Here is a 57671-nt window from a genome sequence, read left to right as displayed (position 1 = left end):
TGGTTCAAAATCTGCTTTAAATTTTTCGAATCCCTTCGAATTATTGATAGCCGTCATTTTATCGGCGCAATGTACTGATGCGCGTGTCAATATAACAACGCAGCGGCTTTTTGCAAAGGCAGATACACCCGAGAAAATAATAAGTCTTGGTCTTGAAAGACTTGAAAACGAGATTCGTGATTGCGGCCTTTTCCGAAATAAGGCAAAAAATATCTTCAATACTTGCAGCATACTTGCAAAGAGTTATAATGGACAAGTGCCGAGCAATTATGAGTCATTATTATCTTTGCCAGGCGTAGGAAGAAAAACGGCCAATGTTGTTGCGAGCATAGCCTTTGGCAGACCGGCAATAGCTGTTGATACTCACGTATTTCGTGTTGCCAATCGTTTAAAGCTGGCTGTCGGCAAAACTCCCGATGAAGTTGAAGAAAAGCTTCAAAAGGCAATTCCCATGGAAAAATGGTCTGAAGCACATCACTGGCTTATATGGCATGGCAGAAAAGTCTGCAAAGCGCGCCAGCCACTGTGTCAAAACTGTCCGCTTAATGATTTATGTCCTTGTGCGCTTACCATGGACGCAAAATAGTATTACCGCATTATATAATAAAGAAAGAGTGATTTCATATTATTTACCGCAATGCCATTTTACCGGATGTCGAATCAATACATCGATTAGTTTATGATTACGCGCAGGACGGTCTGATGCTTGCCCGGTCACGTAATCAGCTTTACGAAACGATTCGCGATATGATCGTGGCTGAAGAAGACGGTCAGCTTGCAGGTGTAGGCGGTCTGCATATAGTTTGGGATACAATCGCTGAAGTACGGACATTGGCTGTAGCCAAAAACGCCACACGAAACCACATAGGATCCGAAATAGTCACCCGCCTTATTGATGAAGGCAAAAAAATTGGCGTTGAAACTTTTTTTACCCTTACCTATCAGCCTGAATTTTTTTTCTCTCTGGGCTTTAGAGAAGTTACAAAAGATAAACTTCCGCAAAAAATATGGAAAGAATGCATTGACTGTCCCAAATTTCCCAATTGTGATGAAATCGCTATGATACTCATGGAAAATGAATAAGCGTCATAGCAGCTGTTCGCCCGTTCGACCGCAATGCCTCGTACGGCAGCAAAAATCCAGTATATACTTTGCAACAAAACATATTATATTCATCTAAAAAACTCCTGGCATAAATCATGAGACGCATCTCTAAGTTAGATTTCAAATCTAATCACGATGTTCAATCATTATGCAGGAGTTTTATTATAATTTAAAAAACAACTTATTTATCTGTTCTGGGCAGCCTGTTCGCGCAGTCTGGCAATTCGGTCAGCTGTGGCGGGATGTGTTGAAAACAAGCTGGCAAATGACATGTTTTTCCCTGAAAACGGGTTTATTATATACATATGCTCTGTTGCCTGCGATGCCTGCGGCATTGTTTTATGTTTTGCATAATACTCTATTTTTTCCAGTGCCGATGCCAGCGCCAATGGATCCCCGCAGATCTGTCCGCCGCCTTTATCAGCTGCATATTCACGTGAACGGGAAATCGCCATCTGAATGATCGACGCCGCCAAAGGCGCAATTATTATAGTTGCCAGAAGTCCTATTATTCCGCCCCTGTCTTCTTCATCATTGCTGCGGCTGCCGCCGAATATAGCAACCCATTGGGCCATATTCGCCAGCATGGAAATTGCTGCCGCAAAAGTGGCCGCAATTGAACCTATCAATATATCTCTGTTTTTAACATGAGTAAGTTCATGACCGAGGACACCGGCAAGTTCTTCATATTCAAGCGCTCCCATTATTCCTGTCGTAACAGCCACGGCCGCATGATCAGGATTTCGCCCCGTAGCAAACGCATTGGGAACATCGGTATCAATGATATAAACCTTAGGCATTGGCAGTTCGGCACGCTCTGTGAGATCAGACACCAATTTATACAGGCTGGGGGCGTCTTCTTCATTTACTTGACGGGCTCCCGACATTTTCAGTACAATGGAGTCACTAAACCAATAAGAAAAGAAATTCATGGCAAGCGCGACCATAAACATTATCAATGCACCGTGCTGACCGCCGACCAATCCCCCGACAGCTATCAGCAATGCCATCAGCAATGCCATTAATGCAGTTGTTTTTACCATATTCATAATCCACTTCTCCTCTACAAATATATCATCTTCATAAACAATAAAACTTTTTTGATCCGTATTCAACGGGAAATTTTTGCCTTATACCCTCCCCATAAAAATACAGCTATAATAAAAATCGCCTCCAGCCAGCCGTTCAGCCACAATAGCTCACTTCCCACTGCTTTATCCAGTAAGATCATTTTCGCAGATGTGAATGCGAGGATGGCACTTCCCAAATAAACCATAAGGGGGATTTTTTTCATTATCACCAAAAACAGCTGTGCACCGCAGATAACTATTGGCAGACTTATGAGCAAACCGCATAAAATGAGACTCCATTTGCTATCCGGTACTGTATTTGCCACTCCTGCCATTGATAAAACATTATCAAGACTCATTATAAAATCAGCCAGCATAATGGTTTTTACAGCTCCTGCCAAATTATCAGACGCATGCATTTTTTTTTCACTATCATCATTTTTAAGCAATTTCAAAGCAATATAAAATAATGCTATTCCGCCTATAAATTGAATATAAGCAACTGATAAAAGTTCTGTGGCAAATAAAGTCAAAATCACACGAATAATGACAGCTCCTGCGCAGCCTATGATCATACCTTTCAAACGATGATGCACCGGCAGATTTTTACAGGCGAGCGCTATCAACACTGCATTATCCCCGCTTAGTATCAAGTCAAGCACCAATATACTTCCTAACGCGGTTAACCATCCCAACGAAAAAAACTCTTCCAAGCCAGCACGCCTTTCTTTTTTCAGGATTAATACAAATTTTTTCAATTTTTCTATATATAGCCGGCAATAAACTGCAGCCTGCGACCCGACAGTTAAAATATCTATATACAAAAAGACCTTGCTTTACAGAAGAATATTCTATAAAACAAGGTCTCGCTTACAATAACGTCGGCCGCACCGGAGCAAAATGCTCGTAATGACGATCATCGGCCGTTCAGCTACTCCCCTATAAATGACAACACAACATTGTCTGTATGCATAGTATAGCATAATTCATCACATTTTACAAGATTTTAATCAGCTTCATATGGACGGATACGCAGCTTAAGTCCTCTTTCCCTGCATATTTTTTTACACGCTTCTATCTCTTCGGCGCCTATCGAGTCCACTATCGTCATAACAACTTCCGGTATATATCTCATGCATTCTGCCGCGAAATTCAGCATCGCTTCATACGCCCCGGTTCCAAGCTGAGTCCTTGTGACAGAGTGATATTCCTGTGCATTTGACGCGTTCAAACTTATTGAAATAACATCCAGCAGGTTTTTGAACAAAGGTGCCGTATTTTTTTCATAATACAGGGATGACAGCCCATTTGTATTAAGTCTTATCTTTTTTTCCGGCCACATAGTGCGCACACAGCGCAGGCTGTCAAGCAATATCTCCATGCGCATAGTCGGTTCGCCAAAGCCGCAGAAAACCACTTCATTTACATCAGCCCTATTTATAGACGCAAATGCCTGCCTTATTTTTTCTATAGTCGGTTCTTCTTTGAGCCAAAGGGAATGTTCTTCCTGCATCTTTTTCAGACTTCTGAGACAAAATACACATGAGCAATTGCACTTATTCGTGATATTGACATAAATATTGCATTTCTCTCCCGACTTTCTTTTCACCGCATCGGCAAATTCTGTAAATTTCCCTTTTTCAGCCGCATACAAAATCATTGCCCTATCTCCCCTATATGCTGATTATAGTTCTATAATAAATTTTATTTCAGCTCTGTCAGATACTCTTCAAAGCAGATTCCCTCATTGCGCGGGATACCTTGTGTTTCCGTAAATATCAGGCATTTGCTTACAAACTCGGCAGCTTTTGCAACAGCTTGTTTTGTTGTTTCATTCTTAAGTAATGATGCGGCAACTATCGCTACAAATACATCTCCCGTTCCTGAATGCTCACTGCCTATTTTTGCAAACTCCAGCATACGGCTTCTGCCATTTTCATAAATAAAGTTGCCTATGTTTTTTCCGCGTTCAATGCCTGTAATTATTATCTTCATTGCATTTTTATCTGCATTTTCCCTAAGTGCCGCCAATTTACCGCACATGGAAAGAAGGTCTTCATTATTGATGCTGCCTCCATGCGGATAAGGAACATCAAGAAGATTGCAGGCTTCTGTCAGATTTGGCGTCAAAACATCAGCATAAGCGACCAATTCCTTCATTCTTCGACACAATTGATAAGTATATGACGAATACAATCTTCCACCGTCGCCCATAACAGGATCAACGATCAGCAGGGTTTCTTTTTTTTCGTCCATTGCCGGTTTTTTAAATTTTTTTATAAATTCCAGAACAATATCGATTTGCCCTTCCGACCCCAAAAAGCCTGTTAAAATACCGTCAAAGTACAAATTGAGTCTTTGCCAATTCTCTATATAAGGACGCATATGTGCTGTATAATCATCCATATAGTAATCATTAAACCCTGTATGAGCCGATAAAATAGCTGTTGGCAGAGGACATACCTGTATTTTCATTGCAGAAACCAGTGGCAGCTCGACTGTTGTCGAACATCGTCCAAAACCCGTAATATCATTGACAATTGCCATTCTTTGCTGTTTCATTTTTACTCCGTAATTATTATTAAAATTCAACTGAGCCAGCCTTCACAGAAAATCAACGGCGCCAAAAACTCCGCAGAACAATTACACCTGCGGAGTTTTTAACATAATTCGATCAAGTTCCTTCACTATCAGAAAAAATTACTCATTGCAGGAATAAAGAAACCCCTGATTAATTCGCGCTGCGCGCCCATGCGGATCTTTTGGTGCTTGGCCGACAGACTCATTAAATCAGTATTTCCTAAAAAATAATTTATTTTTCCGTACGAGGATTTACACGTTTTTTGGCCTGTCTTTTTTCACTATATTCACGGAACGTTATCCATAAAGGTGTTGCTGTGAAAATAGATGAATAAGAACCGAAAGCAAAACCAACCATCAATGCGAAAGCAAAATCTTTTGTTGTAGCTCCGCCAAAAATATACAAGGCGACCGTAGTAACCAAAACAGTCGTAACCGTATAGATGGAGCGCGTCAAAGTTTGATAGATGCTGCGGTTTGCCAGTTCCTCTATATCGCCGCCGCGTTTAAAATGCAGCTTGAGATTTTCACGTATACGATCAAAAATGACTATCGTATCAGTTACCGAATAGCCAACCACAGTCAATATAGCTGCAATAAAAGAAGAATCTATCTCCTTTTGCGTCAGGGAAAAGATACTTAATACCACTAATGTATCATGAATCAGCGCCATTACTGCCGCTAAGCCGAATTTAAATTCAAATCTGTAAGAAATATATGCAATGATCAGCAGCCATGAAATAACAGTTGCCCAGACCGCATTCATGATTAATTCACTGCCAATCGTTGCACCGACTTTTTCTTCACGCAGTACTTTGTAATCACCCAGCTTTTCTTTGAATCCGCTGAGTATATTTTCGCGTTCCTGCTGAGACAGATCTCTCGTTCTGATCATGACATTCTGGGCCTCTACAGAATCATTTTGCTCGCCTGCCATTTGGATCTGCGTATTTCCCGCCACATAATCATTCATGATAGTGCGGATATCATTTATATCGGCAGGTTTTTCAAATTCCAGATTAAGCAATGTACCGCCCGTAAAATCTATTCCCAAATTAAAGCCTTTAGTAAACATACAGATGAGTCCGGCAATAATTATCAATGACGAAAAAGCATACCATATCCTGCGATGCCCTACAATATCAAAGCGATTCATTTCTTCACCGCCTTTTCTTCAAATAAAGACGATCCCAATAAGCGGTGATCATGTATTATATCGGATGCAATAAGCCATTTCAACTGATACTGGGTCATCGTTGTAGCGGTGAACAGACTCAGCACAGCACCGAGACCGAGAGTTATAGCAAATCCTTTAATAGGGCCTGTACCAAAAAAGAAAAGAACAATAGAAGCTAATATCGTCGTCAAATGCGAATCAAGAATTGTGACAAATGCTCTTTTAAATCCTGAATCCATTGAGGAACGAATAGTCTTTCCTAATCTCATTTCCTCTTTAAAATGTTCGAAAATAAGCACATTAGCATCAACTGCCATGCCCACCGACAATATTATACCTGCTATTCCGGGCAGTGTCAGCGTCGCATCAAGCATTTTCAAAGCAAATAACAGGACAAGTACATATGCCATCAGACTTATATCGGCAACAAGACCGGAAACTCTGTAGAATAAAAGCATAAACAAAACAACTGCACCGACACCTATGGTAAAGGCAAATTCACTCTTATCCTTTGAATCCTGTCCGAGAGTAGGACCTACTGTGCGTGTTTCCACTATCTGCACCTTTACCGGCAGTGCGCCGGAACGAAGCAGCAGCGCCAGATTATGAGCTTCTTCCAAAGAACGGTTTCCTGTTATAACAGCCTTGCCTCCTGTTATGGGTTCTTTTACATTTGGTGCAGTCAAAACACTGCCGTCCAGCAGTATAGAAATCGTTCTGCCAACATTTTCCGCTGTGAGCTCGGCAAATTTTTGTGCACCGTCTTCGGTAAATTCCAAAGCAACAAGATTTTGTCCCTGCTGATCTGTCTCTTCACGCGCATCTTTCAAATCTGTACCGGTAAGTACTGTATTGCCATCTTCATCCTTGAATTCCATCATTGCCGTCTTTCCCAAAACCTCAATAGCCTTATCCGGATCCTTGACCCCCGGCAGCTCAACTATTATACGGCGCTGTCCTTCGCGCTGAATGACCGGTTCCGTGAGTCCCATAGCATTGACTCTGTTTTCCAGTATTTTCACTACGCGATTCATTGCATCATCAGTAACCTGTGCCTGCGGAGTATCGACTCCTTCAAGTACAACATGCGTACCGCCCTGCAGATCAAGCCCTTGCCGTATCGAATATGCTAAAGGTTTTATGAAAAAAATAAAAACCGTTACAACAGCAACGACTACGACAGCGAGTTTAATAAAACTGTCCCGCCTCAAAAATATCCCTCCAAAAAATAAATTCCCCTGCCGTTAAAGGCAAGAAATAAAACACGGCGGCAAAAATGCCGCCTGTAAGCTGTATCACATTATAAACCCAGGCAAATCTTTTTCCATTATAGCTGTATCTGACAAACAATGTCAATTCAGCGTATAAATGAAGACTTAATTCAGACAGTGTTTTGACTCCGCCTGAATAGTAGCCGAAATTATCCAGGGAGTATTAGAGCGGGTTGGTCATCGGATAAAGTTCAATACCTCTGCCAAAACATCCTGAATGGTCAAGTTATCAGTACAAAGATAAAAGTCGGCATTTTCTCTGGCATTAGCCAAACGTGCATGCTGCACATCTATTCGCTCCTGTGTCCAGGAAACACGGCGGCGCTTCCTCACTGCAGGCAGCTCGGCATCCAGCATTATCAGAATATCCGGGCCTTTTTTTGCCCATAAGCCGGGCACGCATGAGTGTTCCTGTGCCATATTATATGCATCATATCCTTCAGCCCTGAGCCCCTCAACCAATGTAGATTTACCCGAAGCACAAATACCGACAACAGCAATTTTCATAGCAGCTCCTATCACAATGGAAAATTCACGTTGACTTTACGGATTTTCACCGCTGCGTCATTACTTCCGCATACTCCCATGACAACAACAGTCATATCGTCTCCTGCTTTATTTTCGTCAAGCTTCAAAGCATACGCCATGATACTGTCGGCTATAAATTCTGCGTCTTCCGCTCGGCTGTGCTCTGCGATAGCCAATATTTTTTTAAAATCTGCGGTTTTTCCGTTAGTTTTCCTGCCTGCCGACTGAATTCCGTCCGTGTAGGAAATTATCACCATGCCTTCTTCCATGGGCACTTCATACATAACAGGTTTTGTATGATGATGCACCCCGATCGGATTAACACTTTCATCATACACGCAGGTGTATTCGTCGGTTTTGATAATTACCGGACAGTTGGAATTGCGGCTGATCACCATCGTCTGAGTGTCGAGATCGGCACTCACAACGGTAAGCGTACAGGAAACTTTTTTATCCTTTACAGCATATAAATAATCATGCACAGCACGCGCTACCGCACCGTCACGGGTCCCGTCGCCTATCAATGAAACTGCCTTATTGACGACAAGACTGCTGGTATGGTGCGCGGAAAGTCCGTGTCCCTGGCCGTCAGCCAATATAAGAGAAAGCCCGCCCTGCGGTCTTTCCGCTATGTCGCATGTATCACCGCAGAATTCCATAGCATAGCGCGTAGTTTTGGCAACAGCTACTTTTATTTCCATGATAATGAACTTCCTTGCAAAAATTTAAATAGTCAGTACTGATACTCTCCCACACGGCCATTTTCTGTAATGATCATTTCAAGCGGGAAATCATATTTCTCCGCAGGAACACTGATGATCTGCTGAACAGAGAAATATATGCCGATTTTCACAGCATTTTTAGCTTTCGGCAGAAATCTGTCATAAAAACCGCCGCCCATTCCCAGTCTGTATTTATTCTGGTCAAAAGCCACTCCCGGAACAATTACCAGATCTATCTTTTCTGGATCTGCAAAGCACAGCCCATTTTCCGCGGCTGTCAGTATTCCCGCCTTGCCCAAACTCAAATTTTCCAGACTGGCAATAAAAACAGCCCGCATTATACCTTTTGCCAAATCATCTATATACGGCAGACACAGCTGTTTCCCGTCTGCCAGCACTGCCCGCAAAAGCCGCATTGTCTGTACTTCATCCGGCATAGATGCAAAAGCCATAACGCAGGATGCATTCTCATATTCTTTTGATGACAATATAAGCTCACATATTGCATCACTTTTTTGTTTCACCTGTGACTGAGACAGACTTCGCCGCAGCATAAGACTTTTACGGCGAACTTCTTTTTTATTTTGCATTTGCCGCTTCATTTTTTTCCTGAGTGATGCTGCTGCCTATGGCACTGCGTGAAACTTCAATTTCTACATTATCCGCTATTCTAAGCCGGACACGTTCTTCATTGATTGCCATTATTTCGCCGTAAATACCGCCAACGGTAATGACCCGGCTGCCTACTTTTACCGCTTCAAGCATAGTTTGACGTTTTTTTTGCTGCTTTTTCTGCGGGCGATACAGCAGAAAGTAAAAAATTACCACTAAAAGCACTGGAAAAGCAAAAGACTGCAACTGTTCAAGATCCATTAATAAAACACTCCTTAAATATTATTATTCATCGTCTGCAGTACAGAGCTGTCTAAAAACTCATAGAAATTACTTCGACAAGAAGAAAAATTACTCCTTCACTTTAATACATATTTGGCGGCAAATTCATTGTAAAATTCTCCGAATCTGTCTTCTATTATAGCCTGCCTCATTTTTCGCATAAAATCAATAAGAAAATGCAGATTATGAATCGTTAAAAGACGCATGCCAAAAATTTCATTGACCCTGACCAAATGTCTGATATATGCCCGCGAATAATTACGGCAGGCATAACAACTGCAATTTTCATCTATGGGATGAAAATCATGCTCAAATTCGGCATTTTTTATAATGAGCCGGCCATTCCATGTCATCGCCGTCCCGTTGCGTCCCACACGAGTGGGAAATACACAGTCAAACATATCGATACCGCGTTTCACTCCCTCAACAAGACAGTCCGGCGTGCCGACCCCCATAAGATAACGGGGTTTATTTGCCGGCAGTGCCGAAGCCGTATAATCAAGCACCTCATACATCAATTTCTTAGGTTCACCCACACTCAATCCGCCTATAGCATAACCGGGCAGATCCATATCTATCAGTTCATCAACGCACGCTCTGCGCAAGTCTTCATATATACCGCCCTGCACGATACCGAACAATCCCTGATTATCCGTGACGAGTGCATCTTTACAGCGTCTTGCCCAACGCAGTGTTCTTTCCGTTGATTTTTTTGCATAATCATGATCAGCCGGATAAGGAATACATTCATCAAATGCCATAATAATATCTGACCCCAGATCCATCTGCACCTTTGTCGCTATTTCCGGAGATAAAAATTTTTTTGACCCATCAATATGCGATCTGAATGCAACTCCGTCCTCCGATATTTTACGCAGATCTCCCAGACTGAAAACTTGGAATCCTCCGCTGTCAGTCAATATGGCCCTGTCCCAGTGCATAAAGCTGTGCAGTCCGCCCGCTTCGCGGATAAGATCGGCTCCCGGACGCAAAAACAAATGATATGTATTGCTTAAAATGATTCCGGCACCCATTTCCTTAAGTTCCTCGGGAGAAAGCGTCTTAACTGTAGCCTGCGTCCCCACCGGCATAAAAATAGGTGTTTCAAAGCTGCCATGCGGCGTATGTATGATCCCAGCACGCGCACCTGTTTGTGAACAGCGTTTTATCAATTCATAAGTAATAGCTGGCATAAAAACTCTCCATTTTCAATATTTCTGTATTTATCCGATGACTAACCTGCTCTGATACTCCCGCTTCTGCAAGCGGTGGGTAAAGAGCGGCTAAGTCCTCGTCTGAATTAAGTCTCTATTTATTCCTGAGCTTTTTTTGTAACTCGCGCACACAATAAAAAACATCCCGCCATATATAAAAGCAGTACGCCGAATGATACCATGCTCGGCACGGCTCCCCTGCTTATTTCTCTTAATAAAAGACTCGTATGCGTCAGGGGCAGGACATGTATAAAATAATAAAAGACCAAAGGCAATTTATCAGGCGAAAAAAATGTACCGCACAGAAATGACATCGGCATCAATATATAGGTGTTGAATCGCCCCATATCTTCATAAGAGTCGATAGTCATTGCGGCGTAAAAACCAATTTCCGCAAAAATAGCGCTGTTTAGCGCAAGAACAAGTAAAAATAACGGTGTTATCGAAAAATCAGCCCCAAATATGCGGGCAAGCACGATAATGATCGCCGAAGAAATCATACCTCTCAATATTGCTGCCAAAATTTTACCTATGGCAAATGATAACGGGTTTATCGGCGCAGTAAAATATTCCTCAATACTTTTATGATAAACACGTTCACCATGCAGCGGTGACAAACTATTAAAAGCTATATTCATTGAATTCAGCGCCAGTATTCCGGGCACAAGAAAATCCAAATATGAACCGCCGCCTGCGTTTATACTTTTGCCCAGTCCCCAGCCAAAAGCCACCAGATAAAGGATGGGAGCCACCATACGGCTCAAAATAAATTTTATCATACGATGCTTAAGGACTACCCAGTCACGCCAGAAAGCCGTAATTATATCATACAGCATCATCCATTCACCTTTCTCCCCGTCAATTCAACAAAAACATCTTCCAGGTTTGAACGGCGCCGCAGCACATTTTGCTGCACAAGACCATCAGCAAAATCTTTTGCCGCTTCTTTGCTGCGAAAAATCTTAAATTCTCGCTCAGCCTTTTCATTGTCCCATTCCACCGCATAGCTGCCGATTTTTTCCTGTAACGCCTTAGGCGTATCCAGGGCTATAAGTTTACCGCTGTTGATTATAGCCACTCTGTCACACAAATTTTCTGCTTCCTCAATATAATGTGTGGTCAAAACAACAGTTACGCCGGATCTGTGCATTTTTCTGATAAGATCCCATATACGGCGGCGCACCTGCGGATCCAGTGCCACAGTCGGTTCGTCAAGAAACAGTATAGACGGTTTATGCATCAACGCACGCACTATTAAAAGCCGGCGCTTCATACCGCCTGACAAAGCTCGTACGCTGTCATTTATACGCCCTGACAACTCCACAAATTCCAGCATTTCCCCGATACATTTTACTCTTTCTTTTTCCGGCATATGATGAAGTCTTCCGTGCAGATGCATATTTTCTCCGACTGTCAGATCCTGATCAAAATTTATATGCTGCGGTACAACACCGATAAGTTCCTTGATTTTTTGCGAGTCATCACGGATATTCAGCTGACCATAATATATATTTCCTGCCGACGGTTTCGCCAGCATAGTAAGCATTCTTATAATTGTTGTTTTTCCCGCTCCGTTTGGCCCTAAGAGTCCGAATATCTCTCCGTCCTTTATCTCCAGACTTATATCATCCACCGCAACTTTAGCGGCTTTTCCTCCCTGAGCATTTTTATACGAAAAAAGCTTTTTCACACCCTCAAGCCGAAGCACACTATCTTCCTCCATCCTGTTTTTCTGCCGTCAATTATTGTTCTGGTCAAGACAATCATACCTGAGCTCATTTCTAAAATTCTATTCCTTTTTGGGCTTTAATGCCGGCCTTATACGGATGTTTTATTTCTCTCATTTCTGTGACCAGATCAGCTTTTGCCGTTACAGCTTCAGCAGCGTCACGGCCCGTCAGTACAAGGTGCATTGTTTCCGGTTTATCCGCCAGTAAACACAATACTGCCTGTTCGTCTAAAAGACCAAATTTCACCGCATAATTTATTTCATCCAATATCAGCATATCCCAAAGACCGCTTTTTTCCGCGTCTCTGGCTTTATTCAATGCATCCCGAGCTGCTTTTATATGTTCTTCCCTGCTTATTCCTGTATCTTTTCTGGTAAACCCTTCGCCCATCTGAACAATTTCGATACGATTCCCCGGCAGTGAACGCAACGCTTCCAATTCTCCGTACTTACTGCCGCCCTTGATAAATTGGATTATCAACACTCGCAAATGCTGCCCCCATGCCCGCAAAGCCAGTCCCAAAGCCGCTGTTGTCTTACCCTTGCCGTTTCCTGTATTGACTATGACCAAACCTTTTGTCTGCATCTTTATTCCTCTCCGTCCTTAAAATCCGCCGGGCCACCATGTCGGTACAGTCGGGATGAGCACCGTTGCAAGGGCAATGAACAATACTGTCGCTGTATACATTAATTGAATAGCGGCAACGACATGACGCGGGCATAATTGCTGCACTGCATCTCCCATATAAGCCCGAAAATGGGCTGTGCCAAAATAAAAATTTTGACCGCCCAATCTTATATTGAGCGCACCTGCCACGGCAGCCTCCGTAAAACCGCCGTTAGGGCTCGGATGTTTTTTTGCATCCCTCAGAATCATTTTCCATGCTGTTCTGTAATCAAAGTGCAGGATGGCTGCAGCAACAACCAGTAATATTCCGGTTATACGCGCAGGTGCCAAGTTCAAGATGTCGTCAATACGTGCTGACACCCTGCCGAAATAAAAATATTTTTCATTTTTATAGCCGACCATTGAATCCAGTGTATTAGCCATGCGATATAAAATTGCCAGGGGAAGTCCCCCGACAAAAAAATAGAACAAGGGAGAAATTATCCCATCTGTAGTGTTTTCCGCAATGGTTTCGACTGTCGCCCGTACCATTTCCTGTTCACTCATATTATCAACATCACGGCCTACTATATAGTGTACCATCTGCCTGGCTTCCGGCAAATCACCGTGCCGCAGACTATTTATGACCCTCTGCCCTGCCTGCATAAGTGATTTTGGTGAGATCATAAAACTCAGTATCAGTGATTCGGCGAACAGCTTCCCCCACCAGATAACTTCAAGCTGCCTCATTCCCCACATAATAACCCAGCCCGACATATAAGCGCAAAAAAGTAAAAAAACAGCAAAAATCCCGCCTGCTGCAATCTGCAGATATTTTTTATGCCGATCCCGTCTTAAAATGTTCTCCACGATGTTTACAAATCTTCCCATCAGTGCCACAGGATGCAGCCTGCTCTGTGGATCACCTACGATCGTATCTATTACAAAAGCACAAACAGCAATTATCGCTGGTGTCATAGTATCATTTATCTCCATTTACAGCATTTGCTAAACTCAGTGTCCCTGTTGATTTTGCAGTCTGTTCTGCACAGTTCTCGCTGCCGGTGTCCTGGCCAGGCCTCCTTCTGATGTTTCACGCAAAGCAACAGGCATCATCTTTCCTATTTCATACATGGCAGCTATCACTTCATCAGGAGGAATGACACTTTTCACACCTGCCATAGCCATCTCTGCCGCAGTCAGCGCATGTACAGCATAAAATCCGTTTCTTTTTACACACGGCACTTCCACCAGCTCGGCCACTGGATCACAAACAAGACCAAGGACATTTTTCAGGGCCAGTGTCGCAGCCTGCGCGATCTGTTCGCTTGTCCCTCTCAGAATATCAACAACAGCCGCAGCAGCCATAGCAGCAGCCGTTCCGCATTCTGCCTGACAGCCGCCTACTGCTCCCGCTACACATGCATTCCTCGCTATAACATTCCCAATACCGGCCGCCGTAAAAAACGCGCTGCAGTATCTTTCTCTGTCGGCTCCCTTAGCCTCGCCGACGGCAAAAACAGCCGCCGGGACTATCCCGCATGAACCGGCGGTGGGACACGCCACTATTTTATGCATTTTCGCATTGCCCTCACTCACAGCCAACGCATAAAGCAGCGCTCTATGGGCGATATTGCCCAGTAAAACAGGCTCCATTTTTTCTATCCTGCCAGCATCACGGCCCACCATGCCGCTCAATGACAAACGATCATCATATAAACCTTCTTTTATAGAATCGGCAAAAATCGTCAGCCGCTGCCCCATCTTTTCGGTTACCTGCTGTTCAGTCAACTCATACTCTTCCGCTTCCCTGCGCAGTACTATCTGCGCCAGAGAAGTGTTGTATTTTTCGGCAAGGCTCAGCAGATCTGCCACCGCAGCATATTCAAACATAAAATGTCTCCCAATATTTTCTATTTTCAGCGCAACGGATCAATCGCTATTACTGATTTCATAATTTCCAATGAGCTTATCTTCTCCACAACAGTATCCGGTACTCTGCTGTCTGTATCTATAATCATCACTGCCTGCTGATGTTTTCCCTTACGGAAAACCCGCATCTGCGATATATTTATATTTTTCTCCGCCAGAAAAGAAGAAACCAATGACACCACTCCGCTTTGATCATCATAAACAGACAAAAGAGTAAAGGTTTCTCCGCTTATTTCTGCGGCAAAACCATTTATCCTGCGTATTGATACCTTGCCGCCGCCCAGGGAAACTCCAACGATTTCCATGGTCTTGCCATATTTACCAAGCAATTTTATTTTTACCGTGTTAGGATGCTGCTCCTCTTCAGATGATGTTCCTATATTTATGGTAAACTTTTTTTGGGCAGCAAGTTCAAAAGCATTGCGTATAGCCGGATCATCGGCGCCGAATCCTAAAAGACCTGCAATAACCGCCTTATCCGTTCCATGTCCGCGATAAGTTTTCGCGAACGATCCATAAAAAACTATATCTGCCTTCACCGGCTCTTCTTTTAATATGTAATGTGCCAGCAGACCTATTCGGGCTGCTCCTGCCGTATGCGAACTGGACGGTCCAATCATCACCGGTCCGATTATGTCAAATACTCCCATATCCACTCTCCCGCCGTTTTGTTCTTAATTACAAATTATTTTTATTATATCATATGATATAATATTTAGCATATGATGCTCTGTATATTCTGTTTTGCAGGTTATTTCGTCTAACCACCCACTTAATGGTACTTTTATATAATACGTGCACCATCTTATAATAAAGATTTTTCACCTCCCATATAAATAACTGCCCTGTAATATGCGTCCCTTTCATTTCCATTATATAAATTTCTGCGGTTCATTGTAAAATGAAAATGAACAGTTAACAAAAAGTCCACAGTGACTTTTCTTCAAATGGTAAAATGGAGTTCTCACAGCACCATTAACCAAAGAGGAGACAATCACTATGGACTGCCATAATTATATCACAGTAGCTCCTGAACGAAAACGTGGTCAGCATTTGGGACGGGAAGACCGCGGAGCAATCCAACAACTAAACAAGCAAGGATATTCTCTACGGGCAATCGCCCGAGAAATTAACTGTTCGCCAAGTACTATCCTTTATGAGCTGCGCCGCGGTACACCGCGGCGCAAAAGCTATAGAGGCCGTGCACCAGAGTACAGCGCCAAACGAGGTCTTGCAGTATTTCATTATATTTTTTCAAAATATGGAATCTGCATCGACAAAATTTTTTTATTGTCATGTCCTGTATTTTGCTCCATTTTACATCCTCCCGCATAATAAAATTCAGCATATAACCCCAAAAATACCGGGACAGGCTTTATACTGCCCATCCCGGTATTACAATCCGGTATTGATTCCATTATCCAAGAGCCCATCACTGCCTTATCACAGCATAAGACAAAAGCATACCGGTGGAAATTATTATGACCGCAAAGTAGCCTGAAGACGTTTGACGTTCATGAACAGCCGAATGGCATCTTCCGGCGACGTTACCACAATATTGGCTGCAGCAACAATTCCTGAACTTGCTCCTTCATGTCCTATCACACACACTTTCAATCTGGCAATAGAAAACATCGGCTGATCATTAGCACCATTTCCCACTACCGCAGTCGTTTCAGCTCCCCACTTTTGTACATAATGAGCCTTTTCATTTCCATTACTCTCCGCGGGCAGAATTATCAAGCGCACTCCCTCTATATCGCTGAGTTCTTCTTGTGCCGTACCGAATGTATCGGCCGTTATTACTGATATTGATATTGTGGAGACAAGCTGCTTCAACAGTTTTTTTACCTCAGGTGCTATACGCCCATTTTCCGCTAAAACACCATTAAAATCGAAAACAATATTGTTGAGATTGTATACTTCATCATTAAATAAATTTAAAGATATCATCTTATTCTCCCCACTGTTATAATGTAATCAAATTAATCTAGCGACAGTGACTCCAAGCCATGCAGCAAAAATTCCTATTATCACGTTTCCTCCTATATTGCAAAAAGCCTGCAGAAAATTAGCCTTTAACAACAGCTGTAATGACTCGTAACTGAAAGAAGAAAACGTAGTCAACCCGCCGATAAATCCTACTGTAATAAACAATCGCCAATAAGGGCTAGCTACCATTCGCTCGGTAAACAGTGCCATAAAAAATCCTATTATAAAACACCCTGTTATATTCACGATAAATGTTCCATAAGGCAAATCAAAACTAATTTTTTCCGCTGCCCATCTGGATACCAAATAGCGTACTACCGAACCTATTCCTCCTCCGATTGCCACTAAAATAATTCCCAAAATTTTCCACCTCATTAATCGTCTTTTAATGGCTCCTTATGTCCGTATTTTATTACTTCTGCGTCATCAATGGTGATCATTCCTTCTGCCATCATTTCATCCAGAAAAGGCAAAAGCCTTGCAACATATTCTTCACCGTCTATAATCTCTATCATGATGGGCAAGTCTCCTGATAGTGCAACGATGTTGGCTGTATGAATACGACTGTGAGCACCGTATCCCATAAGAGCTCTGGTTACTGTTGCACCTGCCATGTCAAGAGCTTTTGCTTTTTCAACAATCGCTGTATATAATGATTTACCCCGCCACTTGTCCCTCTCTCCTATATATATTCTTAAACGCCTGGCCCTGCTGGTAATTTTAGCCATAAAATTTCTCCTCATCTTCTTTGTATTTAAACATAGTATTTGACAAAAGCATCTATAGCTCCTCACCTTCCTCCAATATTTACACACGACAAAATGACCCCTACCATAGTTGGTAGGAGTCATTACTGTTTTCACAGGATTTCTGGCGAACCCCATCGCCGTGCAATAAAATTAATAATTTTATTATATCAGTTTATCGACATCTTATCAATATGACCATAAAAATATATCGGTATTTCATAAACTGGATAATAGTCAGCAAAAAATATGATACGCACTCAACTCCCAACATACTATCCACCAAGGTTACAACATTAATTCTATTTTCTCAAAATCAATTGATTTTTTAATAATTTATGATATACTGATAAAAATAGAAGAATATAGGCGATGGAGTTCGCCGTTAAAAATGTTTTTAATGACTCCTACTGTAATATCACTCACAGTAGGAGTTTTTTTATTTTTAACACTTACCCCACTGAGGCTTTTTGGTGTTTACCAATATTTTATAAAGGAGTTGATACCAATTGACCGATATTGTCTATCCTGTCTGTCGTTTTCTGCTCATTTGGTTTTCCTGGATTCCTTTTTTTTATTTATTCACACATTTCTTTCTGAAAACACGTTTCCGCATAATAAGCCAGAGAGAAAAAATTATGATTTCTCTGCAGGCCTCTTTATTTTGTACCATCGCAACGGTTGCAATGTATTTTATGAAATAAAAGGAAAAATCGTACTTCTTTTTGCCTTCCTGCAATAATACTCTTTATCTTACTATAATGCTCATGATGCTGTTTTTCATGCTGGTATCCCGCAAAAATGCAAACAAATTTTCTATGAATAATTCTCCGATAAAGGTGCAATGTATGCTTGTTGCCATTTCTATATCTTTTCCAAAAATATTCTCGTCACTTTTAACAAGCGAAAACCATACGTTGTCTGTCCTCTTCCCGCATCTTATCTATGAAATTATCAGTCAAATGTATCTCAGCATTACAAATTTCTTCTTCTCCTATTTGCCGTACCATTTTTAGTATATCCTTCTTAAAAGAATCAGTATCTGCGAAATTCTCACTCGAAATATTCTGTTGCAAGTAACATCTAAGGATTAAATAATCCTGCTCTGTTGCCGCAATCTCATTTCCGTCAGCGGTGAATATCTGAAAATTAGAATTGGGGGAGAGATTCTCCATAATCAATATGCGATCGGCACCTATGCCATACCTGCGGCTGCCGAGAAGTCTTATTCCTGCGGCACCCGGCACATACTCCTGCGCTTCATATACCATATATTCAATTCCCCTGAATACATAATTCATTACAATCTGCATTATATATCGCCTCCGATTTCATTAGATACAGTATATCAGGCAGCTTATACAAATAAAATACTTAACCTGCTTTTTATATTGCAAAAAATGCTCTATAATGAATTTAATAATTTTAAAACTTAAATAAAAATCGATCAGGAGAAATATATATGTGCAATTACGAAAAAAGAGGGTATCTTGCCCAGCAATTTAAAATATTTCGCATCCGGGATTATCTTGTTCCGCTTAAATTTCATTATCACGCTTTCCACAAAATCATCCTGTTTATCAGCGGCAGCGTTACTTACACCGTCGAAGGCAAATCTTATCCGCTGATGCCGCGTGATATCATTTTTGTCAGCGCAGGTGAGATACACCGTCCTCTGCCGACAGGTAATGAACTGTACGAGCGCATAGTTATATATATATCACCCGAAATTTTACAAAAATACTCTCACTCTGATGAAAACTTAGCAGCTTGTTTTACATCTGCTGCAAAACATTCAAGTGTTATGCATCTGCCTCCGGGTAAGAGCCATGATCTTATTTTTCATGTAAAAAAATTAGAACAAAATTTTTATGCAAAAGGCTTTGCCAATGATCTGTACAGTGAAATTTTATTTGTTGAATTCATGATTCTGCTCAACCGCGCTCTGTTAAGCCACGAAATAGACGAGATACATGCCGCTGTATACGATAAAAAAGTTTTGCCCATCTTAAAACATATCAATGATAACCTTTTTACGGATCTTTCTATCGATATTTTATCCGGAAAGTTTTTTATAAGCAAATTTCATATGATGCGCCGTTTCAAAAAAGCTACCGGCTACAGTATACATCAATATATTACTAACAAACGTCTTCTGCGGGCACGTGCCATGATTCATTCTGATATTCCCCTCACAAAAATATGCTTTGACTGTGGTTTTCATGATTATTCCACTTTTTCCAGAGCCTTCAAGGATGTTTTCAAACAAACCCCGCGCGAATATCGCCGGAAGTTATTCTTAGAACAATAGACGGGGATTTTTTATTTTTTTAAAATAAATACCGGCATCCCGTTCAGTTCGGAATACCGGTATCACTACTTCTAAAGAAAACTTTTAATTGCATTGAAAATTGTACTGCCCGCATTAAATGAAGTATGCAGATACAATGTGCCTTCATCGGTGGATATGCTGTCTACATTTACCGCATCGACAAGACTGCTTCCCATCAACTGAACTTTATTCAAAGCTGACTGCTCGACAAAAGGTTTGAAATCTATCGTCATATTATTGCCATTAATGTGCGTTTTTACACCGTATTCATTATCGTTAAGCGGATTGCCAAATAATTTTGTCAAAAGACCGACACTCATACGGGAAAAAAACCATGATGTCACAGGCCGATCCGCCAATTCCTTCTTATCAATATGAATAGTCATGGAAGAGCTGTCAGCATTCTGCACAAATCGCGTAATAGTGCCGTCTAAGACGACTTTTCCCGATGATGCCGTATCTATATCAGCCTCTATTTGATTGTCCGGATGAACGGAAATTTCAGCATTTTTTATTTCCGGATAATTTTCCAGCGCCGACTCCAGATAATTATTGATCGCTGACTGCGGCACGGCAACCACACCGCTGCTCAGCTGATCCAAGGTCTGCGCATCCCATGTATCCTTAATGATCTGCTCCTCATCATCACTAATAAAGCTAAACGCAAATACTGACTGAGACATTAAAAAAAATACCATCGAGCAAACAAAAAAAACTTTTCTGAAACGCACTTGCCAACACCTCTGTTATCGATTGCATGTTCTTGAACCGTACATGGTAAACTTCCTCTGAGAATTTTCCAATGTACACCTCAAAACCAGGCTGTAAGGCAGTTCTATTTATAAAAGAATAAAACTATGCCTGTATTATACATTCTTTCCTGACGAATGAAAAGAAAAACATCACATCATTTTATTTTTTCTTTTCCCCTGTAAGCAAATACTTCGCCTATATCCTTGACAATTCCCTTGTCTATAAATCCTCCGTCTGCCATGTCTGTCATTATTTTCATGCCTTCCAAGTGTCCCATCCCCGAACGATACGGCCTATCTTCCGTCAAAGCCTGATATATATCAAGACACCCCAGCAGGCGTGAATTAAAATCCAGATCCTTAGCCGCCAAACCGTATGGGTATCCCTTTCCGTTTAGTTTTTCATGATGATTCGCTGCCCACTCAGTGATATCTTCAAATCCGCTGATTCTTTCCATAGCAACTCTCGTATAGTATGTATGAGACTGTATTTTGGCAAATTCATCCGTTGTAAGCTTTCTTTCAGCTTCCAAAATATCATTGGCAATAAGCAGTTTTCCGAGATCATGCAAGTCTGCGGCAATATGCAGCTTTATTGTTTTTTCTTCACTATAATGATAAAATGCCGCCATTGCACCCGCTTTTTCAGAAAGTCCCTTAGAATGCCTGCCCGTAAACTTAGACTTGGCATCAATAATCCTGGAGAAAATCATTGATATTTCTCTGACCCGTTTGTAATCCATTATCATGTATTTTTGCGGAGTATAACGATTTATCGCATTCACAATATTTCCGTCTTCCTGATCCAGACGATAACTTGCTCTGTTTATCTCATCAAAAAATGCATCGCATATTGCCGGAGAAAATTTTTTATCACGCAGTTTGACAATATGTTCCTTGACCCTGTTTTTATATTCACCATACATTTTGCTCGAATCAAATCTGATATCTATATAATCGGCAAAACTTATTATCTGCGCTTTTAACGGTATCTCACTGCCCCTGAGATGAAAAAGACCTGAGCCATCAAGTTTTTCATGATGATACAGAATAATTGTTTTTTCTTCGCGCAAAAACGGATAGTTTTCAACGTTCCTTTCACCTATGATACAATGATCCTTAACATTTTCAAATTGTGTCGGTTTCGTCAAAGCTCTCGCATGCTGCGCAGATATGTATTCGCTGAGTCCGTTATCATGCAGCACTGCAAGAGAAACCAGATCGGCCAGATCATCTTCATCCATCCCCAGTCTTTTTCCCAGCATCAATGAGTCATAAGCCACTCGCTTGCCGTGATTCAACGCCAGCCCGAAAACATCCTTTTCTATATAGTCTAATGCAAATGACACTGCAAGTAAAAAATTATTCAAGTCAAATTTCATATTTTCTCCTTAATTCCTTTTATACATACTTTCCTTCAAGTGTCTAATATTCCTGCTTTTCTAATCGTACTTTCATATTTATTTAAATGATGCACTATTGCAAATTTTTATGAATTTTTATCTCTACTTGTTAATAAAAATTTTTATATAATATGTTTTTTTATTTTCAGAAAGGATTAATGATTATTTTCTAAAAAGGTCAAGGAAGAAATGAATCATTATGCCAGCTACGAAATCAATGACAGCCTTACAAAAATATTGCTGCAGATAAATCGCAGTGATATAGGCCCTTTAAAAGAAATTGAGCCATTGATAGAGGCGAATTCAAAATCCATTATTGATTCCTTTTATAATAAAATATACGCAGTTCCTGGTATACGTGATTTTATTGAAAAACATACAACTGTAGAAAAATTAAAAAATACCTTCAACCTTTTTTTATCAATGCTATGCCAAATAGATATTACAGACGATTATATTAAAAAAATATACAAAATAGGCCATACACATAAATGCATTGATTTACCCGTTGAATGGTTTGTAATGTCTTTTGCCGAATTGCAAGATATAATTTTATCTTATGTTTTTTCGAAATATAAAAAAGATACAAACAAAATATATAGCATCATAAAAGCTTTATCGCATAAAATACAATTCATAGAAGCTCTTGTTATTCATACGTTCGTAGAGAGTTATGTTGCCGATTTGAAAAATAAGGTCGCCGAAGAAGGCACTATGATCGAGAAGCAGGAACAGCTGCTGAAACTTACAAAAGAAATGTCGGAATCCTTATCCGCTTTATCCGAAGAAATGTCTGCATCTTCAGAAAACATGACAGAAAGTGTTGTATATATAAAAACATCGGCGGATAATCTAAATACACAATCCGGTCAAATGTACTCTCTGGCACAAAATGGCGAATCTATGATAAAAAATATCATCAGCGAGCTAAATGGCCTATCGGCACAGGTAAAGCAGATGAAAACAGATCTTGATGAATTAAGCAGAAGTACTACATCTGTCAACAACATAACCGATACGATCACAGAAATAGCATCGCAGACAAATCTGCTGGCGCTGAATGCGGCTATCGAAGCTGCAAGAGCAGGTGAAGCCGGCAAAGGTTTTGCCGTCGTCGCTGATGAAGTACGCAAGCTAGCCGAACAAAGCAGTTCCTCTGCCAATAAGATAAGAGAGCTTATCGAGCACAATACAGCTTCAAACCATACGGTCGTTTTAAACATGGAAGAACAAAATCAACTTGTGTTTAAAATCATAAATTCTATAAATAAAAGCGTTCAGGAAATAGGCAAAATAACCATGGCAACAAAAGAAAATCATAAACAGATCGAATCCATAGATCAGTCTTTAAATGTCCTTACTGCCACCGCCAGCGATGTAAAACAGGTATCACAAGAAGTGGCCAGTTCGGCTACATCATTATTCAACAAGGTTTCATAGCCGGCAGCTTTTATGCTTTTTTATTTGCCGTCATCAACATCACGATAAGCAGTTACTGTATTTCTATGAATTTTACTTGCGTAAAGAGCCTTATCCGCCATCGGAAAAAGATCATATACGGATTGTGTATCTCCTGGCAGCGATGCCACACCAATGCTTATTGTACATCCTTCAATTTTTTCTGCCACCTCTATCCGTATATTTTCAGCCGTTTGCAGCATAGCTTTTTCGTCCATATTGCGTTTTAATATTGCAAACTCATCCCCGCCAAAACGGAAAACACTTCTTTCGCCCATAACAGCTTCCATTATTTTCACCGCTTCCTGCAAAATCTTATCATCGGAAAGATGTCCCCTGCTGTCGTTCTGTTCCTTAAAATGATCCAAATCCAGCAGCAGACATCCTACTTTTTCTATAGCATTATTGTTGACCTCGTCGTCAATAATATGCAGAACCTTGTCGAATGCACGGCGATTATAAGCATGAGTGAGTACATCTATATTTGCCTCCCGGGAAAGGTTGCTGTGCTCCGCATACACCTTTCTCACCATGGCATTATATACATCGACTATTTTGCGAAATTCAGCTTTATAATCACTGGCATTCAATTTTTTATAATTTCCTTCTTTTATAGAATTAAAAGCTGTGATCAACTGCTCTGTCAATCTTGTATAACGCTTTATAATATAAACCGCTATCGCAATAAACACTATATTTTCCAAAATAAACAGCATAAGCATTTCACCGATGACGATATCCCTGTTTTTTATGATATCCGTGACCGGTGTATTGACTACAACGAGCCAGCCAGTCCCGTCGACTTTGCTGTATCCTGTGAAGCATTTTTCTCCGGCTGCGTTGCTTGTCATTCTTGAACCGCTTTCTCCCCGCAGTTTATCAAACACTTTATTTTTTTCACCGACCTGACCGCTGTCCGCTCCGTAGATGAGCGCTCCGCCCGCATCAAGCAAAAAAACAGATCCGTCATCACTGAAAATACTATTTTCAAAAGAATTTTCCCCGTTGTCAGATAGATCCATGATTCCGACCACTGCGCCGCTGATACTCCCGTTTTTTAAAACAGGCACAGACATGTAAATCACTTTTTTTCCCGTTTCAGTTATACGGACATCACTTGTATAAGCCTTTTTAGGCACTGCTTGTTCAAAATATTTTGTATCTTTAAAATCTGCTGCCGCCTCATTATTTGTTCCTGAAAAAGCGAGAATTTCGCCATTTTCGTCCAGGATCAGCAGCGCATCCACTTCAGGAATAAATTTATTTATTTCATCGAGCAGTTCCTTATTATCCCTGATCTTTTCATCCGTCGATATTTTATCCAAAGTCTTGTAAATTCTGCCAAAATCTTTTTCGATCTGTTCACTGCCGTGCTTGGCGGTCTGCTTGCTTATCTCAAGCATCATAAAATTGGTATGCGACAAAAAGCTTCTATCAAATATCCAAAACTGAATTACGCAGCCCAGCAGCATAAAAAAGATGAACATTAAGCTCAATCTGTGTGCAAAGGTCATAGTTCCTCCTAAAAACGTATTAACCAGTTAAATCTTATGTATGTGATCACAGCCATGCAGCAGAGACAGTTATTTTTGCTACGCCGGCACCTTTTACTAACCGGCACATCTTCTTCATAATATGTTTCTGCCTGAAATTTTTACTATCTGCATATAACTTTTACTATATTATACTATTTTACTACAATATAACTTAAAAAGTAACTTCTTTTTTCCCGATATACATATTGTAGTTTTTATACATCTTTTCATATATGGAGAGAATTTTAATCGAAAAAGGCTGCAGCAATATCAGTCTGATGACCTTCTTGCTGCAGCCTTCTTAATTATGAAAACAGATATATCTGTATCAAATTTAATCTACATATCTTATTTATTGAAAAGCTCCTCTTTAGTTGCGCTGTTTTCCTTGGCGGTAATCGTTTCGGGAACTATTTTATAAACTTGCACAGTCCTGCCGTCATGTCCCGATTTATAATTTCTCATCAGCTCCGCCGTCAACGGTTTTTTATAATATCCCGGCATATATTTTTCCACAAAAGCCTGCATCGCCGCTGCTTTTTCCTCTGCATCATCAACGGGGACAGCTTTCCCAAACATTGTCACACTGAAATAAGCAGTATCCGCATGACACGGCATGTCATCTTTTACTGTTCCATATTCTTTATGCACATTAAAACATATCTGAGGATTTTCCTGCAGGATTTTCTCTTTTCTGCCGGAAGCCAGTCCGTGAAAATATAGTTTACCTTCTGTCCAAAGGTAATTCAAAGGTACAGCATACGGTTCTCCCTCACTATACAGTGCCAGTGTCCCCACACGCATACTTGTAAGAAATTCTGTCACTCTTCCCTCATCGCGGCAAATACGCTGTTGATAACGAATCTCTTCCATCAAACTCCTCCTCTAGGCAATTTTTTTCTCCAACAAATCAGCAAAATATTGGCATAGACCAAACACTTTTAGAATTTCCTCACGGCTGAAATCTGTTTTTCTCTGATAATTTTCCAGTGAACAAATCCCAAAGGCTGCATCCAAAGCCTCAATTTGGTTACTCACCGCTTTGGGCACTTCAAGTTCTGCCAGCATCTCCACAGTTTCCATAAGACTCTGGTAATTATGTGTTCCAGGATCGGCCCCATAGAAATCACACACAGCTATAAGATAATTTTCAATTGCCACCGAGGCTACATCAAAAACAACATTCAGGGACTGCCCTTCATCTAAAAACTGCCGTGCCCGCCGATGATACATAACCGCACTATGATGCCTTTCAGCAAATTCATTTTTGTCAATCGGATATCTTTTCATCTGCTCTACCTTCCCAATTATATATGTTTCTGGTTGATCCCATTATTTTAATGCCTTATGCAGGAAAACCAGGCATCCTTCAAAAAACACAAAAGACGCCTGTCTGCTTCCTGATCGGAAACAGACAAAGCGCCTTTGCATGATCTTATTGAATAACAATATAGCACAACTTTACAATTTTAGCAATGATTTTCTATTATTTCCGCACATTTTACCGGACTTTTATTTATCTCAGCATTGCAAAATACGTTATCCATCGCTGGTTATTATTTTTTGCCGGCGGCCTTCTGCATAAATTTGACTTCGTCCACCACGAATCGTTCATGCGTTCCTTTTCCTATTTCACCGCTTTCGTCGAAGGCTGTTACTTTATAAGAAATTTTACGTCCGTCAAACGCAGTTATTTCTGCTTCGGCGCGTACTTTCATGCCTATCGGCGATGCGCTTATATGAGCGACCGATATTGATATCCCCACTGAGGTCCATCCTTCCGGCAGATATTCCTGCGCAAGTTGTGACGCCGCCCGTTCCATAAGTGCTGTCATCGCCGGAGTGGCATATACAGACAGCGTACCGCTTTTCATTGCAATAGCTGTATTTTTTTCGGTGACACTGTCACTTGCTTCCTGTTTTAAACCGATCTTGATTTTTTCAACAATTTCCATTATCAATACTTCCTCCTGTATTTATATGTAAATGCAATCTATCTTCTTAATTATAAGATAGCAATGCATCAGGAAAAAAGCAATCCCTCCTGTAATATTATTATTTAGATATCTTCTCGACGATATAATTTATCATTCATTTTATGATTATTCCATGAACTATGCTAAAAAAACTGTTATAATAAGAAGATATAGTTTTGAGATATAGCAGATTTATGAAGCTGCCGCTTAATGACGATTTATGCCTTCACAATTTTTTACTTGGGCCGTCAGTTTCCTGCATACATATAAAATCTTATTCCAATAGGAGAAAATCATGGCAAAAATTATTCTAACTGGTGACCGTCCAACGGGGAAATTGCATATAGGACACTATGTAGGTTCCCTGCGGGAACGTGTAAAACTGCAAAATTCTGGTACTTATGACAAAATATTCATTATGATCGCCGATGCTCAGGCACTTACGGATAATGCCGATAATCCCGAAAAGGTCCGCCAAAATATTATTGAAGTGGCCCTTGATTATCTGGCCTGCGGGCTTGATCCGGAAAAATCCGTTATTTTTATCCAATCACAGATCCCGCAGCTGTGTGAACTGTCATTTTATTATATGAATCTCGTCACAGTTTCCCGTCTGCAGCGAAATCCCACCGTGAAATCGGAAATTCAGGCAAGAAACTTCGAAGCAAGCATTCCCGTCGGTTTTTTTACCTATCCGATCAGTCAGGCTGCTGATATAACCGCTTTTCAGGCAACCACTGTTCCCGTCGGTGAAGATCAGATGCCTATGCTCGAACAGACAAGAGAAATCGTACGCAAATTCAATACGACTTACAGTGAAGCTCTCACTGAACCCGAAATTCTGCTGCCGGGCAATGAAGTTTGTCAGCGCCTGCCCGGTATAGATGGCAAGGCAAAAATGAGCAAATCGATCGGCAACTGCATTTATTTATCAGAAACCGCCGATGAAGTAAAGAAAAAGGTAATGAATATGTATACCGATCCTGATCATGTACGCATGTCTGACCCCGGGAAAATAGAGGGAAATACTGTTTTTACCTATCTTGATGCCTTTTGCAATGATGAACATTTCGGACGGTATCTGCCGGACTACAGCAATCTTGATGAACTGAAGGCTCATTACCGGCAGGGCGGTCTGGGTGATGTCAAAGTAAAAAAATTTTTATACTCTGTACTGATGGAGTATTTAGAGCCTATCAAAAAACGCCGTACCGAATTTGAAAAAGATATCCCTGCCATATACAAAATGCTGCGTGAAGGCAGTCAAAAAGCAGAAGCCGCTGCTGCCGAAACTTTGGCGGCGGTAAAAAAGGCTATGCGGATAAATTATTTTGACGATATTGATTTAATCAATGGGCAAATCAAACGTTACCAGAAATAGTAATCGCGGCAAAGGCGGGAACAGAACGCTTAATGTTCCTGCCTTTGTTTTGCATAAATCAGAGGTAAGCCAAATATGAAAATAATCAGTTATGCAGTCTTTCTGCTCTTTTTCACAAGTTTTTCCTGCTTCTCTTCTTCTCAGACAGAAGCTTCCGGTCTCATAACAGACGGTGCGCTCCGTACCGCAGCATTTTGGCAGCAAAATACTGCGGAGGGTGACTCTCTTGTCATGACGCAGACCCAAAGGAAAGCTTTCAATCGCTCTATACAGCAGAACACTCCGTATGTGATTGACTTAACGGCTTCACCCGATACTGAACAGGGCGAAGCTGTCAAAAAAATTATTGAAGCTACTTCCATCATACCTGATGGCGCATATGATAAAAACGGTCAGCTTTATTCTCAGCCTGTAAAAGATGCTTTACTGCGCGAAATGAATCTGGAAAACATGCCCGATGCCGTTCCCCTACGAATGGGAGTAACGGTGCGCCGCAGCAGCATCAGGACTTTACCTACCGCAGAGCCTGCATTTGAGGAACCTTATCCGAGCATGTTTGATCTTTTTCAGGAGACCGCTGTCGATCCGTCGGAGGCGTTGCTCGTTTTATATACCAGTCTTGACGGTCAATATTATTATGTGCAATTGTACAATTACAGCGGCTGGATATCTGCTGCAGATGTAGCACTCACTGCTGATCGCGGCCAATGGCTCAGATATGCAGACCCGCAAAAATTTTTAGTCGTAACAGAAAAATCTTATGAACTTAACAGCAATAATGAATCTATTTTTTATCAAATGGGCAGTCGTATTCTCTTTGTGCAAAAAAACGGAACATCCTATAATATAATTTTACCGCAGCGCAATGAGCAGGGGAATCTGACTGAGTTGGCAATGTCTGTCTCCGGCGGCAAATCCTTCAGCGAAGGATATCTTCCCTATACACGCAGCAATATTATACAGGAAGCATTTTACTATCTTGACGAACCCTACGGTTGGGGAGGTCTCAGAAACAGCGTGGATTGTTCAAGCTTTATTGCCAATATTTATCGAACTGTCGGCATTTTCCTGCCGCGAAATGCCGATCAGCAGGAAAATGCTGTCGGACAGCATTTTCCCTTTACTTCTCTTAACGAAAGCGATATTTACAGCAGTATATCACAAAATTGCCGCCCCGGTGATGCATTTTTTATGGACGGACATGTCATGCTTTATCTTGGTGAACTAAACAATACACCGTATATAATTCATGCATTGGGCAGCTATACAGAAAACAACGGCGGGCAAAAAATAAAACAGCGTATCCTGCGCGTGGTGGTCAGTGACCTTTCTTTGAATGTTTCCAGTGGCACAAGTTTTGCATCGGTGCTTACTTCAGCGGTATCATTTCACTAGCATCTTTGTGAAAAAATCGGGGCTAATATCTCTTTAATCACCTTATATTTTGCGAATTGCTATTGATTCCGTCCAGATTCATCATAGTAAAATATGCTATTCCATATGAAATTTGACTTTCAGCACCTAAATTTCCATTTACACCATTTGGTGTAATACCATCAAAGCAGCCTCCTGTAATACTATCTGTCAAACAACAATGTTCACTGTTTTCACCTTCATACCAGGCATAACATTTTTTTGCCTTTTCCAAATAAAAATTTTTATGTGTAATATTAAATGCTTCCTGTAATGTTAAAATCATCTCACAGGCTTCAATTGGCTGTTGATCAAATTCTGCAGCTACTCCGCCTTTTTTCAACCACCCATTGCAACCAATTGGTTGTAAATAGTTTTTGACAAATACTTTTTCCAACAGAAAAACTAAACTGTTTTCTGCTACTGTTAAAAAAGCTGGCTTTCGTGTAACTTTATAAGCAGCAAACATTGCCCAAGGCAGTATACTATTGCTATAGGTTAGCGTATCTTCAAACCATTGCCAATTACGACTACTGGCCCGATTAAACTCTTCAAGCAAACTTTTTCCCAATACTCTTATCAATTTTTGTGAAGCAAGATCCTGCAAATTGGCTAATCCAATTATTGCATAGGCTTTGGCTCTTAATGAAGTTAAAGACATAATATTAGGAAATAAAGCATCCAGCATAATAGAAAGCGCAGCCTTTATTCCATTAGGAACAGCCGGATGAGTAATTGCCGTACAAATTGCCCACGCGCATCGTCCCTGGCAATCTTCTGACCCTTTCTCTTCCAGCCAGTGACGTTCATACGACATAAAATTTTTAAATTCACCTTGTTGAGTTTGTGCATTTAACAAGAACGACGTGTATCGGTACAGTAATTTATGATAGTTTTTATGCGGCCACTCTTTTACCAATAGAATGGCAAGCAATAATGCTCTTGCATTATCATCAGTTGTATAGCCATAGCGGGGATCCGGTATAGTATATTTACTATGCTGTAATATTCCCGTATCATCTGTCATTAAATATAAATAGTCATCTTTCCATTTTTCCATTATCTACCAAACTTTCTTTACATACTTTAGATATGATTTTTTGAATCAGCGCAGCATATATATCTGCGACATTTTCCCACATCATTGTTTTACCAAATGCAAGCATTTTTGATTCTAATGATTTTCTTTTTGCTGGATTCATTAAAATAATCTCAATCATTTCAGCTATATTATCTGCATCTGCAAAATTAACTAATAAGCCTTTCTCATCAGCCAAAATTTCCTGTGCATATAAATAGGGCGTAGAAATGATCACTTTTCCATAGCCAGTTGCATAAGCAAGCGTTCCACTTACCGCTTGATTCTGATCAAGATAGGGCGTTAAATATATATCTGAAATAGACAGGTATTGTGCAATTTCCCCTTTCAACAAATACCTATTGATAAATTTAACATTTTTTTTTAGATTCAATTTATATACTAAATCTTCTAACTTTTTTCTATATGTTTCTCCACTGGTTTCTTTGATGCAGGGATGTGTCTGTCCCAATATAAGATATAATACATTAGGATATTTAGGTGCAATTTTTGCTATTGCCTCAATGCCATATTCCAGTCCTTTACCCGGACTTAATAATCCAAAGGTACTAATAATATAGCGATTTTTAAATCCAAAGGCGGTTTTTAATTCATCTGAAGAAAGACATTGCGTCTGTAAGGTAACTCCATGTGGAATAACTGCAATTTTATCTGCGGGAATGTCATATATATCTTCCAGCATTTTTTTAGTTATATTAGCCATTGTGATAATCATTGAACTTTTTTCTCCAAGTTTTTTTAAAATATATAATTGTTTTGGCAAAGGGGAGGGCAATACCGTGTGTAGTGTTGTTATCAGTGGCAACTTCAAGTTATCAACAAAATCAAGAATATACTCACCACAATCCCCACCAAAAATACCATATTCATGTTCTAAAATAATAAGTTTCAGTGAAGAGTGATTTAATATGTGCGCAGTTTCCTTATAAGCTGATCGATCCTGCTGTTGAATTTTCATAATTACACGATCATTATATTTTATATTTTTATTATTTATTGCAATTACTACTGGAGGATTTTGAAAATATTTATCTAAAGATTTGGCTAAATCTTGTGTAAATGTGGCAATACCGCATGCTTTTGGGGGATATGTGCTAAGAAAACCAATCTGATTATGATTCATAAATATTCCTTCTTTCAAAAAAATTTCTAAATTATCCTAGATTAAAATTATTTTACACAAAATTCTGGATTTTTTTATCAAGAATTTTCTCATAAGGTGAATTTTTATTTGAACTTATAATGCATCCAGGTGTCATAACCGCTCCATCTATTTTTGCATAATTATCAATTTTTACATTTGACCAAGTGACACAATTTTTCAAACTGGCACCTTTACCTACAACAGTATTTTTTCCGAGTACTGTATATGGTCCTATTACGCTATAAGGTTCAATAATAACGCCTGCTCCTATATATACAGGAGCTATGAGCTGCACCTTATCACCAATGCATGTATTTTGTCCAACAAAAATATTCTCTCCGGAAAAATTTTGAATAAAAAAATTAACTTTATTATTAAGAATATCTTGATGAAAGATCAAATAATCTTGAGGTGTACCTAAATCACGCCAATATGCACAATGATCATAAACTGCTAATTTATATTTTTTTTGCAGCAATAATGGGTATATATCCTGTTCTACAGAACTGTAAACACCCATTTTTATTTCCTCGAAAACCTTTGGTTCAAAAATATATATACCTGCATTAATAAGATGTGATTGCGTTTCTCCCGGTCTGGGTTTTTCCTTAAACTCGGTAATATATCCATTTTTATCATATTCAATAACACCGTAATTTGCCGGATTTTTTACATGCGTTGCGGCAATGGTGACCGCAGCCTTTTTTTTCTGATGAAAGCAGAGCATTGCTTTCAGATCAATATCACTTACAATGTCTGCATTAAAAACAAAAAAAGTTTCTGAAAAAAATTTCTCCGCGGCTTTAATGGCTCCGCCTGTTCCCAAAGGTTTATTTTCTTTTTGATAGGATATTTTTATAGCATAACGTTTTCCATCACCGAAATACTCCTTAATCTTTTGTGGTAAATAACAAATACTCACTACAATTTCATTAATATCATATGTTTTTAATTTTTCGATCGTTCGGGACAATAACGGCTGTTCTAAAATAGGCAACATAGGTTTTGGTATTTCCTTTGTCATTTCTTTGAGTCTGCTTCCCAGTCCACCAGCTAAAAATAATGCTTTCATTGTATAACCTTTCTTATATTTTAACGTTTGTCAATTTTATCGGGAATAGGACAATTTCGCAGATAATTAAGCAAATCTTTTCTCTTAGCTATCGCTACTGCAATAGATGTATCTGCAGCCCCATAATATACTCTTATTTCATCTGTAATCGCATTATAGATCCAACCGCATGGAAAAACTACATCATCGACATCCCCCTCCTTTTCATATTTTTTTTCTGGACCAAGAATCCATTCTTCACTACGCCGTAATACATGCAGAGGATTTTCTATATCCAATAAAGCCAATCCCAAACGATAGATGCTGCCAGCAGCTGTTATTTTTACACCGTGATACAAAACTAACCATCCGTCTTCAGTTTCCATAGGCGGGGTATTGGCCCCAATTTTATTTGCATCCCACCAAGCTCCAGATCTCGCAGATAATAAAACCTTATGTTTTCCCCAGAATATCAAATCATCTGATTGTGAAACCCAAATATGCGCTCCGCCATTATGTCCCTGGATAACAGGCCGATGGATAAGCCACCATTTCCCTTTGATTTTTCTAGAAAACAATGAGGCATCTTTATCTTCTGGTAATGTAACAGCACCTATGCGCTCAAAATTTATAAAATTTTCAGTCAACGCAATTGAAACTAAGGGTCCACTGCTAGAATATGCGGTATAAACAACAGCATATTTTTTTATCTCGTCCAGCCAAGTGATCCTTGGATCCTCAATACCCCACTGTTCTTCCGGATAGTGCTCAGCATCTGATTCAAATGTTGGTCTTGGATCTATTTTCCAATGCCGCATGCCATCGAGGCTGATTGCTTTCGTCAGATGAGAAAATCCCCTTCTGTCTTCCACTCTCACTAAAAGCAATATTTTTTTTTGATATACAGTTGCTGCCGGATTAAATACACTATTAACAGCATATGGCCAATCAGCTGCAGAAAGAATAGGATTAGCTTGCGGTCTTCGAAAAAGTTCATGATAAAAATTTTTATCTGCTTTTGATAAAGATTCAACTATTTTCTTCATCAGCTGTGTTTTCTCCTATAAAATAAACAAAATTCCCCCAGTGCTGTTTCGCAACGGTCACGGATAAGTAAAAATTAAACGGCTACATTTGACGCTTTAGTGGGTATTAATCTCCACATTAATCGATATATCGCCTGTAACAATAATTCCTATTTTTTATATTATTCTTTTTTCTTTACAATAATTTTTTGTACAAAAAAAAGCCCTTTAACAAAAAGGGCTTTTCACAGACACCGCTATCTTTATTTTCAGAATAAAACACTCTTTATGTAAACTAAGTGTAGCATAGAGTTGACACTAAGTCAATTCAATAAATGTTCAAGCTGTTCTGGTAAATACATTTACCCGTATCAAATTAGAATTAATCCCCAAAAATTTTATCTGGCAGCTATGGTTCTTTCAAGTAACCGGATAAGGCTATCCACCGTTTCTTATCGTTTATTATATAAAATTTATTTCCTTTATTTTTCAATAATAATTATTTTAAAAAAAACATTATACTATATTTACTATTTGATTTATGCTATAATCAATATATATTAAAGAAAGGAATTATATTGTGTACGAAAAAAGTAATAGAGAAACTGGAGAAATCCTAGCAGCACTATACAAAAAAGGATTTAATGATAACCCCTGTTCTATTTGTGGTAATAGTTATATATTGGCCACTAAAACAAGTAGGAATTTGAAGCTTACATGCAGAAAATGCGGTAACATAAGATCATTAAATATTAAAATGATATTTGGCAATAAAGCTTTATCAAAGTAAACACCCTTAAGGGTGCTTTTTTATGCCCAATTTTAAATAAATGGTGGGATTAAAATCCCATCCGACGGAAGCAATTTGCTCTAGACAAACGCAGATGCTTCCGTCTCCATCCTAAGATTAGTACCAGAACAGCTTCATCATATTCTTTTTAGTTTCAAATTAACTCAGACTTTAAATTTTTGAACCTGTGTCTGTAAATTTTCCGCCATTTGAGCCAGAGATCTGCTGGCATTGGCAATTTCATTCATTGATGCGGACTGTTCTTCTGAAGCAGCCGACACACTTTCCGCTGCCTCACTTGTTTTTTCGCTGTCGCTGCCCAAAGTACGTGTATGTTCGACAATGAGCCTGCTGTGTTCGTCCATTTCGCTTATCGCGCCGGATATGTCCTGTATCTGCGCAGATACGGCCTGGATGAAACCCACTATATTTTCAAAAGTTTTTTCCGTATTGACTATTTTTTCAGTGCCTATCTTGACCTGATTTTTTCCGTCCTGAATACTGGCGACGGCAGTGTCCGTATCCAGCTGTATAACCTTTACAATATCGGCTATCTGCTGGGCTGCCGCCTGAGAAGATTCCGCAAGTTTTCTTACTTCTTCTGCTACTACCGCGAATCCCTTCCCCTGTTCTCCTGCACGGGCCGCCTCAATAGCTGCATTCAGGGCCAGCAGATTGGTTTGTTCGGCAATTGCCGATATAGTATCTACTATGCTGCCGATTTCCTTTGATCTTTCTCCCAGAGAATTAACATTGGCAGCTGACTGTTCCGTTATTTCTTCAATATGCCTTATTTCTGATACGGCCTCATCTATCTCATTCTTGCCCGCCGTAACTATCTTTTCCGCTTCTTTTCCTTTTGCGACAGCACCGTCGGCCTTTCCTGAAATCTGATGTATCTTATCGGAAAGATTGCCGGCCGACTGCTCAACATCTTTTAATGTTTTCAGCTGATTTGCCGCACTTACTGCTATATTGGTAACAGAATCAGCCACCTGACTGGAGGCTTGTACAGATTGCTCGGTCGTGGCATTTATTTCTTCGACGGAAGCTGCCAGAGTTTCTGTCGAATCACATACAGATACCAGTACATTGCGCACCTTGTCACGCATATGATAAAGAGCCTCGGCCAAAGTGCCGATTTCATCTTCTGTATGGACCTGCGGTTCACGTCTGCCAAAATCCCCCTGCGCCAAAGCATCCACTTCGCCAAGCATCGGCGAAAGAGGTCTGAGCATTTTTCTTATGGCCCACAATACGCATGCCGAAACAAGAATAATGATCACCAGTGATATTCCCGCCATTATTTTAAGAGCCTGTCTTGCCGGTGCAAAAAATTCATTTTCATCGGCTACGGCAGCCATGCTCCAGCCGGTTGTCGGGATCGGTTCATAAAAAACTATTTTTTTCGCACCCGATGCGTCTGTAAAATAATGGATGCCTTCCTCCCCGGCAAGCATCTTCTGTCCGAGCTGACTGATCTCTTTATTATCACTGTCGGTAATTTTCTTTTTCATGATCATATTTTCATCAGGATTTACTATATAAGTACCATCTTTAGCAACAAGAACACTGTAGCCTTCCTGCCCCAGCTTAAAATTCTCTATTTTTTTGCTGACGGCATCGACATAGATAGCGGCCAGAACCATGCCTATATTTTTATTGCTGTCATCCTTTATCAAAGAAATGGCATTGACAATAATCTTACCTGTGGCCTGAGATATTACAGGAGAAGACATGAAAGAATCCTTATTTCCGCTCATAGTTTCTTTATACCATGCTTTATCCTGATTATATAGTTCCTTTGCGCCGTTTGAAGTTTGTCCCCACAGCACACCGGAACCGTCAAAATACCCCCAGCTCACACTATCGTATACATCAGAATATTTCTTCTGCAAAAGCTGCAGACGATATAAATTGTTTTGTCTGGCAGCTCCCGGATCAGCCGCAATATTCCGCGAAACAGGATTTGATGCCGTCAATTCTGTTTCCAGCAGACGCGCGTCAAGCCACGCATCTATATTTTGGCTGATGTCCACTGCCCTTTTGGCGGCATTATCCACCAACTCTTCCTGTAAAACGTTTTCCATGTACTTATACGCTATAGTCGACAATACTATCAAGCCTATAATTATCACCGGTAAAATAGCCATAAGCAGTTTGGTTTTCACAGATCGTGATGCAAATTCCAAGACACTCATCTCTTTTCCGAAAAAAAATTTATCAGTCTTATCATATTACCATAATACGGTGCGCAGATTCAAATTTCACCTCATATCAGCTCTCTTTTGAAGCATATATTCATTACTGAGCATCAGTACCGGAGATTTTCGGCACTCATACCGCATCCGTATTAAAAATCTGTAATTATATATACTTTTCATCAATACAGGCATTGATACCTTTAATTTATTCGCATTTTTTTCTCTGGCCATAGTATGCATCCGGACCATGCTTGCGCAGAAAATGCTTGTCCAACAATACTTGCTGCATATCATCATGAGTTCCTGTGAGCATCTGTGTGTGAAAGGCCATCATGGCTACCTCTTCTAATATCACGGCATTATGTACTGCATTGAATGCATCTCTTCCCCAGGAAAACGGTCCATGGTTTTTTACCAGAACAGCCGGAATATCATCAGGACTGATGCCGCGTTCTCTAAATTGCTCCACTGCGACTATACCTGTATTATATTCATACGCTTCCCGAATTTCTTCTGCTGTCATATCTCTGGTGCAGGGAATTTCTCCGTAGAAATAATCTGCCTGCGTCGTACCATATGCGCGAACACCTTGTCCGGCCTGAGCAAACGTTGTTGCCCAGCGAGAATGGGTATGCACCACTCCGCCTATATTGGGAAATTCATTATAAAAAACGCGATGAGTTTCTGTATCTGAAGATGGATTTAGCTTTCCTTCCACTTTATGGCCTTTTAAATCTACTACTACCATATCCGCAGGCTTCATAACCTCATAATCGACTCCCGATGGTTTAATGACAAAAAGTCCGTTCTTTCTGTCTATCCCGGAAACATTGCCCCATGTAAAAGTTATTAAGTTATATTTTGGCAGCAGCATATTCGCTTCATAAACTTTTCTTTTAAGTTCTTCCAGCATGTTATATCTCTCCTTCTTTTAATCAGTCAGCTCGTATTGAACGATCTCATTTATTTCACGATTGGCAGCAATGAGAATATCTTTGCCTCCATATGTGTAATGAAGCACATTTGCCGCCCCTTTGCCGCGGTCTATTTCCTGCGCCTGATAGCTGCCGTTTTCATAAGTGAGTGCCAGCAATAAGCGCCTGCCCTCACGATTGCCGATGATCCATGTTTGCTTACCGCATATTTTTCCGCCGAAGACGGCATGAAGGAAATCCAATTTTTCGGGATAAATATATTCTGCTGTATACTTTCCGGCTTTTTTCTGATAAATTCTGACAGTGTCACCGTGAAACGGTGCGATCGTACAAAGTTCTTCCACTCCGTCATCGTTGATATCCAAAAGAAGTCCGTCGCTGGCTGCGTCTGCCGTCAGCATTTTTATATTCCACTCGCAGCCGTCTTGTTTAGGCGGAAAAAACTGATATACCCCATTGTCACAGGAAACAATGCCGCTCGTACTGCCGTCCTGCTCCTGATGTCTGTAGTAACCATGATTCTTCAGCATATTTTCTTTCAGCACTGTAAGGACCAGCTGATGACCGGAATTAAAAGAGGACAAATCCTCCGGCAGTTCGGCTGCAAATACTTTGCCGGGGAACCGCCAATCATCTTTGTATTCATGATCGGCTTTCAGTGCACAGGCAATAATATAATTTTTACCTTCTGACCGAAGAATATCAAAACGATGAACAAACGGAAGATCGCAAAGCGTACGTACTTCCCAGTCATTTTTTCCTTTTGGCGTAACAATGACGATCGAAGCTTCTTTAGAATCATTTGGCGAATAAAATTTATGAGTCGCCAAAAACTGTCCGTCCGTCCCGGGAACCTGTACCATAGTCATAACACCGCCGGGCCCTTCCCATACCGTTTCTTCGATAGTCCCATCAAGACTGACAAGATAGCAGTCGTCCACTTTTTCCGCCGCACATAAAAAATGTTCTTTCCCCTGATATTTCAGCATGGCAAGAGAATAACATTTTTCTAATTTACCCACAATTTTCTTACTAATTTTCAACATAATGCACACCTTCTTTATTCTTTGTCCAGATATTCTCTGATGAATTTACCAGCCTTCGTCAACTCTCTTCGCCAGTCGTCTCCCTCTTTATACCAAAATTCCGCCACATAGCGGCGCACACCAAGAGACCATGTTTTATCGATGATTTTCTTAAAATTTACATGTCCTGTGCCAAAAGGTATTTCTCTGTATTTGCCCGGCAGGGTTTCCTTGAGATGCACTGCCACAATGTGCCCGCGTCCGGATTCAAGATCACATTCTACATCACCGCCATAAAGCAGTGCGGCATTCGTAATATTCCCGGCATCTGGATAGACTCCAAGATATGGTGAATTCACATCATTCACATAGCGCATTGCTTTTTCCACTGTGTCCATAAATTCTGTTTCCATCGTTTCAAAGCCAAGCTGAACCCCCTCCGCGGCTGCCATGTCTGCGGCAATGTTTAAATTTTTGAGAAAATCCGCTTTTGTCTGTTCACTTTCTTTTTCATAATAAACATCGTATCCTGCCAGCTGAATCGTCCGTGCTCCCAAATCAGCCGCAAGACGGATTGCTTTTTTCATTATCTCAAGACCGCGTGTTTGTTTTTGTTTGTTCGGACAGCCCAGAGGATATTTACGATGACCGCTGAGGCAGATCGACTTAAAAGATAAATCCGTAGCCCGCATTGCCGCATGGATCTTATCCAATTCTCCGTCCGTCATATCCAGCCGGGATAACTTTGCCTCAGTTTCATCGATACTCATTTCCACATAATCAAAACCGGAATTTTTAGCAGCTTGAAGCTTTTCTGCCCATGTTAACATTTCCGGCATGGATTTCTCATAAAGACCTAATAAGTATGCTTTTTTCATGACTTTTCCCCTTAAAGACTCAAAGAATGTTAAAAAAGGGCAAGGCTGCTGCATTTTGCAGCAGTCTTGCCTCAAACACTGATTATTGATTCAAGCCTGCCGCCTGAATTTTTGCTGTCATTTCTGTTTCCGACAGCAAATTCTTAAGACCGATGACTTTGGATTTTGTCCCGTTAAAATTGCCGACCAATGATTCAGAACAAAAAACAACATCATAGTTATTGGCTTGAGATTTTGCGTCACCAACATTCGTATGATAAATATCAGCTTCTATATTGAGCTTCTTAAATACTTTCTGCAGCTTCATTTTAATGATCTGCGAAGATCCCATTCCGCTTCCGCATGCCGCAATAACTTTTAACATAGCAACATTCTCCCCTTCAATATCAATTTGTGAAATATTTCTGTCTCACAGCTGATTTCCCATTTTGTAAAGGCTTTTCCAATAAATCACTCAATCACAACTTCGTCTGCCGTAACTCCCTGTTTCTTGGCTTCGACTTCCTTATATTTCTCATAATCTTCAGCAATCAAAAAATATGTGTCTTTATTGCGCCTATAAATGATCTGCGGAACAGCCAGCAGACAAACTACTACTACCACAACACCTGCATATTGAAAATTATTCATAATGACACCGATAATCGGCCAAAGAGTATCCCAATCAAAATTGCCGTGCCAGCCGCCAAAATTACCGGTAGTAAAGTAATAAGCGGCAAAGCCTCCGCCTAATACTTGGATAATACCGCTGAAAAAGGGAATAATAGCTGCCGCACGTATTCCGCCGAGACGATTTGCAAAAACGGCAAAAGTTGCATTATCAAAAAACAACGGGACAAAACCACTGATGATAAGAATAGGACTTTGAAATATCACCAGACCGATAATCGCCAGGAACTGACCAAACGCTCCAAAAAGAAAACCGAATGTCACAGCGTTTGGATTGCCAAAACCAAATACCGCCGCACAATCAACTGCTGGCACCGAACCAGGCAGAATCTTTTCTGAAATTCCCTGAAAAGAATTTGTGAGTTCCGAAACAAACATGCGAACACCGAGCTGCAGAATAGTAAGATAAACTGCAAAATTTAAAGATTTCTCCAAAATATAAAAACCAAAATTCTGATTTTTGACAAATTCCTTATCAATAGTATGCATAAGCTCCGGCCCCAGAATACTGATAATAATACCGAAGAAAATAAACATCAGTATTCCTGTGGCAACAACGTTTTCATTAAAGATGGATAAAAAACCGGGCAATTTGAGATTATCCAGAGAGTTTTTCGGATTACCAATTTTTTTTGCCAATTTGGAAACAAGAAAGATACCGAACATTTGTTGATGGCCTGTAGCAAATCCCCCGCCGTCAGTTAATTTCGCAACCGGTTCGACCGTGAGATTTGAAGCAACCGCCCAGTAAGTGCCCAAAAGTATACCCAGCATAATTACGACCCCCGGATCCTGAAGCTTCGGGAAGCAAAATAAAACAAGCCAGAGGGCTGTGGATGATTGCTGAACCATAACATGTCCTGTTATAAACAATGTGCGAATTTTTGTGTATCTGCGGAATAATACCAAGAGAATATTCATAGTAAACGCAATAAGCAAAACTATCATCATCAACGAAAAAGAACGTCCAACATGCTCAACCGACATTTGCGCGGCGGCCTGGCCAAAATATGGGTCGATAACTGCCGCAGACAGATGGAAACGATCTTTTAAGCCGGCAAGCACCGGACGAAAATTTCCGACCAGACCGCCTGACGCAACATTTAAGATCATATAACCGACAACTGCTTTAATAAATCCGGCCAAACATTCATATACCGGTTTGCGTAATAAAGCATATCCTATGAAAACTATAAAGCCGATAAAAAACTGTGGTTTTGTCAGAACATTATTCTGAAAGAATTCCCAGATCGTAAGTAATATTATCATTCTCTGTCCCCCATTAAACTATCCAGAATCTTATTTCAGCAAATATTTATTCAAGATTATTGAGGTCTTCCGGTCCTTTTGTTCTCAGTATCCTTGTCACGAAGCCTTCGTCTGATAATACATCCGACAGCTCGGAAAGATTGGCAAGATGTTTGGTATTGTCCGTAGATGCCAAAACAAAAAACAAGCGCGCAGCATGTTCTCCGTCCGCACCAAAGCTGACAGCTTCTTCAGTCTTCATAAAACATACTGCCGTATCGTTTACCCCGACACCTTCCTGAGCATGCGGTATGCAAATATCCGGAGCAATAACGATATAAGGACCAAGTTCTTCTACTTTCGCAATGATCGCTTCCGGATATTCTGCTTCAATAGTGCCGTCATCCAGCAAAGGCCGGCAGGCGGCACGAACAGCATCACGCCAATCAGAAAAACTTTCATGAAAAGAATAATGCTTCTTCGCTACAAGCTCTCTAAACATGACTTCATCTCTCCTCCAATTATAAACATGAACGAAACGGTATATTCTGCGGATGTTCAAAACAATCTTCGAATCCGCGGCGATGATGATAATAAATTTTATCCTTATCCATAGGATAAACGTAACGGCCGCCAACCTGCCAGAAGAAAGGATGGAATTTGTATTCATTGCGTTCTTTTTTAAAATCATACAATAGTTTTATTTCATCGCAATCTGCCTGAAAATTTGTCCAAACATCCCAATGTATAGGAATGACAACCTTGCACTTTAGATTTTCAGCCATACGCAGAATATCCACCGAGGACATTTTATCCTGCATGCCGACCGGATTTTCACCAAAAGAACCAAATGCCACATCCACATCGTAATCCTTGCCATGCTTGGCAAAATAAATTGAAAAATGAGAATCACCGGAGTGATATATATTGCCCCCTGGTGTTTTTAACAGATAATTGACTGCCTTCTCATCCATATCATCGGGACATTTGCCGGCCAATTCTTCCCTATCCGCCCCTGTGGAATCCGTTGTCACAATACAGGTGCGGTCAAAACTGTCCAGACAAACAATTTCTATATCTTTAATCTTGACCATATCTCCGGGTTTCACGACCCTGCAGCGTTCTTCCGGGACTCCCCATTTTATCCAAGTGTCCACAGACTTTCGCGGACCGATAAACGGCACCGGAATTTCTTTGCCGTATTCGTCAATAGTCGTCATCCCGCTCTTTAAGACATGAGCGGCCCACTCTGCCGACATATGGTCCTGGTGATAATGTGTGGCCAGTACAGCATCCACTCGTTTAAACGCAAACGGGTCAATAACAAATGGAATGTTGCGAAGATTCGGCTGCATATTGCGGCAGCCGCACATATTGGCCATCTGATGACCACTCTTCATTCTGCCGCTGCCATGTGTTCGTTTACCGTTGCCGCACCATAGATCCACCGTAACATTTGTTCCTCCCGGTGTCTTAAACCAGGTACCGGTACATCCCAGCCACCACATCGCCACCTGATCCCTGGGCACTTCATAACTTTCAATGTCTTCGACCAGCCATGTGCCCCACTCGGGAAATGTATCCATGATCCAGCTTTCACGAGTCATTTCAGCAATCCTGCTCATAATAACCCTCCTATTTTTATGATCGTTTAACCATATTTTTTATTTACTTGTTTATTATATCATCATTTTATGATCGTTTAAAGATGTTTTTATCATATAATAAGCAATATATTATTATATATACATTTTTTACCTTCTCTTAATACATCGTTTTTTGCTGTACTTTTTCTATTTTTTTCCTGAATAATGATATATAAATAAAGTAATTATTTTTAAACCCGCTCATTGCATTCCAATCTATTCAATATTTTTACGATCGATATTATCATATTATATTCATTTATAAATCATAACAATCGGCAATTCCGGTATAATGCTTCTTAACAGCAGGCACTGTCTGCTATTAAAAAGTTCATCAAGTGTAAATTTATGCATTATTGTATTTTTATCTATAGATTTTATTGCATTTATCAATATATTTTTTACCTAAATCAGTGATTTATCAGATTTCTATGATGAATCATTCATATGTGTTGGATTTATTGATTTTTTCAAAAATTATACGTATAATATATTCAATAAACGTATATAAATTTTTATGCGTACTTTTAGTCATGTGCCGAAAGGAAAAATCTCTCATGAAAAACAGTAAAAGCATCATTTTTAAACGGCAGCAGGCCATATTAAAGCTACTTAAAGAAGCGACAGAAATTCATGTCGAAACGCTTGCAGAAAAACTCAATGTCTCATCCACTACTATACGCAGAGATTTACAAATGTTTGAAAAGCAGCATATTGTTAACAGATTTCACGGCGGAGCTTCATTGATAAGAGATTCTTCCAAAGAGGATCCTTCATTAGAACCACAATCGGCTAAAAGTCTTTCTGAAAAAACACTATCGCCCGATATGCTGCCTCACTTATTAACGATGGCGACACTATATTTATGAATTCAAGCTCTACCGCTCTGCTGATACTCGATTACTTAAAAAATAAGCGTGCCGTAATAGTTACCAATAACGGCAACGCGATCGGCCATTCGAGAGACCCTCATGTAGAACTTATCATAACTGGCGGGGAAATATATAATCGCAAGCAATCCGTCGTCGGTGAATTTGCGCTGCATACACTTTCCAAGATCACTGCCGATAAAGCTTTCATCGGTGTGGGCGGCATCAGTGTCAAGGGCGGCATCACCACATCGGTGCTGCAGGAAACAGCTGTCAATGAAATGATGATGAAACGCTGTCAGGGCACATGCTATGTGGTGGCCGGCAGCTCAAAAATCGGCCGCGAGCATAATTTTTTGAGCGGTTCCATTGATCAGATTTCTTCCATAATAACATGCAAAGGCGCGGATGTTGATGAAATAGCACGTTTGAAAGAGTCCGGCATTGACATTATCGAGTTAAACGGAGATGAATGAGCTGCTACAAAAATATATTATGGCTATACATATTTTTTTTATGTCAGAACGTTATTGCACTCTATGATTTCATATCCTTCGCATAAAAAAACTGGTATTTTACTTCTGTTATATGGCTTGGAGCCTCATATACTGTTTCACCCCAGTTTAAAAATTGCCCTTTTTCAGCGCACTTGACCTTATAATCAAAGGAGAATTATACTAACAGCACTACATTAAATATATTTCTGATTGTATGCCTGTTGGATAATTTTGATTAATGACTTTTTTCCGTTGACATTATCCATCTGGCTGAAAACTTTTAACTCAGGGGTGATTGCTCATGGAATTGAAACCAGATAGACGTGATATTGCTGATCTGCCGGCACAATATCAGACATTTTGCCACAATATTCTTCATTTTATACCAGCGGAACAAGTTTTTGTCGATCCCGTGCGAACATATGCTTACAGCGTTGATGCCAGCTTATACCATATAACGCCAAAAATAGTAGTCAAGGTAAGAAATCTCAAGGAAGTATCGCTGCTCATAAAAGAAGCAAAAAAGCAAACCCTGCCTCTTACCTTCAGGGCTGCCGGAACAAGTTTGTGCGGACAGGCACTCACCGACTCTATTCTTGTTGTCATATCAGAAGGATGGCAAAATCATTCTATTGCTGACAACGGCCAAAAAATCACACTTCAGCCTGGTATCATCGGTTCTGAAGCAAACCTGTATCTCCGCCCTTATTCAAGAAAAATCGGTCCCGATCCGGCTTCTATAAATTATGCCAGAATAGGCGGAATGGCTGCCAATAACGCCAGCGGCATGTGCTGCGGCACTGCGGACAACAGTTACAAAACAGTTGAAGATATGAAGCTTGTTTTTGCGGACGGTTCGCTGCTTGATACCGCTGATGCCGTTTCAAAAAAGAATTGGGCTGCAGGTCACAAAGAAATGCTGCAGGAATTGACTGCCCTGCATGAAGAAATACATGCCGATAAAAAATTGGAAGACCTTATTTCCCATAAATTTAAGATCAAGAATACTACGGGGTACAGTCTCAATGCCTTTGTTGACTATGATGATCCCTTCGATATTTTAAAACATCTGCTTATAGGCTCGGAAGGGACACTTGCTTTAATAGCAGAAATCACCTACAGAACTGTTTTAGATCACAAATATAAAGCTTCCTCTCTAATGTTTTTCCCTGATATGCGTGAGGCGTGTCTTGCTGTAATGAAGCTTTCCCGTCCTCTCGTATCAGCGGCTGAATTACTTGACCGTATAGCTTTAAAATCAGTCGAAGACTGGCCCGGTGTTCCTTCATATATAAAAACTCTGCCGGAAAATGCAGCTGCGCTGCTTGTAGAAATACGTGCGGAAAATCAAACAGCTCTCAGAAAGCAGATCGAGCAGGTCAAGGAAAAACTAGCCTCTATGTCACCGCTTATGCCGATCGAATTCACTGATGTAAAGGCTGAATATGAACTATTATGGCAGATACGGGCGGGAATATTTCCGGCTGTCGGCGGAATACGTGAAATCGGTACAACAGTTATTATCGAAGATGTGGCTTTCCCCAAAGAAAAACTGGCAGATGCTGTAATGACACTGCGTGAATGCATGAACAGCCACGGATATGAGGACGGCATTATTTATGGTCATGCACTTGACGGCAATGTTCACTTTGTTTTTACCCAATCATTTAGTTCCTCTGAGGATAAAGATCGTTATAAGGTATTCATCGAAGATATCTGTTCATTCGTTGTTGAAAAATACAGCGGTTCTTTAAAGGCTGAGCATGGAACAGGAAGAAATATGGCTCCCTTTGTCGAATTCGAATGGGGTAAAAAAGCTTACAGCATCATGACCCGTCTGAAAAAAGCTTTTGATGCGGACAATATTTTGAATCCGGATGTGATCATTACAGAAAATGGCAATTTATTTGTCGAAAATATAAAATCTATGCTGCCTACCCATGATATCATCAATAAATGCATAGAATGCGGTTATTGCGAAATCAATTGTCCCTCACGCAATTTCACCTTCACACCGCGCCAGCGTATTGCAACACAGCGTGAGATAGCCAGATTGAAAGCTACAGGCGAAAATCCCATGCTGCTTAAACGTTTTGAAAAAGATTATGAATTTTTAGGCAATGAAACCTGTGCTGTCGACGGTTTGTGCCAAACCACCTGCCCTGTCTCTATAAACACGGGCAATTTCACAAAACAGAAGCGTTCCATGGCAGTTACACCTCGCGCGAAAGATACCGCAGCTTTTATAACGGAGCATTTCTCCGGTGTCAGCAGTATGGTGAAACTCGGTCTCACCGGTGCCAACATAGCGCATACGGTTATCGGCACACATGCTATGGACTATATAGCCGGCAAGCTGCATGATATCGGCGGTGAAAAAATTCCCCGCTGGACAAAATGGATGCCCAAAAGCGGCAGCACGCCTAAATCCTCTCATCGGGGAACCGGCATCGGACTAAAGGTCGTATACTATCCCAGCTGTGTCACCCGCATGATGGGTCCGGCAAAGGATGACGACGATCAAAGACAGCTTGGCGATGTTATGATCTCTCTGCTGCAAAAGGCAGGCTATGATGTCATACTTCCCGAGGATATGGATAAATATTGCTGTGGCATGCCATTTGAAAGTGAAGGGCATTTTGAAGCGGCGGATCGGCTGAGTGCCAAACTGGAAAAATTGCTGCTGACTTGCAGCAACGACGGAGAATATCCTATTTTATGCGACACAAGTCCCTGTGTTTACCGTATGAAAAGAGTTATGGACAAAAAATTGAAAATCTATGATACGGTTGAATTTATTCATGATTTCCTGCTTGATAAATTGAACTTGCAGAAAACTGATGAGACAATTATGGTTCATGTTACCTGCAGTGCCAGAAAGATGGGATTGATCGAAAAATTTCGCGCTATAGCCGAGGCTTGTGCCGCCAGAGTAATCATCCCCGAAAGAGTGCGCTGCTGCGGTTTTGCCGGAGACAAAGGTTTTAAGATACCGGAACTTAACGAATCTGCGCTGGATCATCTTAATGAAGAAATACCTTCCGGCTGCAAACACGGTTATTCCAACAGCCGCACATGTGAGGTAGGTCTGGCTGCCAAAAGCGGCATATGCTATCAATCCATAGCATATCTTGTCGAAGAATGCGCAGTGCGGCATTGACATTATAAAAAAGATGCTGCCTTGCTTTTTTTAAAGCAAGGCAGCATCTTTTTATAATGTTCATTCAGTATTTATTCTATATTATCTTTTCACAGGTGCGGTAGTATTTCGCTTTATCAGTGTATTTTCCAAAATAATCTCATCACTTACGGTATTATTTGATTCTATCTTCTCCATCAGCAGCGCTGTTGCCGACTGCCCCAGCAAAGACATATTCTGATCTATAGTGGTAAGCTTCGGCTCGATGAACCTGCTTATGGATATATTATCAAAACCGATTATAGATATGTCCTCAGGCACTTTTATACCCAGACGATAACAGCCGTTTATAGCTCCCGTCGCCATCAGATCATTACAGGCAAATATTGCCGTTATCTTTCTGCCGCTCTTTATCGCCATCATTACCTTTGCCAATGTATTATCCACAGTCTTTTCCACATTGCCCTCACCGATATTCAGTACATATGGCTTGACCTTATATTCCGTCATCATTTCCCGGTATATTTCTTCTTTGATCTCATAAGAATCACTGCTCATTCCCCGGATAAACAATATATGCCTGTGTCCCAATCCGATCAAATGCTCTAAAGCCAGTTTCGTACCCGATGCTTCGTCATTTGAAACATACGATATGCCGGGTCTTTTAACATAGCTGTTTATAAACACAGTCGGTACTCTCGCTGAAATTTGATCATAAAACGATGCTTCAACGGCATAAGTATTGGGTGATATATTAATAATCCCACAGACATTGCGTGACAGAAGCTCCTGCATGCACTGTTTTTCCTTAAGCGGATTATCCTTTGCGCAGGTGATGAGCATAGAATAATTATAGTGTTTTATATATTCTTCGATACCATCGAAGACTTCGGCGAAGAACATATTGAATAAACTGGGGACAACTACGCCGATGGTGGTAGACTGCCGTGTATTCAGCTCTCGGGCCTGTATATTCTGCACATAATGAAGTTCCTTTATGGCATCCAGCACTCTTTTTTTCGTTTCTTCCTTAACAGGATAATTCCCATTTACTACACGCGAAACAGTAGCTACAGATACGCCGGCATGTTTTGCCACATCTATTATCGTCGTAGATTTCATCAACTTATCATCCTCAAACAAAATTATAGATCATCCATAAACTTATCAAAAGCAGCCAGACCGGCGCCGTCACGCTTAAAAACTCCGGCATGCACCAGCACCTGCATAAATATTCTACCTACTTCGCTATTAAGGATATCAGTAATATTATTTTTGTCAATAGAATCATCATATTTTTCATACATTTTCTTGTACCATTGCGCATGTTTTTCTATTGCCGGTTCATTGCCTATATCTTTCTTTTTACTCAGGAGAGCTTCCCTTATTGCCGCCAGCTCTGCTTTCAGCCTTGGCGGCAATACTGCCAGCCCCATCACTTCTATAAGACCGATATTTTCTTTTTTTATGTGGTGCACCTCGCTGTGAGGATGAAATATCCCCATGGGATATTCATCCGTGGTACGATTATTGCGCAGTACCAGGTCCAGCTCATACTGCCCATTCTTCCTGCGGGCAATCGGTGTGATAGTGTTGTGGGGAATACCCTTGCTTTCAGCCAGTACACTGACGCCGGGATCAGAATAGCCTCTCCATTTCAGTAAAATATGCTCAGCCAAATCTGCTAAACGTTTTCTATCATTGCCGATCAAACGGATAGTTGACATAGGCCATTTTACCCGGCCTATTATTATATCTGAAAAACCGTCAACATTATATCTTTTTTCTATTGATGCCACTGCCATTGCAAATGTATAATTCCCGCCCTGATAATGGTCATGTGAAAGAATTGATCCCCCCACTATAGGCAGATCCGCATTAGATCCTATAAAATAATGAGGAAATTTACTGACAAAAAGCAATAAATTTTCAAATGTGGCTCTTGATATTTTCATGGGTATATGCTTTTTATTCAGCACTATGCAATGCTCATTATAATATGTATAAGGTGAATACTGCAAAAACCATTCCTGCCCGCCGAAATCAACGGGAATCAATCTGTGTGTTTGTCTGGCCGGATGTCCTATGCGTCCGGCGAATCCTTCATTTTCACGGCAGAGCAGACATAGCGGATAAGATGATGTCCTGCTCTGCCCTGCCTTTATTATATCCCGCGGATCTTTTTCGGGTTTAGACATATTTATGGTTATATCCAAACAGCCATACTCTGTCTTTGTTTTCCAGACAATATTTTTTTCGATGCGCGCTTTTCTTATATAGTTCGAAGCGATGCTCATCGCATAAAAAAATTTAGTTGCTTCCTGCGGAGATTGTGCATATAATCCGTTAAATTTTCTGATCACTTCCGAAGGACGCATCATCACACAATTCATAATGCGCGTATCAAAAAGGTCTCTCCGCTCTCCTGTCTCTTCAATAATATCACTGGATACAGCATATCCAATGATATTATTGAGAATAGGCGACGCGTCTTTTAATGTCTCATCGATTTTTTCCTCTGAAAAAGTATCTATTCGCAACACATCCAGCAGAAGATTAGCAGAATATATTTTATCTGCATTTTCAAGCAATTCCTGCTGCTGCGCAAAATTCAGCAATCTGTTTATTTCATGATTTATATCCATAAAACATCTCTCCGATTATTTACAAAATCCATTTGGATGATTTTTGTGCCATTTCCATGCAGTTTTTATTATGCTTTCCATGTCTGTATATTTTGCCTTCCATTTCAGCACTTTTTCTGCTTTTTCACTGGAAGCCACAAGTCTTGCCGGATCACCGGAGCGGCGCTGTCCGCTGATCACCGGTATGTCTTCGCCCGTGGCTTTGCGTGCCGCATCGATCATTTCCTTCACGGAAAAACCATTGCCGCTGCCCAGATTGAATATATCACTGTTTCCGCCTGCCCGCAGATAATTTATAGCCTTCATGTGCGCGTCCGCCAGATCTGCCACATGCACATAATCCCTCACACATGTCCCGTCCTCAGTCGGATAATCCTGTCCATATATAGTTATAGCTTCACGTTTTTTCAAAGGTACCTGCAGAATAATCGGCACAAGATGACTTTCCGGCTTGTGATCTTCACCTATGTGCCCGTCTTCTGAAGCTCCCGCCACATTAAAATAGCGCAGCGAAACATAGCGAACACCATGTTTTAAGCAAACCCATTTCATCATCTTTTCCATTATGAGTTTGGATTCACCATATGGATTAGTCGGTTCCGTCGGGTCCGTTTCTCTTATTGGTATGCTTTGCGGTTCTCCATACGTTGCAGCCGAAGAAGAAAATACTATCTTATCTACACCGTGCTTTACCATTGTTTCCAAAAGCACCTGCATCCCGTATACATTATTATTCAGATACAAAAGCGGTTTTTCCATACTTTCGCCCACCAGCGAACAGGCCGCAAAATGAATAACTGCCTCTATGTCATTTTCAGTAAATATCTTGTCCATGGCTCCGCTGTCCCGAATATCCTCCTGATAAAACCGCACAGCCGCCGGTACAGCTTTTTTGTGCCCTGTACGCAAATTGTCAACTACAATCGGTTCTTCTCCTTTTTTTAATAATTCATCCACCATATGTGAACCTATATAACCGGCTCCGCCGCATACCAATACTGCCATTTCAAATCCCCGCTTTTCATTTATTCAGCCGTTTTCCAGAGCAAAACTCAATACATGAATATATTTTAAATTTAATATCGTCTTTCGTTAAAACAAAAGCTTACGTCCGGTGGCACCGAACGCAAGTTTTAATTTTAGCTGTCGAAACTATTTTAACTGACTGTCCTTCATTATTCAAGCAGTTTAGTGCCGTCTCCTATGTCTGCGATGTAAAATTCGGGCGCATAGCCTATTTTCTGCGTATACAGCTTTGCTACATTTGCTTTAAATGATTCAAGACAATCATTTTTTACTATGCTCACCGTACAGCCGCCAAAACCGCCCCCCGTCATACGTGAACCTATAACTCCGTCCTGCTGCCATGCCAGCTCGGCAAGTGTATCCAATTCCTGTCCCGTCACTTCATAGTCATCCCGCAAAGAAACATGCGATTCATTCATTAACTTCCCGAATAATTCCAAGTCATCATTTTCCAAAGCTGATACGGCCTTTATTGTCCTCTGATTTTCGAGCACGGCATGTCTGGCCCGCCGCACGCATACCGGATTCTTTATCGCCCCCTGCAGCTGTACGAAATCAGCTTCATTCAATTCCCCCAGACTCTTTATCCGGCGTACCTGCTGAATATCCTTCAATGCTTCCTCACACTGGCTCCGGCGCAGATTATATTCTGAATCTACCAGGCTGTGTTTGCTGTTCGTATTTGTTATTACTATACTGCATTCTTTAAGCACCAATTTCAGATAGCGATATTGCAGTGTGTTGCAGTCCAGAAACATGGCATGATCCTTTTTTCCCATGCCCACCGCAAATTGATCCAGTATACCGCAATTCATACCCACAAATTTATTTTCTGCCTCCTGGCACATTTTCACCATTTCCAGAGTGTCGACCGTGAGGGCAAAAAATTTTTTAAGTACCGCTGCCGTAAGCATTTCCAATGATGCTGACGAGGAAAGCCCTGCGCCATTCGGCAGATTGCCATACACCACAAGATTGAATCCTCTTTCTATTGCAAAGCCATGATTTTGAAATGTTTTTACTACGCCCAGCGGATAGTTAGCCCAGTCATTGCCTTTTTCATTTTCTATTTTATCTATATCAGCCGTAATTATTCCCTTCTGCGGCAGGTTCAGAGAATAGCAGCAGACTTTTTTATCATCCCGCAGCGATGCAGCCCCATACGTTCCCAATGATATGGCACAGGGAAAAACATGACCGCCGTTATAATCTGTATGTTCACCGATCAGATTTACTCTTCCCGGTGAATAAAACAAATGCTGCGCCGGTTTCTGAAATTTTTCTGCGTACACTTTCTTTATTTCTTTTAAAATATCCATAATACTCTCCTATAAAAACTTAACCATATATTTTTTCATACTCCGGTAATCATAAAGCTAAATCTGATATCCCTGCCGGCGGGGATGTGATACTTCGTTTCTACATCCTGTCCCCAGCTGTCTATACCGCCTACACCTCTTACTGCTCCCAGTATCGAAAGAACGGTTCTTCTCGGCGGCGGCAGTTCTTCTATATGCGTCGCATTTTCCAGCTCCTCGGCAGTATACGGCAGACAGCTGAATGCAAACGGCTTGTCAATGCTGCATATTTTTATGCGGAAATTTTCTTTTCTGTTCTCCGCGTTATTTTTCGTAGTACTGCGTATGATCTCCAGCCAATCGGTATCCATATGAACACCGCAGTCCTGCGGTGTCAAATACGGCGTGACAGGCATTCCTTCTATTTTATATCTGCCGGATACACCGCCTGCCATTCGATCCGGATAAGTTTCACCGGATAAACCTTCATATTCATATCCGGCTGCCGCCGTCGGCATGATAAAACGCAGCCCCATTGCCGGCAGATCCGGTAAAGAGCTGTTTCCGGCGTAATGAACGTTTACCGTAATGCTTCCGTCGGATCTAACAATATACCTGACCTTTACCGATGCGGCAGGGATAGTAATTGTCTGATATTCATATGCCACTTCGGCCTTATCGGCATATTCATTTCCTGTATATTTATTGTTTGCGGGCGGTCCCGGAAATTCTATCAGTTTATCATTCACTCTGACGGATATATTTTTTATATCAATAAACATATCGGCGCCCAGCCATTGAAGCGACTTTTTGGAAAAACCGTTTCCCCTGTCGTTATCGGTTGTAGCCCGCCAAAATGTCGGTTTTGGTTCTCTGTAAAGCCATTCTCTGCCGTTTATGACCAACGATTCAAGACCGCCTCTGCCATAGCTGAAAATATAATGGAAACCGCTGCCGCTGATGCCAAGGCTTCCATCTCCGTATATTATTCTCAATTTCTCATTTGTATTTTCCATAATAATGCCTCACCTCCTGCATTGCCGGTTTCTCGGTTCGATCAGCAAAGAGCAGCCCATCTCCGCTGAATTCATAATCTGAGGGCCGATCGTCAAAATCACCGCCGTAGCGAAGCACCTTTTGTCCCGTAAGCTCATCTTCCACCAGCAAAGCCTGATCAATAAAATCCCATATAAATCCGCCGTGATACATAGGAAAACAGTCGATCAGCCGAATATATGAACTCATTCCTCCAAGAGAATTTCCCATGTTATGCATATATTCACACAATATAAACGGTTTTTGCGGATCATTGCTCAGATAATCTGCTATTTCATCAGGTGATGCGTACATACGGCTTTCAACATCAGAAATAACTCCGTCATATTTTCTGTTTCTGACCACACCCTCATAATGAACCAGCCTCGAAGAATCTGTCTGCTTATAATATTTATTCATTGCTTCGATGTTATCTCCGGCATATGATTCATTTCCCAAAGACCAAAAAATGATACTCGGATGATTTTTCAGCAGCTCATAATTATTCTTTGCCCTGTCAAGGACTACCGCTCTCCACTCCGGCAAAGAACCCGGTACATTATATGACGGTTCGACTTCTCCGGCTTTTTGCCATGAACCGTGTGATTCCAGATTGTTTTCTGCCATCACATAAATGCCGTGCTCATCGCAAAGCCTGTACCATATATCCTGATCAGGATAATGGCAAGTCCTGACCGCGTTGATATTATTGTTTTTTATAATATCAACATCACGTTTCATATCCTGATATGTTATGGCTCTTCCTGTTTCCGCGCTCCACTCATGTCTGTTGACTCCGTTAATGATAAGTCTTTTGCCATTCAATAGAATGAGCTTATCCTTTATCTCGATCCGCCTGAAGCCGAATTCATATGGTACAATTTCCAGCAAGGTTCCATCCGCCCGAAAAAGTTCTATAAACAGCCTGTACAGATATGGTGCCGCATTATCCCACAGATGAACCTGTTTGAAGACGACACCGTCTATTTTTATATTGTTTCCGGCCTGCTGCTCTTTTTCGTAAAGTATTTTATCGTCGCGATCCTTAACAATGAACCTGACACCCGCAGCCGCATCGCCTACAGATATTTTACAGTGAATATTCAGATCGCCGTCTTGAAAGTTGTCTGTTACTTTTGGCTCGATCAGCAGATCTTCAACATGCACCTCAGGCTGGGCTATCAATTTAACATCCCTGAAAATACCAAAAAATCTAAAAAAATCTTGATCCTCAAGAAAAGCAGCCGTACTGCGCTTGAATACCTCAACTGCTAATTTATTCTCTCCTTTTTTGATGTACGGCGTCAGGTCAAATTCCGACGGTGTGAAGCTATCCTCGGCATATCCCAGAAAATTCCCGTTCAGCCAGACAAACATTGCTTCTTCAACACCGTCAAACCGTATTCTGACCTTCTTACCAAAAAATTCCGGTTTCAGAGCAAATTTTTTGATATATGAACCGACCGGATTATCCTCCGCTTTGCTGAACATTCCTTCTTCTTTTTTATCCGGTCCCATACTGTAAGCCGGTCTGCGGTAAAAATGACCCTCCCACGGATATAGTGTATTTATATAATGAATTTTGTCATAACCCGCAAGTTCTATATGTCCCGGTACTTTTATAATGCCAAAGCTGCTGCTGTCAAAATTTTCGGCAAAAAATTTTTCCGGTCTTGTCATAGGATTTTTAGAAAAATGAAATTGCCAGCTGCCATTTAATGTCTGCACAAAGCTGCTTTTCTCATTTTTAACTTCATCGTAATTTTTATAAAATCTATGGTCACTATGCGGTAACAACTGTCCTGTGCGAAATACTTCCGGATCATCCAGCCAATTTATATCTGCCTGCAAAATAGTCGACCTCTTTTCCGTAAATAAATTTTAAAATTGGTCAGCAGTTAAAATACTCTGCCCGCTGACCGATAAAACTAAATTTTTTTACTCCACTGCCTTCAAAACAAACAATGCCTCCTGAAAATCAGCTGAAACTCCTGCATGCCTGCACGCGTCCATCAGCTGCTGCACAAAAAAACCGGCATTCATCAATTCATCGCCATAAAATTTTTCGGCGCTGTCATTTACTGTATATTTCTGATCAGCTGTCAACCCTTTAAAATAAATTCTTGTGTAAGGCGGATTTGCGCGATTCAGGATCTGGCAGCGGCAGGCCACAGCATGTTTTTTATCATTACTGACAACCTGCCAGCTCATTACATTTTGCTCATCATCGAAGGGACTCTCAATTCTATATAAAGTTCCAAACTGAAATAATGACCGGTATTTTTTATAAAATTTAATTTGGTCTTTTATTTTAAAGGTCTCCTCGGCAGACAATGCAGTTATGTCCAATTCATAACCAAAAGCCCCAAAGAAAGCCACAGCTGTCCGTGTTTCCAATGGTGTCACACGTCCTGTCTGTCCGTTTGGCACAGCAGAAACATGTGCTCCCATCATTGACTGCGGATAACCGTATGATGTACCGAACTGTATCAGCATGCGTTCTGCCGCATCAGTATTATCACTGGCCCACGCCTGCGGTGCATAATACATCATTCCCAGGTCAAAGCGTCCGCCGCCCGATGCGCAGGACTCAAAAAGGACATGCGGATAGGAACTTGTCAGACGCTCATAAAGCTGATAGACACCTAAAATATAACGGTGGGGCATCTCCATCTGCTGCTCCGGCGCCAGGCAGGCACCGAACATTTCAGTAATATGACGGTTCATATCCCATTTGATATAATCCAGATGTGCATCTTCGATTATCCGGCCCATAGCCTCAAACAGGTAATCAACTACCTCCTGGCGCGTAAAATCAAGTACAAATTGATTGCGTCCCGGTGACATTGCTCTGCCCGGCACATGGATCACCCATTCCGGATGCCTGTCATAAAGCCTGCTGTCAAGAGAGATCATCTCCGGTTCAAACCACAGTCCAAATTTCAACTGCATCGCATGAATCTGTTTTGCAAGATGATCCAGCCCAAGAGGCAATTTATCGGTATCGGCAAACCAGTCCCCCAGAGAGGTTGTATCATCGTTGCGGCAGCCAAACCAACCGTCATCCAAGACAAATAATTCGATTCCCAGCTCTTTTGCTTTTTCTGCTATAGACAATAATTTTTTTTCGTCAAAATCAAAGTAAGTGGCTTCCCAGTTATTGATCAGAACAGGACGTTCCGTTTCCGCGAAACGCGCCGGCAGCAAATGTTCCCGATAAAAACGGGCAAGCTGCTGGCTGAGACCATTCATCCCCGCCGCTGTATAGCTAAATATACATTCCGGTGTTTGAAACGATTGTCCGGGCAGGAGGCGCCACGAAAATTCAGCCGGATTGATACCCAGCAGTATTCTAGTTGTTTCAAACTGATCCACCTCTACCTGATCGAGAAAATTACCGGAATAAATAAGATTGAACCCGAAGACTTCTCCCGTATCTTCATCTGCGCCGGAACGCGCCAGCATAATGAAAGGATTATGCTGAGCGCTCGATGCCGTGCGCATACTGCCAATGCTTTGTATCCCCGGGCGAAGATGAGCGCGGTGCAAATGACGCTCTCTTGCCCATGAACCGGAAAAATGAAGCAGATCGTATTTACAGTCGGGAAGATCCAGCTGAGCACTGAAAGCAT

At 40.9% G+C, this 57671-nt stretch carries 55 protein-coding genes, 1 pseudogene and 2 riboswitches (2 of these 58 only partly in view); of the genes and pseudogenes, 10 read left to right on the top strand and 46 right to left on the bottom strand.

The genetic code is table 11. From position 1 onward, the window contains the following. Positions 1-586, top strand: partial view of an endonuclease III gene (nth, locus tag I6758_RS02255; RefSeq protein WP_196603588.1) — the 3' portion only. 59 nt of this gene lie to the left of the window's left edge; only the last 586 of its 645 coding nucleotides appear in the window; its start codon lies beyond the left edge, outside the window; the stop codon is at positions 584-586. A 38-nt stretch (positions 587-624) separates the two neighbouring features. Continuing rightward, a complete protein-coding gene (locus tag I6758_RS02250; RefSeq protein ID WP_196603803.1) occupies positions 625-1083 on the top strand; it encodes an N-acetyltransferase in 459 nt (152 codons plus the stop codon). A 206-nt stretch (positions 1084-1289) separates the two neighbouring features. Here I6758_RS02250 and htpX read toward each other — a convergent pair whose 3' ends face one another. The 17 genes from htpX to sdaAB form a co-directional block, all read right to left on the bottom strand. Then, the gene (gene htpX, locus I6758_RS02245; protein WP_196603587.1) at positions 1290-2153 is read right to left on the bottom strand and encodes a zinc metalloprotease HtpX; all 864 of its coding nucleotides are present in this window, start codon (positions 2151-2153) and stop codon (positions 1290-1292) included. Between the two features lie 62 nt (positions 2154-2215). After that, positions 2216-2869 carry a YjbE family putative metal transport protein gene (locus tag I6758_RS02240; protein WP_231038464.1) on the bottom strand — a complete coding sequence of 218 codons (654 nt, stop codon included), beginning with the start codon at positions 2867-2869 and terminating at the stop codon, positions 2216-2218. Between the two features lie 311 nt (positions 2870-3180). Then, positions 3181-3834, bottom strand: coding sequence for a TatD family nuclease-associated radical SAM protein (locus tag I6758_RS02235; RefSeq protein WP_196603585.1), 654 nt, complete (start codon positions 3832-3834; stop codon positions 3181-3183). 44 nt (positions 3835-3878) lie between these two features. Further along, positions 3879-4736: a pyridoxamine kinase gene (locus I6758_RS02230; protein WP_196603584.1), complete on the bottom strand. Its 858-nt coding sequence runs from the start codon at positions 4734-4736 to the stop codon at positions 3879-3881. A 250-nt stretch (positions 4737-4986) separates the two neighbouring features. Next, the gene (secF, locus tag I6758_RS02225; protein WP_196603583.1) at positions 4987-5910 is read right to left on the bottom strand and encodes a protein translocase subunit SecF; all 924 of its coding nucleotides are present in this window, start codon (positions 5908-5910) and stop codon (positions 4987-4989) included. Continuing rightward, positions 5907-7142 carry a protein translocase subunit SecD gene (gene secD / locus I6758_RS02220; RefSeq protein WP_196603582.1) on the bottom strand — a complete coding sequence of 412 codons (1236 nt, stop codon included), beginning with the start codon at positions 7140-7142 and terminating at the stop codon, positions 5907-5909. Before secD ends, secF begins: the two co-directional genes overlap by 4 nt. Before the next feature lie 237 nt (positions 7143-7379). Then, positions 7380-7709, bottom strand: a complete 330-nt coding sequence (locus I6758_RS02215; protein ID WP_196603581.1) for a hypothetical protein — start codon at positions 7707-7709, stop codon at positions 7380-7382. A gap of 11 nt (positions 7710-7720) precedes the next feature. After that, on the bottom strand, positions 7721-8431 hold the full coding sequence (locus I6758_RS02210; protein WP_196603580.1) for a PP2C family protein-serine/threonine phosphatase: 711 nt from the start codon (positions 8429-8431) through the stop codon (positions 7721-7723). Between the two features lie 32 nt (positions 8432-8463). Continuing rightward, positions 8464-9042: a 5-formyltetrahydrofolate cyclo-ligase gene (locus I6758_RS02205; RefSeq protein WP_196603579.1), complete on the bottom strand. Its 579-nt coding sequence runs from the start codon at positions 9040-9042 to the stop codon at positions 8464-8466. Continuing rightward, positions 9032-9325 (bottom strand): preprotein translocase subunit YajC, encoded by a 294-nt coding sequence (gene yajC / locus I6758_RS02200; RefSeq protein WP_196603578.1) that lies wholly within the window; start codon positions 9323-9325, stop codon positions 9032-9034. The genes I6758_RS02205 and yajC overlap by 11 nt, the downstream gene beginning before the upstream one ends. A gap of 98 nt (positions 9326-9423) precedes the next feature. Then, on the bottom strand, positions 9424-10539 hold the full coding sequence (gene tgt / locus I6758_RS02195) for a tRNA guanosine(34) transglycosylase Tgt (RefSeq protein WP_196603577.1): 1116 nt from the start codon (positions 10537-10539) through the stop codon (positions 9424-9426). A 119-nt stretch (positions 10540-10658) separates the two neighbouring features. Next, positions 10659-11396, bottom strand: coding sequence for an ABC transporter permease (locus tag I6758_RS02190; RefSeq protein ID WP_196603802.1), 738 nt, complete (start codon positions 11394-11396; stop codon positions 10659-10661). After that, positions 11396-12268, bottom strand: coding sequence for an ABC transporter ATP-binding protein (locus I6758_RS02185; protein ID WP_196603801.1), 873 nt, complete (start codon positions 12266-12268; stop codon positions 11396-11398). Before I6758_RS02185 ends, I6758_RS02190 begins: the two co-directional genes overlap by 1 nt. 73 nt (positions 12269-12341) lie before the next feature. After that, the gene (gene cobO / locus I6758_RS02180; RefSeq protein WP_196603576.1) at positions 12342-12875 is read right to left on the bottom strand and encodes a cob(I)yrinic acid a,c-diamide adenosyltransferase; all 534 of its coding nucleotides are present in this window, start codon (positions 12873-12875) and stop codon (positions 12342-12344) included. Positions 12876-12893: 18 nt separating this feature from the next. Then, positions 12894-13892: an adenosylcobinamide-phosphate synthase CbiB gene (gene cbiB, locus I6758_RS02175; protein ID WP_231038462.1), complete on the bottom strand. Its 999-nt coding sequence runs from the start codon at positions 13890-13892 to the stop codon at positions 12894-12896. An 18-nt stretch (positions 13893-13910) separates the two neighbouring features. Continuing rightward, on the bottom strand, positions 13911-14789 hold the full coding sequence (sdaAA, locus tag I6758_RS02170) for an L-serine ammonia-lyase, iron-sulfur-dependent, subunit alpha (RefSeq protein ID WP_196603575.1): 879 nt from the start codon (positions 14787-14789) through the stop codon (positions 13911-13913). Positions 14790-14815: 26 nt separating this feature from the next. Further along, complete coding sequence (gene sdaAB, locus I6758_RS02165; RefSeq protein ID WP_196603574.1) at positions 14816-15478, bottom strand: L-serine ammonia-lyase, iron-sulfur-dependent subunit beta; 663 nt, start codon at positions 15476-15478, stop codon at positions 14816-14818. 349 nt (positions 15479-15827) lie between these two features. Here sdaAB and I6758_RS15180 point away from each other — a divergent pair. Continuing rightward, positions 15828-16070: pseudogene (locus I6758_RS15180) on the top strand (helix-turn-helix domain-containing protein); the annotation flags it as partial. 237 nt (positions 16071-16307) lie between these two features. Here I6758_RS15180 and I6758_RS02155 read toward each other — a convergent pair. The 4 genes from I6758_RS02155 to I6758_RS02140 all read right to left on the bottom strand — a co-directional run bounded on the left by I6758_RS02155 (position 16308) and on the right by I6758_RS02140 (position 18879). After that, entirely contained in the window at positions 16308-16781 is a 474-nt protein-coding gene (locus tag I6758_RS02155) for an HAD family hydrolase (RefSeq protein WP_196603573.1), read from the bottom strand. A gap of 27 nt (positions 16782-16808) precedes the next feature. Continuing rightward, positions 16809-17180, bottom strand: a complete 372-nt coding sequence (gene crcB / locus I6758_RS02150) for a fluoride efflux transporter CrcB (RefSeq protein ID WP_231038461.1) — start codon at positions 17178-17180, stop codon at positions 16809-16811. A 14-nt stretch (positions 17181-17194) separates the two neighbouring features. Further along, the gene (locus I6758_RS02145; RefSeq protein ID WP_196603572.1) at positions 17195-17548 is read right to left on the bottom strand and encodes a DUF190 domain-containing protein; all 354 of its coding nucleotides are present in this window, start codon (positions 17546-17548) and stop codon (positions 17195-17197) included. 106 nt (positions 17549-17654) lie between these two features. Continuing rightward, a riboswitch (Fluoride riboswitch) is annotated at positions 17655-17717 on the bottom strand. Between the two features lie 208 nt (positions 17718-17925). Beyond that, positions 17926-17983: riboswitch (Fluoride riboswitch) on the top strand. A 479-nt stretch (positions 17984-18462) separates the two neighbouring features. Next, positions 18463-18879, bottom strand: coding sequence for a hypothetical protein (locus I6758_RS02140; protein ID WP_196603571.1), 417 nt, complete (start codon positions 18877-18879; stop codon positions 18463-18465). A 149-nt stretch (positions 18880-19028) separates the two neighbouring features. Between I6758_RS02140 and I6758_RS02135 the strand changes: the two genes are divergently transcribed. Next, positions 19029-19877, top strand: coding sequence for an AraC family transcriptional regulator (locus I6758_RS02135; protein WP_196603570.1), 849 nt, complete (start codon positions 19029-19031; stop codon positions 19875-19877). Between the two features lie 71 nt (positions 19878-19948). Here the strand turns inward: I6758_RS02135 and I6758_RS02130 are convergent, their stop codons facing one another. Continuing rightward, complete coding sequence (locus I6758_RS02130) at positions 19949-20629, bottom strand: Asp23/Gls24 family envelope stress response protein (protein WP_196603569.1); 681 nt, start codon at positions 20627-20629, stop codon at positions 19949-19951. A gap of 176 nt (positions 20630-20805) precedes the next feature. After that, positions 20806-22032, bottom strand: coding sequence for an HD-GYP domain-containing protein (locus I6758_RS02125; RefSeq protein ID WP_196603568.1), 1227 nt, complete (start codon positions 22030-22032; stop codon positions 20806-20808). A gap of 210 nt (positions 22033-22242) precedes the next feature. Here I6758_RS02125 and I6758_RS15120 point away from each other — a divergent pair, with 210 nt between their 5' ends. Next, positions 22243-23493 (top strand): methyl-accepting chemotaxis protein, encoded by a 1251-nt coding sequence (locus tag I6758_RS15120; protein WP_196603567.1) that lies wholly within the window; start codon positions 22243-22245, stop codon positions 23491-23493. Between the two features lie 20 nt (positions 23494-23513). On the opposite strand, the gene I6758_RS02115 is transcribed toward I6758_RS15120, so the two are convergent. The 4 genes from I6758_RS02115 to I6758_RS02100 all read right to left on the bottom strand — a co-directional run bounded on the left by I6758_RS02115 (position 23514) and on the right by I6758_RS02100 (position 27001). Continuing rightward, the gene (locus tag I6758_RS02115; protein ID WP_196603566.1) at positions 23514-25025 is read right to left on the bottom strand and encodes a sensor domain-containing diguanylate cyclase; all 1512 of its coding nucleotides are present in this window, start codon (positions 25023-25025) and stop codon (positions 23514-23516) included. Between the two features lie 369 nt (positions 25026-25394). Then, the gene (locus I6758_RS02110) at positions 25395-25919 is read right to left on the bottom strand and encodes a pyridoxamine 5'-phosphate oxidase family protein (RefSeq protein ID WP_196603565.1); all 525 of its coding nucleotides are present in this window, start codon (positions 25917-25919) and stop codon (positions 25395-25397) included. Positions 25920-25931: 12 nt separating this feature from the next. Next, positions 25932-26336: a hypothetical protein gene (locus tag I6758_RS02105; RefSeq protein ID WP_196603564.1), complete on the bottom strand. Its 405-nt coding sequence runs from the start codon at positions 26334-26336 to the stop codon at positions 25932-25934. A gap of 266 nt (positions 26337-26602) precedes the next feature. Next, on the bottom strand, positions 26603-27001 hold the full coding sequence (locus tag I6758_RS02100; protein ID WP_196603563.1) for a thioesterase family protein: 399 nt from the start codon (positions 26999-27001) through the stop codon (positions 26603-26605). A gap of 316 nt (positions 27002-27317) precedes the next feature. Here I6758_RS02100 and trpS point away from each other — a divergent pair, with 316 nt between their 5' ends. Beyond that, positions 27318-28403, top strand: coding sequence for a tryptophan--tRNA ligase (gene trpS / locus I6758_RS02095; protein WP_196603562.1), 1086 nt, complete (start codon positions 27318-27320; stop codon positions 28401-28403). Positions 28404-28478: 75 nt separating this feature from the next. Further along, complete coding sequence (locus I6758_RS02090) at positions 28479-29798, top strand: C40 family peptidase (protein WP_196603561.1); 1320 nt, start codon at positions 28479-28481, stop codon at positions 29796-29798. 37 nt (positions 29799-29835) lie between these two features. Here the strand turns inward: I6758_RS02090 and I6758_RS02085 are convergent, their stop codons facing one another. The 12 genes from I6758_RS02085 to ulaG all read right to left on the bottom strand — a co-directional run bounded on the left by I6758_RS02085 (position 29836) and on the right by ulaG (position 43509). Next, a complete protein-coding gene (locus I6758_RS02085; protein WP_196603560.1) occupies positions 29836-30876 on the bottom strand; it encodes a glycosyltransferase in 1041 nt (346 codons plus the stop codon). After that, entirely contained in the window at positions 30857-32038 is a 1182-nt protein-coding gene (locus tag I6758_RS02080; RefSeq protein WP_196603559.1) for a glycosyltransferase family 4 protein, read from the bottom strand. Before I6758_RS02080 ends, I6758_RS02085 begins: the two co-directional genes overlap by 20 nt. A 52-nt stretch (positions 32039-32090) precedes the next feature. Continuing rightward, positions 32091-33131: a sugar phosphate nucleotidyltransferase gene (locus I6758_RS02075; protein ID WP_196603558.1), complete on the bottom strand. Its 1041-nt coding sequence runs from the start codon at positions 33129-33131 to the stop codon at positions 32091-32093. Between the two features lie 20 nt (positions 33132-33151). Continuing rightward, complete coding sequence (locus tag I6758_RS02070; protein WP_196603557.1) at positions 33152-34156, bottom strand: glycoside hydrolase family 130 protein; 1005 nt, start codon at positions 34154-34156, stop codon at positions 33152-33154. Between the two features lie 933 nt (positions 34157-35089). Next, positions 35090-37126, bottom strand: coding sequence for a methyl-accepting chemotaxis protein (locus I6758_RS02065; RefSeq protein WP_196603556.1), 2037 nt, complete (start codon positions 37124-37126; stop codon positions 35090-35092). A 208-nt stretch (positions 37127-37334) separates the two neighbouring features. Continuing rightward, entirely contained in the window at positions 37335-38042 is a 708-nt protein-coding gene (locus I6758_RS02060; protein ID WP_330998008.1) for an L-ribulose-5-phosphate 4-epimerase, read from the bottom strand. An 18-nt stretch (positions 38043-38060) separates the two neighbouring features. Next, complete coding sequence (locus I6758_RS02055; RefSeq protein WP_196603555.1) at positions 38061-39110, bottom strand: hypothetical protein; 1050 nt, start codon at positions 39108-39110, stop codon at positions 38061-38063. A gap of 14 nt (positions 39111-39124) precedes the next feature. Beyond that, on the bottom strand, positions 39125-39967 hold the full coding sequence (locus I6758_RS02050) for an L-ribulose-5-phosphate 3-epimerase (protein ID WP_196603554.1): 843 nt from the start codon (positions 39965-39967) through the stop codon (positions 39125-39127). 82 nt (positions 39968-40049) lie between these two features. Next, a complete protein-coding gene (locus tag I6758_RS02045; RefSeq protein ID WP_196603553.1) occupies positions 40050-40331 on the bottom strand; it encodes a PTS sugar transporter subunit IIB in 282 nt (93 codons plus the stop codon). Between the two features lie 86 nt (positions 40332-40417). Next, positions 40418-41905, bottom strand: a complete 1488-nt coding sequence (locus tag I6758_RS02040; protein WP_196603552.1) for a PTS ascorbate transporter subunit IIC — start codon at positions 41903-41905, stop codon at positions 40418-40420. Between the two features lie 46 nt (positions 41906-41951). Beyond that, entirely contained in the window at positions 41952-42386 is a 435-nt protein-coding gene (locus I6758_RS02035; RefSeq protein ID WP_196603551.1) for a PTS sugar transporter subunit IIA, read from the bottom strand. A gap of 19 nt (positions 42387-42405) precedes the next feature. Beyond that, positions 42406-43509 (bottom strand): L-ascorbate 6-phosphate lactonase, encoded by a 1104-nt coding sequence (gene ulaG, locus I6758_RS02030; RefSeq protein WP_196603550.1) that lies wholly within the window; start codon positions 43507-43509, stop codon positions 42406-42408. Between the two features lie 578 nt (positions 43510-44087). On the opposite strand from ulaG, the gene I6758_RS14835 reads away from it, so the two are divergent. The 3 genes from I6758_RS14835 (at position 44088) to I6758_RS02020 (ending at position 48056) form a co-directional block, all read left to right on the top strand. Beyond that, complete coding sequence (locus I6758_RS14835; protein ID WP_231038459.1) at positions 44088-44399, top strand: DeoR family transcriptional regulator; 312 nt, start codon at positions 44088-44090, stop codon at positions 44397-44399. After that, the gene (locus I6758_RS14830; RefSeq protein ID WP_231038458.1) at positions 44396-44875 is read left to right on the top strand and encodes a DeoR/GlpR family DNA-binding transcription regulator; all 480 of its coding nucleotides are present in this window, start codon (positions 44396-44398) and stop codon (positions 44873-44875) included. Before I6758_RS14835 ends, I6758_RS14830 begins: the two co-directional genes overlap by 4 nt. A gap of 322 nt (positions 44876-45197) precedes the next feature. After that, positions 45198-48056, top strand: a complete 2859-nt coding sequence (locus I6758_RS02020; protein ID WP_196603549.1) for an FAD-binding and (Fe-S)-binding domain-containing protein — start codon at positions 45198-45200, stop codon at positions 48054-48056. Between the two features lie 81 nt (positions 48057-48137). Here I6758_RS02020 and I6758_RS02015 read toward each other — a convergent pair whose 3' ends face one another. The 7 genes from I6758_RS02015 to I6758_RS01985 form a co-directional block, all read right to left on the bottom strand. Further along, positions 48138-49157, bottom strand: a complete 1020-nt coding sequence (locus I6758_RS02015; RefSeq protein WP_196603548.1) for a LacI family DNA-binding transcriptional regulator — start codon at positions 49155-49157, stop codon at positions 48138-48140. Positions 49158-49180: 23 nt separating this feature from the next. Further along, complete coding sequence (gene galT / locus I6758_RS02010; RefSeq protein WP_196603547.1) at positions 49181-50680, bottom strand: UDP-glucose--hexose-1-phosphate uridylyltransferase; 1500 nt, start codon at positions 50678-50680, stop codon at positions 49181-49183. Positions 50681-50695: 15 nt separating this feature from the next. Further along, complete coding sequence (gene galE / locus I6758_RS02005) at positions 50696-51685, bottom strand: UDP-glucose 4-epimerase GalE (RefSeq protein WP_196603546.1); 990 nt, start codon at positions 51683-51685, stop codon at positions 50696-50698. 170 nt (positions 51686-51855) lie between these two features. Further along, a complete protein-coding gene (locus tag I6758_RS02000) occupies positions 51856-53025 on the bottom strand; it encodes a galactokinase (protein WP_196603545.1) in 1170 nt (389 codons plus the stop codon). 35 nt (positions 53026-53060) lie between these two features. Then, complete coding sequence (locus tag I6758_RS01995; protein WP_196603544.1) at positions 53061-54020, bottom strand: beta-galactosidase small subunit; 960 nt, start codon at positions 54018-54020, stop codon at positions 53061-53063. Then, a complete protein-coding gene (locus I6758_RS01990; RefSeq protein WP_196603543.1) occupies positions 54004-55890 on the bottom strand; it encodes a glycoside hydrolase family 2 TIM barrel-domain containing protein in 1887 nt (628 codons plus the stop codon). The genes I6758_RS01995 and I6758_RS01990 overlap by 17 nt, the downstream gene beginning before the upstream one ends. Positions 55891-55977: 87 nt before the next feature. Further along, positions 55978-57671, bottom strand: partial view of an alpha-galactosidase gene (locus tag I6758_RS01985; protein WP_196603542.1) — the 3' portion only. It continues 532 nt past the right edge of the window; the window shows 1694 of its 2226 coding nt (coding positions 533-2226); its start codon lies off the right edge, out of view; the stop codon is at positions 55978-55980.

Source organism: Pectinatus haikarae (assembly GCF_015732185.1).
Lineage (GTDB): Bacteria > Bacillota > Negativicutes > Selenomonadales > Selenomonadaceae > Pectinatus > Pectinatus haikarae.
The sequence above is the reverse complement of the archived record's forward strand: the minus strand, read 5'-3'. Positions and strand labels throughout refer to the sequence as shown.

Excerpts from the sequence above, each read along its gene's own strand:
- htpX (WP_196603587.1), bottom strand. The coding sequence starts at position 2,153 with ATGAATATGGTAAAAACAACTGCATTAATGGCATTGCTGATGGCATTG.
- I6758_RS02235 (WP_196603585.1), bottom strand. The coding sequence starts at position 3,834 with ATGATTTTGTATGCGGCTGAAAAAGGGAAATTTACAGAATTTGCCGAT.
- I6758_RS02230 (WP_196603584.1), bottom strand. The coding sequence starts at position 4,736 with ATGAAACAGCAAAGAATGGCAATTGTCAATGATATTACGGGTTTTGGA.
- secF (WP_196603583.1), bottom strand. The coding sequence starts at position 5,910 with ATGAATCGCTTTGATATTGTAGGGCATCGCAGGATATGGTATGCTTTT.
- I6758_RS02215 (WP_196603581.1), bottom strand. The coding sequence starts at position 7,709 with ATGAAAATTGCTGTTGTCGGTATTTGTGCTTCGGGTAAATCTACATTG.
- I6758_RS02210 (WP_196603580.1), bottom strand. The coding sequence starts at position 8,431 with ATGGAAATAAAAGTAGCTGTTGCCAAAACTACGCGCTATGCTATGGAA.
- I6758_RS02205 (WP_196603579.1), bottom strand. The coding sequence starts at position 9,042 with ATGCAAAATAAAAAAGAAGTTCGCCGTAAAAGTCTTATGCTGCGGCGA.
- yajC (WP_196603578.1), bottom strand. The coding sequence starts at position 9,325 with ATGGATCTTGAACAGTTGCAGTCTTTTGCTTTTCCAGTGCTTTTAGTG.
- tgt (WP_196603577.1), bottom strand. The coding sequence starts at position 10,539 with ATGCCAGCTATTACTTATGAATTGATAAAACGCTGTTCACAAACAGGT.
- I6758_RS02190 (WP_196603802.1), bottom strand. The coding sequence starts at position 11,396 with ATGCTGTATGATATAATTACGGCTTTCTGGCGTGACTGGGTAGTCCTT.
- cobO (WP_196603576.1), bottom strand. The coding sequence starts at position 12,875 with ATGCAGACAAAAGGTTTGGTCATAGTCAATACAGGAAACGGCAAGGGT.
- cbiB (WP_231038462.1), bottom strand. The coding sequence starts at position 13,892 with ATGGAGATAAATGATACTATGACACCAGCGATAATTGCTGTTTGTGCT.
- sdaAA (WP_196603575.1), bottom strand. The coding sequence starts at position 14,789 with ATGTTTGAATATGCTGCGGTGGCAGATCTGCTGAGCCTTGCCGAAAAA.
- sdaAB (WP_196603574.1), bottom strand. The coding sequence starts at position 15,478 with ATGGGAGTATTTGACATAATCGGACCGGTGATGATTGGACCGTCCAGT.
- I6758_RS02155 (WP_196603573.1), bottom strand. The coding sequence starts at position 16,781 with ATGATATCTTTAAATTTATTTAATGATGAAGTATACAATCTCAACAAT.
- I6758_RS02145 (WP_196603572.1), bottom strand. The coding sequence starts at position 17,548 with ATGGCTAAAATTACCAGCAGGGCCAGGCGTTTAAGAATATATATAGGA.
- I6758_RS02140 (WP_196603571.1), bottom strand. The coding sequence starts at position 18,879 with ATGCAGATTGTAATGAATTATGTATTCAGGGGAATTGAATATATGGTA.
- I6758_RS02135 (WP_196603570.1), top strand. The coding sequence starts at position 19,029 with ATGTGCAATTACGAAAAAAGAGGGTATCTTGCCCAGCAATTTAAAATA.
- I6758_RS02125 (WP_196603568.1), bottom strand. The coding sequence starts at position 22,032 with ATGAAATTTGACTTGAATAATTTTTTACTTGCAGTGTCATTTGCATTA.
- I6758_RS15120 (WP_196603567.1), top strand. The coding sequence starts at position 22,243 with ATGAATCATTATGCCAGCTACGAAATCAATGACAGCCTTACAAAAATA.
- I6758_RS02115 (WP_196603566.1), bottom strand. The coding sequence starts at position 25,025 with ATGACCTTTGCACACAGATTGAGCTTAATGTTCATCTTTTTTATGCTG.
- I6758_RS02110 (WP_196603565.1), bottom strand. The coding sequence starts at position 25,919 with ATGGAAGAGATTCGTTATCAACAGCGTATTTGCCGCGATGAGGGAAGA.
- I6758_RS02105 (WP_196603564.1), bottom strand. The coding sequence starts at position 26,336 with ATGAAAAGATATCCGATTGACAAAAATGAATTTGCTGAAAGGCATCAT.
- I6758_RS02100 (WP_196603563.1), bottom strand. The coding sequence starts at position 27,001 with ATGGAAATTGTTGAAAAAATCAAGATCGGTTTAAAACAGGAAGCAAGT.
- trpS (WP_196603562.1), top strand. The coding sequence starts at position 27,318 with ATGGCAAAAATTATTCTAACTGGTGACCGTCCAACGGGGAAATTGCAT.
- I6758_RS02090 (WP_196603561.1), top strand. The coding sequence starts at position 28,479 with ATGAAAATAATCAGTTATGCAGTCTTTCTGCTCTTTTTCACAAGTTTT.
- I6758_RS02085 (WP_196603560.1), bottom strand. The coding sequence starts at position 30,876 with ATGGAAAAATGGAAAGATGACTATTTATATTTAATGACAGATGATACG.
- I6758_RS02080 (WP_196603559.1), bottom strand. The coding sequence starts at position 32,038 with ATGAATCATAATCAGATTGGTTTTCTTAGCACATATCCCCCAAAAGCA.
- I6758_RS02075 (WP_196603558.1), bottom strand. The coding sequence starts at position 33,131 with ATGAAAGCATTATTTTTAGCTGGTGGACTGGGAAGCAGACTCAAAGAA.
- I6758_RS02070 (WP_196603557.1), bottom strand. The coding sequence starts at position 34,156 with ATGAAGAAAATAGTTGAATCTTTATCAAAAGCAGATAAAAATTTTTAT.
- I6758_RS02065 (WP_196603556.1), bottom strand. The coding sequence starts at position 37,126 with ATGAGTGTCTTGGAATTTGCATCACGATCTGTGAAAACCAAACTGCTT.
- I6758_RS02060 (WP_330998008.1), bottom strand. The coding sequence starts at position 38,042 with ATGCTGGAAGAACTTAAAAGAAAAGTTTATGAAGCGAATATGCTGCTG.
- I6758_RS02055 (WP_196603555.1), bottom strand. The coding sequence starts at position 39,110 with ATGTTGAAAATTAGTAAGAAAATTGTGGGTAAATTAGAAAAATGTTAT.
- I6758_RS02050 (WP_196603554.1), bottom strand. The coding sequence starts at position 39,967 with ATGAAAAAAGCATACTTATTAGGTCTTTATGAGAAATCCATGCCGGAA.
- I6758_RS02045 (WP_196603553.1), bottom strand. The coding sequence starts at position 40,331 with ATGTTAAAAGTTATTGCGGCATGCGGAAGCGGAATGGGATCTTCGCAG.
- I6758_RS02040 (WP_196603552.1), bottom strand. The coding sequence starts at position 41,905 with ATGATAATATTACTTACGATCTGGGAATTCTTTCAGAATAATGTTCTG.
- I6758_RS02035 (WP_196603551.1), bottom strand. The coding sequence starts at position 42,386 with ATGTTTAGAGAGCTTGTAGCGAAGAAGCATTATTCTTTTCATGAAAGT.
- ulaG (WP_196603550.1), bottom strand. The coding sequence starts at position 43,509 with ATGAGCAGGATTGCTGAAATGACTCGTGAAAGCTGGATCATGGATACA.
- I6758_RS14835 (WP_231038459.1), top strand. The coding sequence starts at position 44,088 with ATGAAAAACAGTAAAAGCATCATTTTTAAACGGCAGCAGGCCATATTA.
- I6758_RS14830 (WP_231038458.1), top strand. The coding sequence starts at position 44,396 with ATGAATTCAAGCTCTACCGCTCTGCTGATACTCGATTACTTAAAAAAT.
- I6758_RS02020 (WP_196603549.1), top strand. The coding sequence starts at position 45,198 with ATGGAATTGAAACCAGATAGACGTGATATTGCTGATCTGCCGGCACAA.
- I6758_RS02015 (WP_196603548.1), bottom strand. The coding sequence starts at position 49,157 with ATGAAATCTACGACGATAATAGATGTGGCAAAACATGCCGGCGTATCT.
- galT (WP_196603547.1), bottom strand. The coding sequence starts at position 50,680 with ATGGATATAAATCATGAAATAAACAGATTGCTGAATTTTGCGCAGCAG.
- galE (WP_196603546.1), bottom strand. The coding sequence starts at position 51,685 with ATGGCAGTATTGGTATGCGGCGGAGCCGGTTATATAGGTTCACATATG.
- I6758_RS02000 (WP_196603545.1), bottom strand. The coding sequence starts at position 53,025 with ATGGATATTTTAAAAGAAATAAAGAAAGTGTACGCAGAAAAATTTCAG.
- I6758_RS01995 (WP_196603544.1), bottom strand. The coding sequence starts at position 54,020 with ATGGAAAATACAAATGAGAAATTGAGAATAATATACGGAGATGGAAGC.